This window comes from Halopseudomonas sp. (assembly GCF_038130085.1).
GTDB lineage: Bacteria > Pseudomonadota > Gammaproteobacteria > Pseudomonadales > Pseudomonadaceae > Halopseudomonas.
Genome location: NZ_JAYPMU010000013.1, coordinates 1 through 56,402, shown reverse-complemented (window position 1 = coordinate 56,402; position 56,402 = coordinate 1). Strand labels below are relative to the sequence as shown.

Annotated in this window: 53 protein-coding genes (1 of these 53 running past the window's edge); 32 read left to right on the top strand and 21 right to left on the bottom strand. The window is 63.0% G+C overall.

Annotation, left to right across the window (positions count from 1 at the left end; all coding sequences use genetic code 11):
• On the top strand, positions 1 to 2,009 hold the 3' portion of the coding sequence (gene polA, locus AAFM31_RS11415) for a DNA polymerase I (protein ID WP_341708063.1). Its footprint begins 733 nt before the window's first position; only the last 2,009 of its 2,742 coding nucleotides appear in the window; its start codon lies off the left edge, out of view; its stop codon occupies positions 2,007 to 2,009.
• Between the two features lie 290 nt (positions 2,010 to 2,299).
• On the opposite strand, the gene yihA is transcribed toward polA, so the two are convergent.
• Positions 2,300 to 2,950 (bottom strand): ribosome biogenesis GTP-binding protein YihA/YsxC, encoded by a 651-nt coding sequence (gene yihA, locus AAFM31_RS11410; RefSeq protein WP_341708062.1) that lies wholly within the window; start codon positions 2,948 to 2,950, stop codon positions 2,300 to 2,302.
• A gap of 322 nt (positions 2,951 to 3,272) precedes the next feature.
• On the opposite strand from yihA, the gene AAFM31_RS11405 reads away from it, so the two are divergent.
• From AAFM31_RS11405 to AAFM31_RS11375, 7 genes are all read left to right on the top strand, one after another.
• Complete coding sequence (locus tag AAFM31_RS11405; protein ID WP_341708061.1) at positions 3,273 to 3,881, top strand: c-type cytochrome; 609 nt, start codon at positions 3,273 to 3,275, stop codon at positions 3,879 to 3,881.
• 162 nt (positions 3,882 to 4,043) lie between these two features.
• On the top strand, positions 4,044 to 4,682 hold the full coding sequence (locus tag AAFM31_RS11400; RefSeq protein ID WP_341708060.1) for a thiol:disulfide interchange protein DsbA/DsbL: 639 nt from the start codon (positions 4,044 to 4,046) through the stop codon (positions 4,680 to 4,682).
• A 52-nt stretch (positions 4,683 to 4,734) separates the two neighbouring features.
• Positions 4,735 to 5,544 carry an endonuclease/exonuclease/phosphatase family protein gene (locus AAFM31_RS11395; RefSeq protein ID WP_371833033.1) on the top strand — a complete coding sequence of 270 codons (810 nt, stop codon included), beginning with the start codon at positions 4,735 to 4,737 and terminating at the stop codon, positions 5,542 to 5,544.
• Positions 5,545 to 5,597: 53 nt separating this feature from the next.
• The gene (locus tag AAFM31_RS11390) at positions 5,598 to 7,313 is read left to right on the top strand and encodes a diguanylate cyclase (RefSeq protein ID WP_341708059.1); all 1,716 of its coding nucleotides are present in this window, start codon (positions 5,598 to 5,600) and stop codon (positions 7,311 to 7,313) included.
• Positions 7,310 to 8,194, top strand: coding sequence for an N-acetylmuramoyl-L-alanine amidase (locus AAFM31_RS11385; RefSeq protein WP_341708058.1), 885 nt, complete (start codon positions 7,310 to 7,312; stop codon positions 8,192 to 8,194). The genes AAFM31_RS11390 and AAFM31_RS11385 overlap by 4 nt, the downstream gene beginning before the upstream one ends.
• 6 nt (positions 8,195 to 8,200) lie before the next feature.
• Positions 8,201 to 9,430 (top strand): nucleoside recognition domain-containing protein, encoded by a 1,230-nt coding sequence (locus AAFM31_RS11380; RefSeq protein ID WP_341708057.1) that lies wholly within the window; start codon positions 8,201 to 8,203, stop codon positions 9,428 to 9,430.
• A 62-nt stretch (positions 9,431 to 9,492) separates the two neighbouring features.
• A complete protein-coding gene (locus AAFM31_RS11375) occupies positions 9,493 to 10,830 on the top strand; it encodes a ribonuclease J (RefSeq protein ID WP_341708056.1) in 1,338 nt (445 codons plus the stop codon).
• Between the two features lie 15 nt (positions 10,831 to 10,845).
• Here the strand turns inward: AAFM31_RS11375 and AAFM31_RS11370 are convergent, their stop codons facing one another.
• Entirely contained in the window at positions 10,846 to 12,150 is a 1,305-nt protein-coding gene (locus AAFM31_RS11370) for an FAD-binding oxidoreductase (RefSeq protein ID WP_341708055.1), read from the bottom strand.
• Between the two features lie 102 nt (positions 12,151 to 12,252).
• On the bottom strand, positions 12,253 to 12,747 hold the full coding sequence (locus tag AAFM31_RS11365) for an Lrp/AsnC ligand binding domain-containing protein (RefSeq protein ID WP_341708054.1): 495 nt from the start codon (positions 12,745 to 12,747) through the stop codon (positions 12,253 to 12,255).
• Positions 12,748 to 12,890: 143 nt separating this feature from the next.
• Between AAFM31_RS11365 and AAFM31_RS11360 the strand changes: the two genes are divergently transcribed.
• The 5 genes from AAFM31_RS11360 to AAFM31_RS11340 all read left to right on the top strand — a co-directional run bounded on the left by AAFM31_RS11360 (position 12,891) and on the right by AAFM31_RS11340 (position 16,733).
• On the top strand, positions 12,891 to 14,192 hold the full coding sequence (locus AAFM31_RS11360; protein WP_341708053.1) for a D-amino acid dehydrogenase: 1,302 nt from the start codon (positions 12,891 to 12,893) through the stop codon (positions 14,190 to 14,192).
• On the top strand, positions 14,167 to 14,526 hold the full coding sequence (locus tag AAFM31_RS11355) for a RidA family protein (RefSeq protein WP_341708052.1): 360 nt from the start codon (positions 14,167 to 14,169) through the stop codon (positions 14,524 to 14,526). Before AAFM31_RS11360 ends, AAFM31_RS11355 begins: the two co-directional genes overlap by 26 nt.
• A 113-nt stretch (positions 14,527 to 14,639) precedes the next feature.
• Positions 14,640 to 15,710, top strand: coding sequence for an alanine racemase (alr, locus tag AAFM31_RS11350; protein ID WP_341708051.1), 1,071 nt, complete (start codon positions 14,640 to 14,642; stop codon positions 15,708 to 15,710).
• Positions 15,711 to 15,815: 105 nt separating this feature from the next.
• Positions 15,816 to 16,364, top strand: a complete 549-nt coding sequence (locus AAFM31_RS11345; RefSeq protein ID WP_341708050.1) for a cupin domain-containing protein — start codon at positions 15,816 to 15,818, stop codon at positions 16,362 to 16,364.
• A 69-nt stretch (positions 16,365 to 16,433) separates the two neighbouring features.
• Positions 16,434 to 16,733, top strand: a complete 300-nt coding sequence (locus AAFM31_RS11340) for a hypothetical protein (protein WP_341708111.1) — start codon at positions 16,434 to 16,436, stop codon at positions 16,731 to 16,733.
• Positions 16,734 to 16,789: 56 nt separating this feature from the next.
• Here the strand turns inward: AAFM31_RS11340 and AAFM31_RS11335 are convergent, their stop codons facing one another.
• From AAFM31_RS11335 to AAFM31_RS11325, 3 genes are all read right to left on the bottom strand, one after another.
• Complete coding sequence (locus AAFM31_RS11335; protein WP_341708049.1) at positions 16,790 to 18,196, bottom strand: efflux transporter outer membrane subunit; 1,407 nt, start codon at positions 18,194 to 18,196, stop codon at positions 16,790 to 16,792.
• The gene (locus AAFM31_RS11330) at positions 18,189 to 21,371 is read right to left on the bottom strand and encodes a multidrug efflux RND transporter permease subunit (protein WP_341708048.1); all 3,183 of its coding nucleotides are present in this window, start codon (positions 21,369 to 21,371) and stop codon (positions 18,189 to 18,191) included. The genes AAFM31_RS11335 and AAFM31_RS11330 overlap by 8 nt, the downstream gene beginning before the upstream one ends.
• A 75-nt stretch (positions 21,372 to 21,446) precedes the next feature.
• Entirely contained in the window at positions 21,447 to 22,616 is a 1,170-nt protein-coding gene (locus AAFM31_RS11325; protein ID WP_341708047.1) for an efflux RND transporter periplasmic adaptor subunit, read from the bottom strand.
• A gap of 386 nt (positions 22,617 to 23,002) precedes the next feature.
• Between AAFM31_RS11325 and AAFM31_RS11320 the strand changes: the two genes are divergently transcribed.
• Complete coding sequence (locus AAFM31_RS11320) at positions 23,003 to 23,959, top strand: AraC family transcriptional regulator (protein WP_341708046.1); 957 nt, start codon at positions 23,003 to 23,005, stop codon at positions 23,957 to 23,959.
• Between the two features lie 13 nt (positions 23,960 to 23,972).
• Here the strand turns inward: AAFM31_RS11320 and AAFM31_RS11315 are convergent, their stop codons facing one another.
• Positions 23,973 to 24,533 (bottom strand): DUF4136 domain-containing protein, encoded by a 561-nt coding sequence (locus AAFM31_RS11315; protein ID WP_341708045.1) that lies wholly within the window; start codon positions 24,531 to 24,533, stop codon positions 23,973 to 23,975.
• A 302-nt stretch (positions 24,534 to 24,835) separates the two neighbouring features.
• On the opposite strand from AAFM31_RS11315, the gene AAFM31_RS11310 reads away from it, so the two are divergent.
• Complete coding sequence (locus AAFM31_RS11310; RefSeq protein WP_341708044.1) at positions 24,836 to 25,666, top strand: BON domain-containing protein; 831 nt, start codon at positions 24,836 to 24,838, stop codon at positions 25,664 to 25,666.
• Between the two features lie 91 nt (positions 25,667 to 25,757).
• Complete coding sequence (locus tag AAFM31_RS11305; protein ID WP_341708043.1) at positions 25,758 to 25,922, top strand: DUF1328 domain-containing protein; 165 nt, start codon at positions 25,758 to 25,760, stop codon at positions 25,920 to 25,922.
• Positions 25,923 to 25,980: 58 nt separating this feature from the next.
• Here AAFM31_RS11305 and aqpZ read toward each other — a convergent pair whose 3' ends face one another.
• Complete coding sequence (aqpZ, locus tag AAFM31_RS11300) at positions 25,981 to 26,670, bottom strand: aquaporin Z (RefSeq protein WP_341708042.1); 690 nt, start codon at positions 26,668 to 26,670, stop codon at positions 25,981 to 25,983.
• A gap of 185 nt (positions 26,671 to 26,855) precedes the next feature.
• Between aqpZ and AAFM31_RS11295 the strand changes: the two genes are divergently transcribed.
• A complete protein-coding gene (locus AAFM31_RS11295) occupies positions 26,856 to 29,210 on the top strand; it encodes a xylulose 5-phosphate 3-epimerase (protein ID WP_341708041.1) in 2,355 nt (784 codons plus the stop codon).
• Here the strand turns inward: AAFM31_RS11295 and AAFM31_RS11290 are convergent.
• Both AAFM31_RS11290 and AAFM31_RS11285 read right to left on the bottom strand, forming a co-directional pair.
• Positions 29,196 to 31,883: an HAD-IC family P-type ATPase gene (locus tag AAFM31_RS11290; protein ID WP_341708040.1), complete on the bottom strand. Its 2,688-nt coding sequence runs from the start codon at positions 31,881 to 31,883 to the stop codon at positions 29,196 to 29,198. The genes AAFM31_RS11295 and AAFM31_RS11290 overlap by 15 nt on opposite strands.
• 13 nt (positions 31,884 to 31,896) lie before the next feature.
• Positions 31,897 to 33,300 carry an MBL fold metallo-hydrolase gene (locus tag AAFM31_RS11285; protein WP_341708039.1) on the bottom strand — a complete coding sequence of 468 codons (1,404 nt, stop codon included), beginning with the start codon at positions 33,298 to 33,300 and terminating at the stop codon, positions 31,897 to 31,899.
• Between the two features lie 138 nt (positions 33,301 to 33,438).
• On the opposite strand from AAFM31_RS11285, the gene AAFM31_RS11280 reads away from it, so the two are divergent.
• Positions 33,439 to 33,816, top strand: a complete 378-nt coding sequence (locus AAFM31_RS11280; protein ID WP_341708038.1) for a carboxymuconolactone decarboxylase family protein — start codon at positions 33,439 to 33,441, stop codon at positions 33,814 to 33,816.
• A 4-nt stretch (positions 33,817 to 33,820) separates the two neighbouring features.
• Here the strand turns inward: AAFM31_RS11280 and hmpA are convergent, their stop codons facing one another.
• Positions 33,821 to 34,999, bottom strand: coding sequence for an NO-inducible flavohemoprotein (hmpA, locus tag AAFM31_RS11275; RefSeq protein WP_341708037.1), 1,179 nt, complete (start codon positions 34,997 to 34,999; stop codon positions 33,821 to 33,823).
• A gap of 187 nt (positions 35,000 to 35,186) precedes the next feature.
• Here hmpA and norR point away from each other — a divergent pair, with 187 nt between their 5' ends.
• A complete protein-coding gene (gene norR, locus AAFM31_RS11270; RefSeq protein WP_341708036.1) occupies positions 35,187 to 36,773 on the top strand; it encodes a nitric oxide reductase transcriptional regulator NorR in 1,587 nt (528 codons plus the stop codon).
• Here the strand turns inward: norR and AAFM31_RS11265 are convergent.
• Positions 36,746 to 37,114 carry a glutathione S-transferase N-terminal domain-containing protein gene (locus AAFM31_RS11265; RefSeq protein ID WP_341708035.1) on the bottom strand — a complete coding sequence of 123 codons (369 nt, stop codon included), beginning with the start codon at positions 37,112 to 37,114 and terminating at the stop codon, positions 36,746 to 36,748. The genes norR and AAFM31_RS11265 overlap by 28 nt on opposite strands.
• Before the next feature lie 125 nt (positions 37,115 to 37,239).
• Between AAFM31_RS11265 and AAFM31_RS11260 the strand changes: the two genes are divergently transcribed.
• From AAFM31_RS11260 to AAFM31_RS11250, 3 genes are all read left to right on the top strand, one after another.
• On the top strand, positions 37,240 to 37,473 hold the full coding sequence (locus tag AAFM31_RS11260; protein WP_341708034.1) for a DUF3820 family protein: 234 nt from the start codon (positions 37,240 to 37,242) through the stop codon (positions 37,471 to 37,473).
• Between the two features lie 120 nt (positions 37,474 to 37,593).
• The gene (gene wrbA / locus AAFM31_RS11255; protein ID WP_341708033.1) at positions 37,594 to 38,193 is read left to right on the top strand and encodes an NAD(P)H:quinone oxidoreductase; all 600 of its coding nucleotides are present in this window, start codon (positions 37,594 to 37,596) and stop codon (positions 38,191 to 38,193) included.
• Positions 38,194 to 38,292: 99 nt separating this feature from the next.
• On the top strand, positions 38,293 to 39,087 hold the full coding sequence (locus AAFM31_RS11250) for an SDR family oxidoreductase (RefSeq protein ID WP_341708032.1): 795 nt from the start codon (positions 38,293 to 38,295) through the stop codon (positions 39,085 to 39,087).
• A gap of 34 nt (positions 39,088 to 39,121) precedes the next feature.
• Here AAFM31_RS11250 and AAFM31_RS11245 read toward each other — a convergent pair whose 3' ends face one another.
• Entirely contained in the window at positions 39,122 to 39,676 is a 555-nt protein-coding gene (locus AAFM31_RS11245) for a TetR/AcrR family transcriptional regulator (protein WP_341708031.1), read from the bottom strand.
• Between the two features lie 86 nt (positions 39,677 to 39,762).
• Between AAFM31_RS11245 and AAFM31_RS11240 the strand changes: the two genes are divergently transcribed.
• Entirely contained in the window at positions 39,763 to 40,263 is a 501-nt protein-coding gene (locus tag AAFM31_RS11240) for an HPP family protein (RefSeq protein WP_341708030.1), read from the top strand.
• A 431-nt stretch (positions 40,264 to 40,694) separates the two neighbouring features.
• On the opposite strand, the gene AAFM31_RS11235 is transcribed toward AAFM31_RS11240, so the two are convergent.
• The 5 genes from AAFM31_RS11235 to AAFM31_RS11215 all read right to left on the bottom strand — a co-directional run bounded on the left by AAFM31_RS11235 (position 40,695) and on the right by AAFM31_RS11215 (position 47,433).
• Positions 40,695 to 41,258: a TetR/AcrR family transcriptional regulator gene (locus AAFM31_RS11235; RefSeq protein ID WP_341708029.1), complete on the bottom strand. Its 564-nt coding sequence runs from the start codon at positions 41,256 to 41,258 to the stop codon at positions 40,695 to 40,697.
• A gap of 33 nt (positions 41,259 to 41,291) precedes the next feature.
• Positions 41,292 to 44,393: an efflux RND transporter permease subunit gene (locus AAFM31_RS11230; RefSeq protein WP_341708028.1), complete on the bottom strand. Its 3,102-nt coding sequence runs from the start codon at positions 44,391 to 44,393 to the stop codon at positions 41,292 to 41,294.
• 1 nt (position 44,394) lies between these two features.
• A complete protein-coding gene (locus AAFM31_RS11225) occupies positions 44,395 to 45,507 on the bottom strand; it encodes an efflux RND transporter periplasmic adaptor subunit (protein WP_341708027.1) in 1,113 nt (370 codons plus the stop codon).
• 95 nt (positions 45,508 to 45,602) lie between these two features.
• Positions 45,603 to 46,739, bottom strand: coding sequence for a thiolase family protein (locus AAFM31_RS11220; protein WP_341708110.1), 1,137 nt, complete (start codon positions 46,737 to 46,739; stop codon positions 45,603 to 45,605).
• Positions 46,740 to 46,830: 91 nt separating this feature from the next.
• Positions 46,831 to 47,433, bottom strand: a complete 603-nt coding sequence (locus tag AAFM31_RS11215) for a TetR/AcrR family transcriptional regulator (protein WP_341708026.1) — start codon at positions 47,431 to 47,433, stop codon at positions 46,831 to 46,833.
• A gap of 127 nt (positions 47,434 to 47,560) precedes the next feature.
• On the opposite strand from AAFM31_RS11215, the gene AAFM31_RS11210 reads away from it, so the two are divergent.
• From AAFM31_RS11210 to AAFM31_RS11195, 4 genes are all read left to right on the top strand, one after another.
• Positions 47,561 to 48,130: a carboxymuconolactone decarboxylase family protein gene (locus AAFM31_RS11210; protein ID WP_341708025.1), complete on the top strand. Its 570-nt coding sequence runs from the start codon at positions 47,561 to 47,563 to the stop codon at positions 48,128 to 48,130.
• 420 nt (positions 48,131 to 48,550) lie between these two features.
• Complete coding sequence (locus AAFM31_RS11205) at positions 48,551 to 49,144, top strand: TetR/AcrR family transcriptional regulator (protein WP_341708024.1); 594 nt, start codon at positions 48,551 to 48,553, stop codon at positions 49,142 to 49,144.
• A complete protein-coding gene (locus tag AAFM31_RS11200) occupies positions 49,134 to 50,015 on the top strand; it encodes an alpha/beta fold hydrolase (RefSeq protein ID WP_341708023.1) in 882 nt (293 codons plus the stop codon). Before AAFM31_RS11205 ends, AAFM31_RS11200 begins: the two co-directional genes overlap by 11 nt.
• 19 nt (positions 50,016 to 50,034) lie before the next feature.
• A complete protein-coding gene (locus tag AAFM31_RS11195) occupies positions 50,035 to 50,466 on the top strand; it encodes a PaaI family thioesterase (protein ID WP_341708022.1) in 432 nt (143 codons plus the stop codon).
• Between the two features lie 133 nt (positions 50,467 to 50,599).
• On the opposite strand, the gene AAFM31_RS11190 is transcribed toward AAFM31_RS11195, so the two are convergent.
• Complete coding sequence (locus AAFM31_RS11190) at positions 50,600 to 51,280, bottom strand: type 1 glutamine amidotransferase domain-containing protein (protein ID WP_341708021.1); 681 nt, start codon at positions 51,278 to 51,280, stop codon at positions 50,600 to 50,602.
• 152 nt (positions 51,281 to 51,432) lie between these two features.
• On the opposite strand from AAFM31_RS11190, the gene AAFM31_RS11185 reads away from it, so the two are divergent.
• From AAFM31_RS11185 to AAFM31_RS11175, 3 genes are read left to right on the top strand one after another with little or no spacing between them, the layout of a single operon-like run.
• Complete coding sequence (locus tag AAFM31_RS11185; protein WP_341708020.1) at positions 51,433 to 52,176, top strand: 5-oxoprolinase subunit PxpA; 744 nt, start codon at positions 51,433 to 51,435, stop codon at positions 52,174 to 52,176.
• Positions 52,173 to 52,871, top strand: a complete 699-nt coding sequence (pxpB, locus tag AAFM31_RS11180; protein ID WP_341708019.1) for a 5-oxoprolinase subunit PxpB — start codon at positions 52,173 to 52,175, stop codon at positions 52,869 to 52,871. Before AAFM31_RS11185 ends, pxpB begins: the two co-directional genes overlap by 4 nt.
• Complete coding sequence (locus AAFM31_RS11175; protein WP_341708018.1) at positions 52,868 to 53,818, top strand: biotin-dependent carboxyltransferase family protein; 951 nt, start codon at positions 52,868 to 52,870, stop codon at positions 53,816 to 53,818. The genes pxpB and AAFM31_RS11175 overlap by 4 nt, the downstream gene beginning before the upstream one ends.
• Positions 53,819 to 53,905: 87 nt before the next feature.
• Here AAFM31_RS11175 and AAFM31_RS11170 read toward each other — a convergent pair whose 3' ends face one another.
• Both AAFM31_RS11170 and AAFM31_RS11165 read right to left on the bottom strand, forming a co-directional pair.
• Positions 53,906 to 54,130: a DUF2798 domain-containing protein gene (locus AAFM31_RS11170; RefSeq protein WP_341708017.1), complete on the bottom strand. Its 225-nt coding sequence runs from the start codon at positions 54,128 to 54,130 to the stop codon at positions 53,906 to 53,908.
• 1 nt (position 54,131) lies between these two features.
• Positions 54,132 to 54,623, bottom strand: a complete 492-nt coding sequence (locus AAFM31_RS11165; protein ID WP_341708016.1) for a DUF2938 domain-containing protein — start codon at positions 54,621 to 54,623, stop codon at positions 54,132 to 54,134.
• 82 nt (positions 54,624 to 54,705) lie between these two features.
• Here AAFM31_RS11165 and AAFM31_RS11160 point away from each other — a divergent pair, with 82 nt between their 5' ends.
• Together AAFM31_RS11160 and AAFM31_RS11155 are read left to right on the top strand one after the other, a co-directional pair.
• Complete coding sequence (locus AAFM31_RS11160; RefSeq protein WP_341708015.1) at positions 54,706 to 55,140, top strand: helix-turn-helix domain-containing protein; 435 nt, start codon at positions 54,706 to 54,708, stop codon at positions 55,138 to 55,140.
• A gap of 883 nt (positions 55,141 to 56,023) precedes the next feature.
• Entirely contained in the window at positions 56,024 to 56,368 is a 345-nt protein-coding gene (locus AAFM31_RS11155; protein ID WP_341708014.1) for a hypothetical protein, read from the top strand.
• The last annotated feature ends 34 nt before the right edge of the window (positions 56,369 to 56,402 follow it).

Genomic DNA, 56,402 nt, shown 5'->3' with positions numbered 1-56,402 from the left:
CCTACCAGCTGGCGACCATCAAGCTGGACGTCGAACTGGAGGTCAAGGTCGACGCCCTGATGCCGGCCGAAGCCGACCGTGATGCTCTGATCGAGCTGTACCGGGAGATGGAATTCAAGACTTGGCTGGACGACCTGCTGCGTGAAGCCAAAGCGGATCCCGCCGCCGAGAACACCAGCGAAGCCGCGGAAGAAACCGAAAAGCGCTACGAGATCATCACCGAACAGGCCGATTTCGACCGCTGGCTCGACAAGCTGAAGAACGCCGAGCTGTTCGCCTTTGACACCGAAACCACCAGCATCGACGCCCAGCGCGCGGAACTGGTCGGCGTATCGCTGGCGGTCGAGGCCTGCGAGGCTGCCTATATCCCGGTCGCGCACAGCTACATGGGCGTACCCCATCAGCTCGATCGCGACGCCGTGCTGGCAGCACTCAAGCCCTATCTGGAAGACCCGAACAAAGCCAAGGTCGCGCAGCACGCCAAGTACGACATCAACGTGCTGGCTCATTACGGCATTGAGGTGCAGGGCGTGGCATTCGACACCATGCTCGAATCCTACGTGTTGGACGCCACCGCCACCCGCCACGACATGGATAGCCTGTCGCTCAAGTATCTGGGCCAGAGCACCATCAAGTTCGAAGACATTGCCGGCAAGGGCAGCAAGCAGCTGACCTTCGATCAGATCGCACTGGAACAGGCTGGCCCCTACGCCGCCGAGGATGCCGACGTGACCCTGCGCCTGCATCAGACCCTGTGGGCGAAACTGCAACCACAGCCATCGCTGGCCAAAGTGCTGCAAGAGATTGAAATGCCGCTGATGCCGGTTCTGGCGGGGATCGAGCGTAACGGCGCGCTGGTCGACGCCAAGCTGCTCGGCGAGCAAAGCATCGAGCTGGGCGAAAAGATGGTGTCGCTGGAACGTCAGGCGTTCGAGCTGGCGGGTGAAGAGTTCAACCTCGGCTCGCCCAAGCAGCTGGGCACCATCCTGTATGAAAAGCAGGGCCTGCCAGTGCTGTCGAAAACAGCAAAGGGCCAGCCGTCGACCGCCGAGGCGGTGCTCGCTGAACTTGCAGAGCAGGGCTTTGAGCTGCCGCAAGTCATTATGCAGTACCGCAGCGTCAGCAAACTGAAGAGCACCTATACCGATCGGCTGCCCGAGCAGATCAACCCGCGGACCGGACGCATTCACACCTCTTACCATCAGGCTGTAGCAGCGACCGGGCGCCTGTCGTCCTCCGACCCGAACCTGCAGAACATCCCGATCCGCACCGCCGAAGGTCGGCGCATTCGCCAAGCCTTCATTGCGCCCAAGGGCTACAAACTACTGGCGGCGGACTACTCGCAGATCGAACTGCGGATCATGGCCCACCTCGCGCAGGACGCGGGACTACTAGATGCCTTCCGCCATGACCTCGACGTGCACCGCGCCACCGCCGCTGAAGTATTCGGCGTCGCGCTCGAGGAGGTCAGCACCGATCAGCGCCGCAGCGCCAAGGCCATCAACTTCGGCCTGATCTACGGCATGAGCGCCTTCGGTCTGGCCAAGCAGATCGGCGTCGACCGCAAACAGGCCCAAGCCTACATTGATCGCTACTTCGCTCGCTACCCGGGCGTGCTGGCCTACATGGAACGCACCCGCGAGCAGGCCAGCGAACAAGGCTACGTCGAGACCCTGTTTGGCCGCCGCTTGTATCTGCCGGAAATTCACGCCAAGAACCAGGCCATGCGCAAGGCCGCCGAGCGCACCGCAATCAACGCCCCAATGCAAGGCACGGCCGCTGACATCATCAAGCGCGCCATGATCAAGGTCGCGCAGTGGCTGCAGGAAAGCGCACTGGATGCCCGCGTGATCATGCAGGTACACGATGAACTGGTGCTGGAAGTACGCGAGGATCAGATCGACGCCGTCTCTCAGGGCCTTAAAGAGCGCATGGGGCAGGCCGCAGCACTGGACGTGCCGCTGGTGGTCGAGGTGGGCGTTGGGAACAACTGGGACGAGGCACACTAGAGGCCTTTCCACCCGTTTTCAGCATCACCGGAAGATGAAAAAGCCACCGCCTAAGCGGTGGCTTTTTCATAACGAACAGGTCTAAAACTTTTTTTGAACTTATCTGCAACCGGCCCGGTCAGAACTTGTGAACGGCTTAAGAGCCATTCATGCTCCTTAGATGTGATTTAGTGTTGGCAGAAAACCGGGCACTCCCTTTCCTAGCACAGCCCGGTTAGTTGAACCCCGAGCCTCCCTCCCCATAGAAGCTCGGGGTTTTTTTTAACCTTTTTGTGCCAACCGCCGAGCCATCAGGACTCGGCGTCTGCCTGCTCAGCCTCGGCCTGCGGCGGAAACAGCCAGCCGGCCAACACCTCGTGCGCCTGCTCAACCCCGAGCCGCTTTGGCGAGGAGAACAGCTGCACGCTGGCATTTGAACGCAACTCCTTGCGCATCCGCGCCTGCACCTTGAGCAGTTCATTCTTTGCTGCACCAAAGGCCAGCTTGTCAGCTTTGCTCAACAGCACGTGCGCCGGAATGTCGCTCTTGCGCGCCCACTCGAGCATCATGCAGTCAAAATCAGACAACGGATGCCGCAGGTCCATGACCAGCACCAGACCAACCAGACTGTGGCGGCCGGTAAGGTAGGCGTCCAGATGCTGCTGCCAGTGCGCTTTCAGCTCCAGCGGCACCTTGGCGTAACCATAACCGGGCAGGTCTACCAGGCGGCGCTCATCATCAAGCCGAAAAAAGTTGATCAGCTGCGTGCGTCCCGGCGTCTTGGACGTACGCGCCAGCCTGGCGTGGGTGAGCGTGTTGAGGGCGCTGGATTTTCCGGCGTTGGAGCGGCCAGCAAAGGCTACTTCCAGCCCGATATCCGGCGGACACTGGGTGACCAGGCTCGCACTTTTGATAAAAGTCGACTGCTGGCAGAGGGATACAAGAGGGGTGCTGGAGGACATGGGATTTCCATTTTGGCCGACATGCTAGAGCCGGGCACTGATGACATTCACGTTTGCGGCGTGCTTAGTATATAATGCCGCGGTTGTGGGAAGCACTGATCAATTGGCTCGCGCCCTCGCGCATGCTCAGATTCAAGTGCCCCAGAGACTCATGAGCGTCGCAGGTGCGGCCGAGGGTGCGGCATTTCAGCCATTGCGCCCTGCGCAGCGCGCCGCTAGCATGGGCACACAATCACGGCTGCCTGCCATTGATAACGTGGTCACCAAGGCCGGACTGCAGGCACTGCCAACCGTTTTCTTTTAGCCGTTATTGGATTAGCCGATGAATAAATTACTCGTTAGTCTGGCGTTGACCCTGGGTGTCGCCACTGGTGCGCACGCTGTTGAGGGCAATGCTGAAGCTGGCCAGGCCAAGGCTGCCGTGTGCGGCGCCTGCCACGGTGCAGACGGCAACAGCCCTGCTCCGAACTTCCCGAAACTGGCCGGTCAAGGCGAGCGCTACCTGCTCAAGCAGATCACCGATATCAAGGAAGGCCGTCGTACCGTTATCGAAATGACCGGCATCCTGGACGGCTTGAACGAGCAGGACATGGCTGATATCGCGGCATACTACGCCTCCCAGACCGGTAGCCTCGGCGTCGCCGACCCGGCACTGGCTGCGCGCGGTGAAGAGATCTTCCGCGGTGGCAATCTGGAAACCGGCCTGCCTGCGTGCACCGGCTGCCACTCCCCGACCGGCAAGGGCAACCCGCCGGCTGGCTACCCGCATCTGGCGGGCCAGCACGCGGCGTATACTGCCAAGCAGCTGACCGATTTCCGCGAAGGCAACCGCACCAACGACGGCGACAGCATGATCATGCAGACCGTCGCCAGCCGCCTGAGCAACAAGGATATCGAAGCTGTTGCTAGCTATATCCAGGGCCTGCGTTAAGCGCTCGCACCGTTGCAACGAAAAGGGGTAGCCATCGGCTACCCCTTTTTGCATGCGCATTTCACAACGGTAATACCGCGCCACAGTTACGTCTGGTAATCACGGAATCTTTGCTCTACTGTCGGGTCTGAAACCTGTCACTACCCCGTTATGGAGAACTACATGCGTGCGTTTTTCAGCGTTGCCCTGATCTGGCTGCTCGGCAGCTTTGCCCTGGCCCAAGCCCAGGAAGTCACCTATCAGGAAGGCGTGCATTACGTGGTCCTGCCGACGCCGGCACCGACCCAGGATCCCGACAAGATCGAAATTGCCGAGCTGTTCTGGTACGGCTGTCCCCACTGCTATGCTTTCCAACCAACCATCGAGGCATGGTCCAAGACTCTGCCGGAAGACATCAACTTCCGCCCGGTTCCGGCCATGTTCGGCGGCCTGTGGAATACCCACGGTCAGCTGTTCTACACCCTCGAAAGCCTGGGTAAGCTGGAAGAAACTCACGACGCCGTGTTCAACGCGATCCACCGCGAGAAGAACCAGCTGCAAACCACCGACGCGATGATCGCGTTCCTTGCCCCCTACGGCATTACCGCCGAACAGTTCGAGCGCGCCTGGTCTTCGTTCGGCGTCAAAAGCCGCATCGAACAGGCTGGTCGTCTGGCCCGCGACTACCGCGCGACCGGCGTTCCGTGCCTGATCGTCAACGGCAAGTACCGCATCGAGGGCAAGATGGCCGGCACTTTCGAAAATATGCTGAAGATTGCCGAGTATCTGGCCGAACAGGAACGTCAGGCCAACCAGGGCTAACCCCATGCTGTCTGTCGGCAATATCAGCTCGACACGCACCACCCGGGGCCACATGGCCCCGGGTGAACTGCGGATCAATAGCCAGTGCCAGACCGACCAACGCCCTCTCCCCGAAATATTGCGCCTGCTGAGCTTCAACATTCAGGTCGGCATCAACACCCAGCGGTATCACCACTACCTCACGCGTAGCTGGCAGCATCTGCTACCCAGCGCCGCTCGCCAGCATCAATTGGGCAAGGTCGCCCAACTGCTGCATGACTTTGATTTGGTCGCCCTACAGGAAGTTGATGGTGGTAGCTTGCGTTCCGGTTTCGTCAACCAGGTTGAACATCTGGCCCGCGAGAGTGGCTTTCCCTACTGGTATCAGCAGTTAAACCGCAATCTCGGTCGCTTTGCACAGCACTCCAACGGCCTGCTTAGTCGCTACGCGCCGGACCTGCTGGAGGACCACAAACTACCGGGGATTCTGCCTGGTCGCGGCGCCATTCTGACCCAGTTTGGTCAAGGCGAAGATTCGCTACTGGTCGTAATGATGCACCTGGCCTTGAGCACCAAAGGGCGTGCCAATCAGTTAGCTTACGTACGTGAGCGCATCGCCGATCACCGCCACGTAGTGCTGATGGGCGACATGAACACCCATGCCGAAGACCTGCTCCAGCACTCGCCGCTGAAAGGTGCAGATCTGCAGGCACCCGACCTACCCGGCACCTACCCAAGCTGGAAACCTGCCCGGGTGCTGGACCACATTCTGGTCAGCCCCAGCCTCCGCGTTGAACAGGTTGATGTGCTGCCACAGGCGATTTCCGACCACCTGCCCGTGGCAATGCATATCAAATTGCCGTCACCGCTGTGTAAAGGCTAGTCAGCAGCTCAGCATCACCTATAATCTCTGGGAATTAACCTGCTGGAGCCTCCATGCCAGACACCCACCCCAACGCCAACGGCTCTTACCAGCATTCTGAGCCGGGCGAGCAGACGGAACTGCTCAAGCGTGGATTGGTGCGGGTCAGTATTGCTGCGTCCGGCATCGACCCCCTGCTCGACAAGCGCCTAAACGAATTGCGCCGCGCCCTGCGCGCCGATGCACCGGCAAGTATGCTGGCCGACCTGTTGCCTAAGCTCGAACATGCGGTGCTGACCGCTGACCAGCGGCGCCAGGAGCGCACTAGCAAGATCAGCAAGAGTCTGCACGGCATCATCGAGCAACTGCAGGCGGACGAACTGCCACGCGACACAGCGATAGCCCTGCGCACTCTCAGCCGCCGCCTTGATGACCTGAGCGAGCTGCCACGCCAGCTTGATGGCATCCTCGGCGACCTGGAGCAGCTCCAGGGCACGATTCTCGACCTCGAACCCAGCACCGAGCCCTCGAGTCTCTGGGACCGCCTGTTCGGCCGCCACGGCCGCAACGCCGACGGCGGCAATCAGCCAAGCCAGCCTGCCAGCCTGCAGCCCGAAATTGACAACGAGCCGTCGCCGGCCATCGATGAGCAAGCCTCAGCTATCGAAGCTGAAGCAGAGCATAAGCACGAGACAGGGCATGAGCCGATCGGCAACCTCAGCGGCGAAGAACAAAACTTCACTCAGGTAGCCGCCCACATTGAGTCGATTTTGCTGCGTCTGCTCAACGAGCTGGAGGTACTGGAAACGCAGCAGGCCGTCCGTGATCGTCTGCGCGAACAAGTCAGCCGTGGCCTGAACTGGTACGAGCTGGCCGCGGCGCTCGACAGCCTATCCAACCTGGTGCTTGCCGCGCAGGAAAGCCGGCAGGCTGAATTCGAAGGTTATCTGCAACAGCTCAACCAGCGCCTGAGTCAGTTTCAGGGCAATCTGGAGGAAGCTCAGGCCAACTACAGCGGCTCACTCGAAGCCGAACGCGAGCTTGCCGGCGATATCCGAGACCAGGTTGAAGTGCTGAACAATAACGTTCGCGATGCTGACGATCTCAGCGCGTTGAAGGCCAATGTCGAGTCACGCCTTAACTCCTTGCTGGACAACATCGACAAGGCACGAGAGCTGCGCGAAGAACGTGACAATCAGGTCTCCATGCAGCTAACCACCATGGTCGAGCGCATTCAGGTCATGGAGCTCGAAGCACAGACTTTCCGCCGCCACCTGGAAGAACAACGCCGTCAGGCGATGCTGGACAGCCTGACCGGGCTGGCCAACCGCGCCGGTCTGCAGCGCCGCATGGAAGAGGAACACGAACGCTGGCAGCGCTACGGCGGCCGCCTGCTGCTGGTGGTGCTGGACGTTGATCACTTCAAGTCGATCAACGACCGCTTTGGTCATCTGGCCGGCGACAAAGTGCTGCGACTGATTGCCCAGCAATTGTCCCGGCGGCTGCGCAAGACCGACTTCATCGGCCGCTTCGGCGGTGAGGAGTTTGTCATCCTGATGCCGGGCGTGTCGCCGGAGCAGGGTGCCACCGCGCTGGAAGAGCTGCGCAGCGGCATCGAGCACACGCCGTTTCACTTCAAGAACGAGCCGGTGCCAGTCACCATTTCGATCGGCTACACCGAGTTCCGTGAGGGCGATACGCTGGACTGCACCTTTGATCGCGCAGACCAGGCCATGTACCGGGCCAAGGAAGATGGTCGCAACCGGATCGTTGCCGCCGACAGCCTATGAGTGCAGCCGTTCGCCTCATCCTGTTGCTGTGCTGTACCGGTCTGCTGAGCGCGTGCGGCTCTGCCCTGATAATCGATGAGCGCTACCAGGCCGGCGGCCAGGACAGCCGCGTCCAGTACATCGTGCTGCATTACACCTCCTCCGGTTTTGAACGTTCACTGCACACCCTGACGCAGCAGGACGTCAGCAGTCACTATCTGATCAGCGATTACGACCCGGTCATCTATCGTCTGGTCGACGAGAGTCAGCGCGCCTGGCACGCAGGCGAGAGCAGCTGGCAAGGTCGCACCTGGCTCAACAGCAGCTCGATCGGTATCGAGCTGGTCAATTCCGGCTACCGCGATCAGGCCGAATGCCGTCTCTGGCAACCATGGGATCAGCGTCAGATCGACGCGTTGATCCACCTGCTACGCGACATCCAGCAACGTCACGGTATCCCTCCAGAGCGGGTACTGGCACACAGCGACATCGCCCCGCAGCGCAAGGTCGATCCAGGCCCGCGTTTTCCGTGGGCACAGCTGGTTGCCGCCGGCGTTGCCGTGGGGGCGGACCCGCAGCGCGTGCAAGCAATGCAGCAGTGGCTAGAGGGTCGCACCCCTGCGATCACCTGGTTCCAGCAGACGCTGCACAGCTGGGGTTATGCGGTGCCGCTGCACGGCCAGCTCGACGAGGCGACGCGCAACGTCATTGCCGCCTTCCAGATGCGCTTCCGCCCAGCGCGCTACGACGGCCTGCCCGACAGCGAAACCGCAGCCATACTCGCCGCACTGGTCCCGGAGCAGGCCAGCACGCTAGCGGCACAGACGGACCCGGACTGGTACCAAGCAGCGGATCCAGCACCGACAGCGCGGCTACCCGCCTGCACCGGCGAACCGGGCTGATCAGCGATGCTCAACTGGATCTGGCTCGGGTTCTTCCTCAGCGCCTTCGCCGCCGCACTCTGGCAATGGCTGGGGCTGGGCGACGCCGAGGTGTTCAGCCGCCTGGTCACCGCGCTATTCGACATGGCTCGGCTGAGCGTGGAAATCGTGTTGGTGCTCGTCGGCACCATGACCCTGTGGCTCGGTTTTCTCAACATTGCCGAGCGGGCAGGGCTGATCAACCAGCTGGCACGCCTGCTCACACCATTGTTTCGCCGCCTGATGCCGGACGTGCCAAGCGGCCATCCCGCGCTCGGCCACATCACCATGAACTTTGCGGCCAACGTACTCGGGCTGGATAACGCGGCCACCCCGATTGGCATCAAGGCCATGCACTCACTGCAGAGCCTCAACCCCAGCAAGGACACCGCCAGCAACGCCCAGATTCTGTTTATGGTGCTCAACACCTCGTCGCTGACACTGCTGCCGATCACCATTTTCATGTACCGCGCCCAGCAGGGTGCCAGCGACCCGACCGAGGTGTTTCTGCCGATCCTGCTGGCCACCAGCGCCTCCAGTCTGGTTGGCCTGCTCAGCGTTGCGCTGATACAGCGCCTGAAGCTCTGGGATCCGGTGGTGCTAGCCTATCTTGCAGGCGGAGCCGTGGCCCTTGGACTGCTGCTGACCACGCTGGCGGGCCTGTCTGCCGAGGCGCTGGCAGCAACCTCAACACTGGTGGGTAATCTCACCTTGTTCGGCATCATCATCGCCTTCCTGTTGATCGCGGCGCTACGCAAGGTCAACGTGTACGACAGCTTCATCGAGGGCGCCAAGCAGGGCTTCGAAGTCACCATCTCGCTGTTGCCGTTTCTGGTCGCCATGCTGGTGGCCGTCGGCGTGCTGCGCGCCAGCGGCGTGCTCGACGCGCTGCTCGACGGTATTCGCTGGCTGGTCGAAGGGCTCGGTTGGGATACCCGCTTTATCGACGCACTGCCCACCGCGTTCATCAAGCCACTGTCGGGCAGCGGCTCCCGGGCGATGATGATCGAAACCATGAACACCTTTGGCGTCGACAGCTTCCCGGCCCAGCTGGCCGCCACCTTCCAGGGCAGCACCGAAACCACCTTTTACGTGCTCGCCGTCTACTTCGGCGCCATCGGTATCAGCCGCGTGCGCCATGCACTGGGCTGCGCCCTGCTGGCAGACCTCGCCGGCATGCTCACCGCCATCGGCGTCTGCTACTGGTTTTTCGGCTGATGCCGGTGCTGTGCTAACCTGCCAGCGAACCCATCGCTGCAACCCTGCCGACGAGAGTGCCCATGCCCGCCCCACGCTTCGACCAGCTCCACCGCCAGCCCGGCCCCTGGTTTGTGGCACTGGGCGGTGCCGGGATATTCGGCGCCAACTTCTACCTCTACGGCTCGGGCGGCGAGTGGATTGCGGTGGATTGCGGCTTCGCGCTGAACCCCACGCCCAGCGGGCGCAACAGCGTGTCGGTACCGAGCCTGTCCGCGCTCGAACGGCACGACATCAAGCTCTCGGCGCTGCTGATTACCCATGGCCACGAGGACCACATCGGCGCCATACCGCACCTGTGGCGCGCGCTGGACTGCCCGATCTACGCCAGCCCCTTTGCCGCACAACTGATTCGCGCCAAGCTCGACCCCGGCCTGACCTGGCCGCGCCTGCAAGAGATTCGCCCTCTGGAGCCGATTGGCGTCGGTGCCTTTCAGGCCGAGTGGATTCCGGTAACCCACTCGATCCCTGAATCCCATGCCATCGTGCTGGAAGTGGCCGGCAAACGCCTCTACCACAGCGGCGACTGGAAGCTGGATAACCATCCGGTGGTCGGCGAGCTGACGGCGCAGGCACGCCTGCAGCAACTTGGCCGCGCCGGGGTGGATGTGATCATTGGCGATTCGACCAACGCCTCGGTGCCCGGCGCCAGCCGCTCCGAAGCTACCGTGCAAAATGGCCTACAGGACGCCATTCGGCCCTGCCGCCAACGGGTCATCGTCACCTGCTTTGCCAGCAATCTTGCACGCCTGCACAGTCTGGCCGACATTGCCTTCGACTGCGGCCGCTACGCCGCGCTGCTTGGCCGCAGCCTGACCCACATGCACAGCATCGGCCGGGCCCAGGGTTATCTGCCGGGACGCCCTGGCTACATTGGCGCGTGGGAGCTGGGCCATCTGCCACGCGAGCAGCAGCTCTGGGTGTGTACCGGCAGCCAGGGCGAACCGGGGGCCGCGCTAGGCAGGCTGGCCGCCGGCAGTCATCCGCACCTCAGCCTGGAGCCGGGCGACACGGTGATTTTTTCCTCGCGCCTGATTCCCGGCAATGAAGTCGCACTGGAGCGCATTAAACAGGGGTTAAAGGATCAGGGCGTTGAGCTGATTGACGACGACATGCAACCCGATGTGCACGCCTCAGGCCACCCACCGCAGGACGACCTACGCCAACTCTACGGTTGGCTGAAAGCGCGCCACCTGCTGCCGGTACACGGCGAGCGCTACCATCAGCAGGCACACATGGCGCTGGGGCGTGAGCTGGGGCTGGGTGGACTGGTCCCTGCCAACGGCGACCTGATCGACCTCAGTGGGCAACCGGCCAAGGTCGCCGAGTTGCCGCACGGGCTGGTCGAGGTGCAGCAGTAACCCGAGCAGCCGGGCCTAAAACAGCTCTTTGGTGCGCTCCCAGAGCATCCCCATCGCCAGCAGCGGCGCGCGGAAGCGCTGACCACCCGGAAATGCCATATGCGGCACCTTGGCGAAGATATCGAAACCGTTGCTCGCCTGCGCGGTCATCGCCTCGGCCAACAGCCGCGCGGCCAGGTGGGTGGCGTTAACGCCGTGACCTGAGTACGCCTGGGCGTAGAACACGTTCGGCTGGTCTTCGAGCCGACCAATCTGCGGCAGGCGGTTGGCACCGATGCCGATCATGCCGCCCCACTGAAACTCGATCTTCACATCTGCCAGCTGCGGGAAGACCTTTAACATCTTCGGCCGCATGTAAGCCGCCACATCCGCCGGATCACGACCCGAGTAATGGCAGGCGCCACCAAATAGCAGGCGGTGGTCGGCGGAGAGGCGGTAGTAATCCAGCGCCACGCGCTGATCACATAGCGCCATATTCTGCGGGATCAGGCTGCGCGCGCGTTCCTCGCCCAGTGATTCAGTGGCAATCACATAGCTGCCGGCCGGAATCACTGTGCCGCCGAGTTTCGGATTGAGCTGACCCATATAGGCGTTGCAGCCCAGCACCAGCTGCTTGGCCCGCACCCGACCGGTAGCGGTGTGCACCGTCAGAGTATCGCCGTAATCAATACGGGTAACCGGTGAGTGTTCGAACAGACGCGCCCCGAGCTGACGCGCAGCAGCTGCCTCACCCAGCACCAGATTGAGCGGGTGCAGATGGCCGGAGCCCATGTCGGTCATGCCGCCGATGTAGCGATCAGAACCGACCACGGTATGCAGCTGATCCCGCTCGATGACGGTCATCTCATGGCGATAGCCCAGCGCTTTCAGCTCCTCGCGATCAGCCAGAAAGCCATCCATGTGCGCCGGCTTGTTGGCCAGGTCGCAGTAGCCCATGGTCAGATCGCAATCGATATTGAAGCGCGCCACCCGTTCGGTAACGATCTCGACCGCCTCGATGCCCATCAGCTTGAGGTGGCGCACACCGTCTGCGCCGATTTGCTTCTCAAAGCGGTCAACGTCATGCCCAACGCCGCGAATCAGTTGCCCACCGTTACGGCCACTGGCTCCCCAACCAATCTGATGCCCTTCCAGCAGCACCACCGAGAGGCCTCGTTCAGCCAGTTCCAGCGCCGTGTTGACGCCGGTAAAGCCGCCACCGACGATGCAGACATCAGCCTGCTCCTCCCCCTGCAGGACCGGCAGCCCGAGCTGCTGGTTGAGGGTCGCGGCGTAATAGGAAGGGGCGTGCTCGTGGGTATGGGTTGAACTGCGCAGCATGGGGCTATCCGTTGGCGGTCGTTGGCGTTTGAAATCGTGAAACTTCGTAAATAAAAATTGACGCCCAGCATAACCAGATCGCGGCAGCCGGACAATCCCGCGTCAATCAGACTCCGGGATCGGCAGCGCCAATGTTTCCTTCAGTTCTTCCATCACGATGTAGCTCTTTGACTCACGCACACCCGGCAAGCGCAGCAGGATGTCGCCGAGCAACTTGCGATAGGAGGCCATCTCCGAGATACGCGCCTTGATCAGATAATCGAAATCACCCGACACCAGATGGCACTCCAGAACATGCGGCAGCTTGGTCGCGGCGCGGCGAAAGTCGTCAAAAATGTCGGCGGACTTGGAGTACAGACTGATCTCGACGAATACCAGCAGGTTCGCCTGCAGCTTGTGCGGATTGAGCCGCGCGCCATACCCGAGGATAAATTTCTCCCGTTCCAGCCGCTTCACCCGCTCCATGCACGGCGTAGTGGACAGCCCCACACGCTCGCCCAGTTCCACATAGGACATCCGCCCTTCTTCCTGCAGCAGCTGCAGGATGTGGCGATCAATCCGATCCAGCTCACGGCTGGAGGCCTTTTTGGTTTTCATGAAATACCCCTGAAAAGCGAACTAGCAAGAGAATCTTGCTCTGCAATACGCAAAATAAACGAAAAATCAGCCCAGATCACTTGCCATAGAATAGCGATATCGCCCAAGGGCAAATTCACAGAATATTTTCCGGGAGCAACACCATGCAGGTTCTCATCCTCGGTAGTGGCGTCATCGGCGTTACCAGCGCCTGGTACCTGGCCCGCGCCGGCCATCAGGTCACCGTGGTTGATCGCCAGCCGGGCGCCGGTCTGGAAACCAGCTTCGGCAACGCCGGCATGATCTCCCCCGGCTACTCCGCGCCCTGGGCCGCGCCGGGCGTGCCGTTCAAGGCCGTCAAGTGGATGCTGGCCAAGCACCCACCGCTGTCCATTCGTCCGACCAGCGATCCCCACCAGTACCGCTGGATGGTGCAGATGCTGGCCAACTGCACCGAGGCCCGCTACGCCGTCAACAAAGAACGCATGATGCGTCTGGCGGAATACAGCCGCGACTGCCTGATGGACCTGCGCACCGATAGCGGCGTTGACTACGAACACCGCGAGCAGGGCACCCTGCAGGTATTCCGTACCCAGAAGCAGATGGATGCCGCCGCGCAGGACATCGCCGTACTCGAACGCTGCGGCGTGCCCTACGAAGTCCTCGACCGTGAGGGCTGCGTGCGCGCAGAACCCGGTCTGGCCGCCAGCGCCGACAAGATCATCGGCGGCCTGCGCCTGCCGAACGACGAGACCGGCGACTGCCACCTGTTTACCACCCGCCTGGCCGCCAAGGCAGCCGAGTTGGGCGTCGAATTCCGCTACAACTGTGCCATCGATGAGCTGCTCAGCGACGGCGCGCAGATCAACGGCGTGCGCCTGGAAAACGGTGAAGTGCTGACCGCCGACCGCTACGTGCTGGCCCTCGGCAGCTACTCGCCCAAGCTCGCCCGCCCAATCGGCTTTGATCTGCCAATCTATCCGGTCAAGGGCTACTCACTGACCCTGCCGGTAGCCGACGAAGCCATGGCACCGGTTTCCACCATCATGGATGAAACCTACAAAGTCGCCGTAACCCGCTTTGCCGACCGCATCCGCGTGGGTGGCATGGCCGAGCTGACCGGCTTTGACGACACCCTGAAAGAGAAGCGCCGGGCGACGCTGGAAATGGTGGTGTCCGACCTGTTCCCGCAGGGCGGCAAGGTTGCCGAAGCCACCTTCTGGACCGGGTTCCGCCCGATGACCCCGGACGGCACGCCGATCATCGGCGCCAGCAGCCTGCGCAACCTGTATTTCAACACCGGTCACGGCACCCTGGGCTGGACCATGTCCTGCGGCTCCAGCAAACTGCTGGCCGACCTGCTGTCCGGCGAAAAGCCTGCGCTGAACGCCGGCGACTACAGCTTTGACCGCTACACCAACCACAAGGAACACCAGCACCATGGCCATCCAGCGTCTGCACACTAACCACCGCATGAGTCAGATCGTGATTCACCAGAACACGGTCTACCTTGCCGGTCAGGTTGCCGCCGATGACGACCTCAGCAAGGACGCCGCCGAGCAGACCCGCAGCACCCTCGTAGAGATCGAGAAGCTGCTGGCCGAGGCCGGTACCGACAAGACCAACATTCTGTCGGTGACCATTTACCTGAAGGACATCGACGCCGACTTCGAAGCCATGAACAGCGTCTGGGATCAGTGGCTGCCCGCCGGCACCGCCCCTGTCCGCGCGACCGTCGAAGCCAAGCTGTGTGAGCCGGAAATTCTGGTCGAGATGTCAGTCGTCGCTGCACTGCCCTGAGGTTGCGGCAAAACCTGTTTCACCCTCTCAGTCACCGCTCCCACGCGTTCAGTGGTGTCTGATATTCTGACGGGGCACATTGCCCCGTCTTTTTTATTCAAGATGCCTTGCCCATGCGCCCAGCCCAAGCCCTGATCGATCTGTCTGCCCTGCGTCACAACTATCAACTGGCCAAGTCGCTGTCCGGGCGCCGGGCGCTGGCGGTGGTCAAGGCCAACGCCTACGGGCATGGCGCCGTTCAATGCGCCGAAGCGCTGCAGGCCGATGCCGACGGCTTCGCCGTCGCCTGCATCGAGGAAGCGCTGGAGTTGCGCGCAGCCGGCATTCGCGGCCCGATCCTGCTGCTCGAAGGCTGGTTCGATGCCGACGAGCTGCCACTGCTGGCCGAGCATGACCTCTGGGCGGTGCTGCACCACGATGCCCAGCTGCAGCAACTGCAAGCGGCCACCCTCAGCCGACCGCTGCACATCTGGCTGAAGCTTGACAGCGGCATGCACCGGGTTGGTTTCAGCCCCGAGGAATACGCCAGCATCTGGCACCGCCTTGCCGCGTTGCCGCAGGTCGCCAGCCTGACCAAGATCAGCCACTTCGCCCGCGCCGACGAGCCCGAGACCGGCCGCACCGAGCAGCAACTGGCGACCTTTGCGGCGGCGACCGCAGGCCTGGATGGCCCGGCCAGCCTGTGCAATTCGCCCGGCATTCTGGCCTGGCCGCAGGCCCACAATGATTGGCTGCGCCCGGGCATCATGCTGTACGGCGCAACCCCGTTCGAATTCGAGCAAGAGCACGCCGCCAAACTGCGTCCGGTGATGCAACTGACCTCGCGCATCATTGCCGTGCGCGAGCTGCCCGCGGGAGAGCCCATCGGCTATGGCTCGCGCTTCATCACCAGTCGCCCGACCCGGGTCGGCGTGGTTGCCATGGGCTACGCCGATGGCTACCCGCGTCACGCGAAGGACGGTACACCGGTACTGGTCGACGGCCAGCGCACCCGACTGATCGGCCGCGTATCGATGGACATGCTCACCGTCGAGCTGACCGACCTGCCCGCCAGCGGCCTTGGCAGCAGCGTCACCCTCTGGGGTGATGGCCTGAACGCCAGCGAGGTGGCAAGCTGGGCTGACAGCATTCCCTATCAGCTGTTCTGCAACCTGAATCGGGTACCCCGTCACTATCGTGGCTAAGTAGATTGCACAGCTGTTGAAAATTCTGAACAGCCGTGCAATTATCCCCCGGTCGAACGCCGCCGTTGCGGCGTCCTGTCTACCCTTCCCCGGAGGAATCAGCCATTGGACGTGGGTGCTCGTCTCAAAACCATTCGCAAACTCAAAGGTTTATCGCAGCGTGAACTGGCCAAACGGGCCGGCGTCACCAACAGCACTATTTCCATGATCGAGAAGAACAGCGTCAGCCCCTCGGTCAGTTCGCTGAAAAAAGTTCTCTCCGGCATCCCCATGTCACTGGTCGACTTCTTCTCGCTGGAGCTGGAAGAAGACACCCAGCGCAAGGTGATCTACCGCGCCGACGAGCTGCTCGACATCGGCTCCAACGAAGTCACCATGAAACTGGTCGGCAAGGGCCACCCCAACCGCGCCTTCTCCTTCCTCAACGAGACCTACCCGCCAGGCTCCGATACCGGCCCGGACATGCTCAACCACGAAGGCGAAGAAGCCGGTACCGTGGTCAGCGGCCAGCTCGAAGTGACCGTTGGCAGCGAGGTTTACGTGCTGGCGACCGGCGACAGCTACTACTTCGACAGCAGCCAGCCGCACCGCTTCCGCAATCCATTTGAGGAGCCGTGTGTGTTGATCAGCGCGACAACACCGGCGAACTTTTAAAGGCGGGGCGTTCAACGCCCCGTTTTCGTTTCAGTCATTCAAACCCAACCATTAGGATCAATGCCCATGATCAAAATCGACCTGAATGACCCTACACAATTTACTAAGAAAAGAGTTTCCGAACTCATCGGCTCAGTAACTGACAACCAGCACTGGCAGTTACGTGTCACGAAAGATGGAATCGCCTTTCTCTCGGACGTGGTAGGAAACCAAAACACAGATGACTTAGCGTTCCGCTTGGAAACTTGGTGTGCAGGTAATAACTACGTGGGTTTCCAAGCAGCGCACGACGAAGCCTGGGTTAACCAAGTCCACAAAGACCTAGAGGAAAATTGGCCTAAGCCAAAAAGCACTCTGATTGACTATTGAGCCTTCAAGAGGACTCAACCGATCAAAGCACACTCTGGAGTAGGCCGAACCAAGTCCTATAACCGGATATCAGCCTCAGACGGCGCCCCCGCCAACGAGCGATAGACGCTGACCATCGCGGTTGCCGTTTCGACCCTGCTCTGCACTAGATCACTGCGCACGGCGGTCAGTTGCTGCTCGGCATCCAGCACTTCGAAGTACTCGATATAGCCCTGCTCGTAGCGCAGCCGCGCCTGATCCACCGCGGCCCGAGCGGCCTCGCTGGAGGCCTGCAACCAGCGACTGCGCTCACGCGATTGGCGATAACGCACCAATCCGTTTTCGGTTTCTTCCAGTGCCAGCAGCACGGCCTGCTGGTATTGCGCCAGCCGTTCAGCACCGGTCGCATCGGCGGCGGCGATACGCGCGCGCACGCCTTCCACATCAAGGAACGTCCAGTCGATTCCCAGCGTTACCGCGCGTGACTCCGCGCCGGCGCTGAACAGATCGCCGCCGCTGCCGGCCACCGAGCCGAGCAGGGCGCCGAGGGTAAAGCGCGGGAACAAGTCGGCGGTCGCCACACCGATCCGCGCGGTCGCTGCTGCCAGACGGCGCTCGGCGGCCCGTATATCTGGACGACGACGCAGCACCTCGGCCGGGGTAGCCACCGGGATACGCGCTCGCATGGCCGGTAGCGGGCGTGCTTCTGCCAGTTGCTGATTGAGCGCCGCCGGCGGCTGCCCGGTCAGCACTGCCAGGCGATGCAGGCTGAGCTGCACCTCGGCCTGACGCTGCGGCACTGCGGCGCGCAGAGCATTCAGCTGGGCCTGCGCGCGCACCCGATCAAACTCGGTGCCACGCCCGGCATCCAGCCTGGCGGTGACGATATCCAGTGATTGCTGCTGCAGGTCGACATTCTGCTCGGCGACGGCCAGCAACTGCTGCTGACCGCGCAAGGTGAAGTAACCACTGGCGACCTCGCCGGCGATTGCGACCTGCAATGCCTGCACGTCCGCTGCGCTGGCCTGCAGGTCAGCCTCGCCGGCTTCCACTGCGCGCTGCAGACGACCATAAAAATCCGGCTCCCAACTGGCGACCGCGCCAAGTGAGTATTGCTCAACCCGGGCACGGCCCGGGTCAGAGCGCTCGACTTCCGCCAGATGCTGCTCGCCTGCCGCCCCTTGCAGAGTAACGCTCGGCCAGCGGTCACGTCGGGCGCCGCGCAGCAGCGCTTCGGCGCCCTGATAGCGCGCCAACAGCGTCTGCACATCCAGATTCTGGGCCAGCGCGCGATCGATCAGCCCGGCCAGTTGAGGATCATTGAACCCAGCCCAGAAGCGCTTCTCACTGTGCTGACTCGGATCGGCCAGCGCATCGGCCTGACTGAAGCTCGCCAGTTGCACCGATGCCGGCGCCTGATACTCAGGGCCCACGGCGCAGGCCGCCAGCATCACGCTGAGGGCCAGAGGTAACAGCTTATGCATCGATCTTTTCCTCCGCGTGCGCAGCAACAGACTGGGGCCGCTCGACAGTGAGCGAGGTGCCGGCCAGCTTGCGCAGCGCAACATAGAACACCGGTGTCAGCAGCAGCCCGAACAGGGTCACGCCGAGCATGCCGGTAAACACGGTAATACCCATGGCGTTGCGCACTTCGCTGCCAGCGCCGGAGGCCAGCACCAGCGGCAACACGCCGGCGATAAAGGCCACCGAGGTCATGATGATCGGGCGCAGGCGCAGACGACTGGCTTCCAGCGCCGCCTTGACGGTCTCCATGCCATGCATCTCCAGCTCACGGGCGAACTCGACAATCAAAATGGCGTTCTTGCAGGCCAGCCCCATCAGCACCACCAGGCCGACTTGAACGAAGATGTTGGCGTCACCACCGGTCCACCAGACGCCGATCATCGCCGCCAGCAGACACATCGGTACGATCAGGATCACCGCCAGCGGCATCACCCAGCTCTCGTACAACGCCGCCAACACCAGGAACACCAGCAGCAAGGCAACCGGGAACACCACCAGCGCGGCGCTGCCCTGATTGACCTGCTGGAAGCTCAGGTCAGTCCACTGGATCTGCATGCCGGGCGGTAGCGCCTTGGCCGCAACGGCCGCGACCGTGTCCAGCGTTTCGGTCGACGACAGCATTGCCGGATCGGACTGACCAATCAGGTCTGCCGCCGGGTAGCCGTTGTAGCGAATCACCGGGTCCGGGCCAAAGCTCGGCGTGAGGCTGACCATGGTATTGAGTGGCACCATCTCGCCAGCGGCGTTACGCACGTAGAGGCTGTCCAGATCACTCGGCTCGTCGCGGAAGGGCGCATCGGCCTGGGCGCGCACCTGGTAGGTGCGGCCGAACAGGTTGAAGTCGTTGATGTACTGCGCGCCGAAATACAGCTGCAGGGTGCCGAACAGCTCATCCAGACGCACGCCCTGTGCCTTGGCCTGCAGACGATCCACCTCGGCGTCCAGTTGCGGCACGTTGGCCTGATACGAGGTAATCGGGAAGCCCAGCCCCGGCGTCTGGCTCAGCGCCATGGCCAGGCTGTCGGAGGCCTGCTGCAGCGCGCCGTAGCCATCGCCACGACGATCCTGAATGTACAGCGAGTACCCAGACCCGGCGCCCAGACCAAAGACCGGCGGCGGCATAAAGGAGATGGCAAAGCCCTCCTTGATCTCGCCCAGCTTGGCGTTGATGTCGTCGGCAATTTCCAGCGCGGTACGCTCACGCACGTCAAAGTCGTCAAACAGGATGAACACGGTGCCGACGTTTGGCGTATTGGTGCCCTGCAGCGCGTTGAAGCCGACAAACGCCGCCGCGTGCGAAACACCTTCGGTTTCCATCGCCAGATCACTGACTCGACGTGCCAGCGCTTCGGTGCGGTCCAGCGTCGCCCCTTCCGGCAGACGAATGCTGCCAATCAGGTAGGTCTTGTCCTGGGTTGGAATAAAGCCACCCGGTACCTGACGAAACATCACCACGGTGGTTGCCAGCAGCACCAGATAGACCACAAACACCATGCCGCGGCGCCCAAGACCCCGGCCCACCAGCCGCTCGTAACGCTCGGCGTTGCGCTGGAAAAATCGGTTGAACGGCCGGAACAGCCAGCCGAAGCTACGGTTGATCACCCTAGTCGGCAGATCCGGCGCGGCGCCATGCGGCTTGAGCAGGGTAGCGGCCAGCGCCGGTGACAGGGTCAGCGAGTTGATCGCCGAGATCACCGTGGTAATCGCAATGGTCACCGCGAACTGACGGTAGAACTGGCCGGTGATGCCATCCAGAAACGCCATCGGCACGAACACCGCGCAAAGCACCAGACTGATCGCCACAATCGGGCCGCTGACCTCGCGCATCGCCTGGTGCGCCGCCGCCAACGGTGCCAGCCCCTGTTCGATATTACGCTCGACGTTCTCGACTACCACGATGGCATCATCCACCACGATGCCAATCGCCAGCACCATGGCAAACAGCGTCAGGGTGTTGATCGAGAAACCCAGCATCAGCAGCACGGCAAAGCTGCCGACAATCGATACCGGCACCGCCAGCAGCGGAATCAGCGAGGCGCGCCAGGTCTGCAGGAACAGAATCACCACCAGCACCACCAGCGCTACCGCTTCGAGCAAGGTCTGGATCACCGAGCTGATCGACGTGCTGACAAACACGGTCGGGTCGTAGGCCACTTCCCAGCTCAGCCCCTCAGGAAAGTCCTCGGCCAGCTCGGCCATTTTGGCGCGCACCGCCGCAGACACGTCCAGCGCGTTGGAGTCGGGCGACTGGAAGATCGGTAGCGCCACGGCCTGACGACCATTGAGCAGCGCGCGTAACGAATCTTCCTGCGCCGCCAGCTCGATACGCGCCACATCACGCAGGCGGGTAATCTGGCCGTCGTCACCGGTTTTCAGCACGATGTCGCCAAAGGCTTCGGTGCTGTCCAGACGCCCCTTGGCGTTGATGGAAATCAGCAGGTCGGAGCTGTTCGGCATCGGCGGTGCGCCGATCTGACCGGCCGAGACCTGCACGTTCTGCTCCTGCACCGCGGCGACGATATCGCCCGCGCTGACACCCAGCGAGGCCGCCCGCTGCGGATCGATCCACAACCGCATGGCGTAGTCACCGGCACCAAACAAGCCCGCCTGACCGACGCCCGGAATCCGCGCCAGCTCGTCACGGATATGCAGCACCGCGTAGTTGCGAATGTAGGTGGCATCCAGACTGTCGTCCGGCGAAATCAGGTGCACCGCCATCATCAGGTTCGGCGACTGCTTCTGGGTGGTTACACCCAGTCGGCGCACATCTTCCGGTAGCCGCGGCAGCGCCTGCGAGACCCGATTCTGCACCTGCACCTGCGCCTGATCCGGGTCGGTGCCCAGGGCGAAGGTCACGGTCAGCGCCAGACTGCCGTCGCTGCCGGCCACCGACTTCATGTAGATCATGTCTTCCACGCCATTGATGGCTTCTTCCAGCGGCGTGGCAACCGTTTCCGAGATGGTTTTCGGGTTGGCACCCGGATAGCTCGCACTGACCAGCACGCTGGGCGGCACGACCTCCGGGTACTCGCTGACCGGCAGCATCGGAATACTGATCAGGCCAACCACGAAGATGATGATCGACAGCACCGAGGCAAAGATCGGCCGGTCGACGAAGAAACGTGAAATATTCACGGCAATACGCTCCCTTGGCGTGCTCCGCAGAGCACGCCCCAGCAATATCGTTAAAAGGCGAAAGTCAGTTCAGAATCAGAACGCGGTCTGCAGTGCGACCTCGGTACTGACCGGCTTGCTGCGGTCCATGGCCACCAGTTGCGGCGCCACTTCGAAGCCCGGATAGAGGATCTTCTGCAGACCGTTGACCACCACTCGGTCGCCCGACTGCAGGCCCTCGCGGATCACCAGCAAGCCATCGACCCGGCGACCGGTCTCGACAAAACGGCGGGTCGCCCGGTTCTCGGCATCCAGTACATAGACATAGCGACGGTCTTGATCAGTCAGCACGGCGTTCTGGTCGATCAGAATCGCCTGCCGGGCAGCCGCTACCGGCATCTGCACCCGGGCAAACTGCCCCGGACGGAACAGCCCCTCGGGGTTGGCGATCACCGCCCGGTACTGCAGCGTGCCGGTACTGGCGTTGAACTGGTTGTCGACGAAGTCGAGCTGACCCTGATAAGGGTAATCCTGACCACTACCCAGCCCCAGGCGCACCGGCACCGAAGCCGCCTCTGCGTGAGGGTTGTCCTCGACGGTCTGCTGATCGCTCTCGAAGTACACATACAGCGGGTCAACCGACACCAGCGTCGCCAACAAGGATGTGTCCGCGGTCACCAGATTGCCGCGGGTGATTTCCGCGCGCCCCATGCGCCCGGAAACCGGCGCCTTGACCTCGGTGTAGGCGAGTTCCAGCTCGGCGTTATCCAGCGCGGCGGCGGCCGAGGCCAGCGCAGCCTGCGCGATACTGCGGGCGGCACTGCGCTGCTCCAGCTCCTCGCGGGAAATAGCCCGACGCTCCCACAACTGCTCGGCCCGCTGCGCTTCGCGCGCGGCCAGCGTTACCTGACTGCGGGCGCGTGCCACTTCCGCTCGGGCCATCTGCAGGCGCGCCTGATAAGGGCGCTGGTCGATGACAAACAGCACGTCACCCTGTTTGACCAGCTCACCTTCTGCAAAAGCCACCTTGTCGATGTAACCGCTGACGCGGGCTCGCAGCTCCACGGTTTCCGGTGCGGCCATACGGCCGGTAAAGCTGTCCCAGAGGGTCACATCGCGCGGCTGCGCCACCGCCACATCGACCTCAGGTGCCGGTAAGTTCGGGTTATTGGCCTGATCGCCGCTGGCCTCGCAACCAGCCAGTAGCAGCAATAGCGCGGTGACCGCGCCCGTACGGGCAAAGCCGTTAAAAACATGCTTGTTCATGTAATCCATCGCTCCCTGTGATGTGGGCAATATTTGGCAGGCAAAAAAAGGGATCCCCGCGCGCCGAGGGGGCACGTCGGTTGGTTGAAGGGGATCGGGTATGGAGTGAACGATACGTGCCGGGGGGCGAATGCAGGTAGCGGAGTCCTGCGCCAAGATTGCCTATTTCTGTAAATCTGCAGAATCAGGCAATCTTACCAACCCGCCTGATGAAGGAGCATTCAGCTCATATTTGCACCACAAACAAACAAAACGGACCATACAGGACAAGGCTTTGCGCGATCCTGCAAGCTTATTGCCCGATCCTGCAATTGCCAAAAGACTGTCATATGGTTACGAATTGATCTGCGTATACTGTCGCGAAACTCCGAACGAGGCTGTTTCTCATGATTGATCTGCACGCCCAACCAACCGGACTTGATATGCCCATGTGCCGCCAGTTGGCAGACCTGGTGGGCGAGCAGGCGGTCAACGAGGGCATCAACCAGACGAGCATTCCGGGGCTTGAGGTCTACCGCACCGATCAGCCAACCAGCTTCAACTCCACCGTCTACGAACCGGCACTGTGCGTCATTGCCCAAGGCAGTAAGACAGTGCAACTGGGCGACAAGGAGATCCTTTACGGCCCGCTGACCTACATGATCTCGGCGGTCGAACTGCCGGTCGGCGGCAGCGTGATCGACGCAACACCAAGCGCCCCCTATCTGGCGGCCAAGCTGTCACTCGACCAACAGGAAATCGCCGAACTGGTGCTCGAGCTGGGCGATGAATTGCCACCGCTGGATCAGCAACGCGACTGCTCCGCAGCCTCCTGCGGCCTGTGCGTAGCGCCGCTGGATACCGGCATCCTGCAGGCCATGACCCGCCTGGTGGCTTTGCTGTCGTCGCCGACCGATGCACGCATTCTTGCGCCGCTGGTGCGCCGCGAGATCATCTACCGCGCGCTTATGGGTGAGATGGGCTGGCGACTGCGCGACTTTGTCGCCACCGACACCCAGGCCCATCGTATATCCAAGGTCATTGCCGTACTGAAAGACCGCTTTGCCGAACCGCTGCGGGTGCGGGAGCTGGCCGAAGACGTGAACATGAGCGAGTCGACCCTGTTCCACACCTTCAAACAGGTCACCCGGATGTCGCCGGTGCAATTCCAGAAGAAGCTGCGCCTGCACGAGGCGCGGCGGCTGATGCTGACCGAGGGGTTGGAAGCGGCGACGGCGAGTTACCGCGTTGGCTACGAAAGCCCCTCGCACTTCAGCCGCGAATACCGCCGCATGTTTGGCGCTCCACCGCGTGCCGATGTCACCAAGCTGCGCGGCGATCAGGCGCTGGTGGCCAGCCTGTAGCCAACGCTCAGTTTCAGTAGGGTGGATAGGCCGCCAGGATGCGGCTGACCAAGCGCTGAATCTGCTCGTCGCGCTTGCTCGGCGTCAACTCGCGTTCGCTCATGCGCTCGCTTTCACTGCCACGCCAGAGCAGGCTGCCAGTATCGGCGTCGAGCAGGTCGATCTGCAGGGTCAGCTCGCGATAATCAACCGGGTAGGTCTGAATCGCCGGGCCACCCCAGAAACCGCCCCAGCCCGTGCCCCAGTAGCCACCAAAGCTGGTAGTGACGTTATCCTGCCGTTTCTCGACCAGCACATAGCTGCGCACCTGCAGGTCGGCGGTCTTGCCATCGAGCACCGGACGCAGGCCGCGGGCATCAAGCTGCTCGGCAACCGCCTGCTCAATTCGACCAGCCATCAGCTCACCACCGATCCGCGGATCATCACTTGGTCGAAACTCCACTCGCGGCTCGGCCCACTGCCAGGTCTGATCGGCCGCAAAGTCGTGACTGACGTCGTAATCCGGCTTCACCACCGCCCCCTGACAGGCGGTCAGCAGCAACAACAGAGGCAGGACAAGAATAGGCGCACGCATGGGAACAGACTCCGCTGAGAGATGAAAAAGGCCAGATAGACCGACCATTACCGGCTGGCCGCCGCACACCGGCGACACCGCCACAAGATTACCCAAGGTAGACAACGAAATCGCTTGCAAATTGCACGACCCAGACAGGCAATTCGTGCAATGCGCATGCACATCACGCGCATCAACAAAACATAACGTATTGATTTTATTGGAATTTAAGGCTAACTAAAAAACTGGCACAGCCCCTGCAATCTTCCTCACAACGGTCACCGAAAAGGCCGCTGACGGAAACGATCACAGGAGAGACACCCATGACCAAGCTGAAAACCATCGCCCTCGCTACTGCTACCGCCAGCCTGATCGGCATGATGCCGCTGGCCGCACATGCCGACAACGGCGATCTGGCCGAGGCTCGCCAGGAAGGCTCGATCTGGACCGCAATCGCGCTGAATCGTCACCTCAACCCCTTCACCATCGACGTCGATGTCGAAAGCGGGGTCGCCACCCTGAGCGGTGAAGTGGAAAGCGATATCGACCGCGACCTGGCGGAGCAGGTTGCCAAGGGCATCAACGGCGTTGAAGAGGTCGACAACCAGCTGACCGTCAATCCGGACGCCAAGCGCAAAGAGCAGCAGGCGGGCACACCGACCCTTTCCCAGAGCTTCAACAATGCGACCACCACCGCCAGCATCAAATCCAAGCTGCTGTGGAACAGTAACACCGAAGGTCTCGACATCGACGTCAGCACCGAGAACGGTGTCGTCACCCTGAGCGGCAGCGCCCAGAGCGACGAGGCGCGCGATCTCGCCGGCATGCTTGCCAAAGACACCGACGGGGTGCATCGGGTCAACAACCAGATTCGCGTCGACGGTGAAACCAGCAGCGCTGCCAAAGCACAGCAGGCAGCCGATCAGGCCGGTGCCGCAATCAGCGATGCCTGGATTACCAGCAAGGTGAAATCCAGCTACCTGCTCAGCAGCAACCTCAGCGGTCTGGATATTTCGGTGGACACCAAAGACGGAGTGGTAACCCTGGGCGGCAGCGTCATGTCAGGTGAGGAGAAAGACCTCGCCGTGCAAACCGCCAAGAACCTGCGCGGGGTTAAGGGCGTCAGTGCCGAAAACCTGCGTATCGCCAACTGACCCGACCGGCCCGGTTAGCCCCGGGCTCGCACCCAAGGGCGTCAGCCGCTGCGTCGCGCTGCGCTGACCGCTAAAGAAAAGGAGATCAACCATGCTTAGCTGGGCCATTACCTTTCTGATCATCGCCATCATCGCCGCCGTGCTGGGCTTTGGTGGTATCGCCGGCACCGCGACCGGCATTGCCAAGATTCTGTTCCTGGTCTTTCTGGTGCTGTTCGTCGTGTCCTTCATCATGGGCCGCAGGCCTCGAATGTAGCGACCAACCAAAGCACCAAGCCAGCACCCGCCTTGCGCGGGTGCTGGCGTTTCTGCGCTCAGTCCTCGGTTTTGCCGATCAGACGATACATCAGCGCCCCCACCGCACCGCCAACAATAGGCGCCAACCAGAACAGCCACAGCTGCGCCACCGCCCAGTCGCCGACAAACACCGCAACACCGGTGCTGCGCGCCGGGTTAACCGAAGTATTGGTCACAGGAATCGAGATCAGGTGGATCAGCGTCAGACACAAGCCGATGGCAATCGGCGCGAAGCCGGCCGGCGCCCGCGCGTCGGTTGCGCCCATGATCACCAGCAGGAACATCGCCGTCATCACCAGCTCGCAGATCAGCGCGGCGGTGAACGAATAACCGCCGGGCGAATGCTCACCGTAGCCGTTCGAGGCAAAGCCAGCCGACACATCAAAGCCAGCCTGACCGCTGGCAATCAGATAGAGCACGCCACCCGCCAGCACCCCGCCGATCACCTGCGCGACGATATACGGCAACAACTTCGAGCCCTCGAAACGACCACCGACCCAGAGCCCGACCGACACCGCCGGGTTGAGGTGGCAACCAGAAATATGGCCAATCGCAAAAGCCATGGTCAGCACTGTCAGACCAAACGCCAGCGAGACGCCCAGCAGGCCGATTCCGACATCCGGAAACGCCGAGGCCAATACCGCCGCACCGCAGCCGCCCAGCACCAGCCAGAAGGTTCCAAACAACTCTGCAAGATACGCTTTCATAACCCGCTCCCTGTTGAAGTGCGCCGGCTGGCGCCACTGTCAGATTAGGCGCGGCCGACAAAGGCGCAAGTGCTCTGGCGCCCGGCGGTCGGCCAACAGCCCCCAGCGGTGAACACTGACCCAGCGCAAGGCGCTCTGCGCTATCTCTGCTACCTTGGCATCAGAACAGGGCAAGGAGACCCAGCATGACCGATTCGCTGCACGACTGGAGCCAAGGCTACGGTGTCATCAGCCACGACTTTCTGACCCGAGACCGCATCAGCGACCTTCTTGCGGAGCTGGCCGCCGACGGCACCTGCACCGTGGCTCAGGCCACTCTGTTGCTCAAGGCCGCCGATCGGCTGTGCAATGTGGCGATGCGCCAGGTGGCGCACATGACCTACGCCCGCCAGGTCTATCTGGACGGCCGCCCGCTCGCGCAGAGCGACTTCAAACCCCAGCCCGAAGGCCACACCGGCGGCGCACTGAATATGGTGCCGGCCTACGTTGGCTACCTGCTGGCCAACGCCCTGACCGGCACTACCCGCAGCTGGCTGATGGGGCAGGGGCACTGCGTGGCGGCGATAGACGCGGTCAACGTGCTGATGGGCAACACCGACGCGGCTCAGGCCGAGCGCTATCCGTTCAGCGATGCCGGACTCAGCCAGCTTTGCCAGGACTTCTACAGCTACGCCATCGACGCCGAAGGCCGCCCTGCGGTCCCGCTTGGCAGCCACGTCAATCCGCATACCGGCGGCGGCATCAGTGAAGGCGGCTACCTCGGCTTTGCTGGCCTGCAGTACGTGCACATGCCGCTGCCGGGGCAGGAACTGGTGACCTTCCTCAGCGACGGCGCCTTCGAGGAGCAGCGCGGCAGCGACTGGGCGCCACGCTGGTGGCGCGGTGAAGACAGCGGGCTGGTAATGCCGATCATGATCGCCAACGGCCGGCGTATCGACCAGCGCTCGACCATGGCTCAGGTTGGCGGCGTCGACTGGCTGCGCGAGCATTTGGCGCTCAACGGCTTTGACCCGATTGACATCGACGGCCGCGATCCGGCCGCCTTCGCCTGGGCGATCATTCGCATGGCCCGTGCCCTGCGCAGCACGCACCAGTTGGTCGTTAGCGGTGAGGCCGAATACCCGGTGCGCCTGCCCTACACCATCGCCGAAACCGTCAAGGGCTTCGGCTTTCCGGGCGCCGGCACGAACGCCGCCCACAACCTGCCGCTGGTCGACAACCCGGCCATCAGCGAAGCCGCCCGCGAGCGCTTCAATCAGGGCATTGCCGCGCTGCACGTGGACGAAACCGAGCTGCGCGCCGCGGTTGCCGCCCTGAACACCCACAGCGAGCAGCAGCGTCCGCAGGAGAAGGATCATCCGCTGGCCCGCATTCAGGTTCCCACGCCACGACTGCCGCCGATTGCCGCTGAACAGCCCGCTGCGCCGATGGCCGCCATCGACCAGTGGTTCTGCGCCCTGACCCGCGCCAATCCGCAGCTGCGCGTGCGGGTCGGCAACCCGGATGAAATGCGCAGCAACCGCATGAACCAGACCCTCGATCAGCTGCTGCACCGGGTCACCGCCGCCGAAGACGGCATCGCCGAAGGTCTGCAGGGCAGCGTGATTACCGCGCTGAACGAGGAGGCCGTGGTCTCCGCGGCACTGGCCAACCGCCAGGGCATCAACTTGGCCGTCAGCTATGAAGCCTTTGCGGTAAAAATGCTCGGCGCCATGCGGCAGGAGCTGATTTTCAGCCGCCACGCCCGCGAACTGGGCCGCGCCCCCGGCTGGCTCAGCGTGCCGATAATCGCCACCTCGCACACTTGGGAGAACGGCAAGAACGAGCAGTCCCATCAGGACCCGACCCTGTGCGACGCCTGGCTGCAGGAAATGAGCGACGGCGCCCCGGTCTATTTTCCGGTCGACAGCCACAGCGCCGTCGCGGTGATGCGCAAGGTCTACGCCAGCCACGGCAAGGTGGCGCTGATCGTCGCCCCGAAAAACCCGGTCGAGCCCTGCCTGACAGTACCCGAGGCCGACGCCGCAGCCGACACCGGCTTCGCCGTGCTGAATGCCGATCCCGGTGCCGAGCTGCAACTGTTGGCCGTCGGTGCCTATCAGCTGCAGGCGGTGCGGCAAGCCGCCCAGCACCTGCGATATCACGGTGTGCCCTGCAGCGAGGTAGCAATCATCGAGCCGGGGCTGCTGCGCGAGGGGCGTGATGCCATGGAACAGGCGGTGGTGCACAGCGACGCCGAGCTGGCCCGGCAGATCCCGGCGGCGCGCTGCCGGCTGTTCGTCTGCCACGGCCATGCCGAGGTGATGACCGGGGTGCTGCGGCGCCTCGACACCGGCCCGCGCACCAGCCGTTTCCTCGGCTACCGCAACCGCGGTGGCACGCTGGACACCTTCGGCATGCAGTTCGCCAACCGCCAAAGCTGGGCGCATCTGGTCGCCGAGGCTGCACAGCTGCTGAATCGCCCGCTGGACGGCCTGCTCGGCAAGGCTGAACAGGCGGTGCTCAGGGGCCAGGGTGATCCGCTGCTACTGGCGCGCTGAGTGGCGCGCCGCCTGCCAGCGGCGCAACGCCTTTTCCAGCTCAACCACCACGAAGATCGACAGGGCAACCGCTGTCAGCCGCAGCCAGTCTGCGGCCGCCAGCGACTCCAGCCCGAACAGCTGCTGCGACCAGGGCAGATAGCTGTAAAGCAACTGCAGCATCACGACCCCAGCGATGGCGCCGAGCATCGGCCCGGCGCGCCGGAAGATGGCCGGCGTCAGCACCGAGGCATCGAGGAAGCGGCAATTGATCAGATATACCGCCTCGATCATCACCAGCGTATTGACCGCCACCGCCCGCGCCAGCTCGACGGACGCGCCGTGACGCAGGTAATCGCCAAACTGCCAGAACACCAGCCCCGCAGCCCAGACCGAAACCAGCAGCGTGCGCCAGGCCAGCTCGGCACTGATCAGGCTCTGCCCGGCCGGGCGCGGCGGGCGTGCCATTACCCCCGGCTCCGGTGGCTCAAAGGCCAGCGCCAGTGCCAGCGTGACCGTGGTCACCATGTTGATCCAGAGAATCTGCGCCGGGGTAATCGGCAGGGTCCAGCCGAGCAGGATGGCGAAAATGATCACCGTGGCCTCGGCCAGACTGGTCGGCAGAATGTAGAGAATCGATTTGACCACGTTGTCATACACGGTGCGGCCTTCGGCGACCGCGTGGGCGATGGTGGCAAAGTTATCGTCGGTCAGCACCATGTCGCCCGCTTCACGCGCCGCATCGGTACCCTTGCCGCCCATGGCGATGCCGATATTGGCCTGACGCAGCGCCGGTGCGTCATTCACCCCGTCGCCGGTCATTGCCACCACCCGCCCTTGGCGCTGCAGCGCCTCAACCAACTGCAGCTTGTTGGCCGGGCTGGTGCGGGCAAAGATGTCGACGTTGGCAGCCGCCTTGTCCAGCTGCGCGGCATCGAGCTGATCCAGCTCGGCACCGGTCAGCACCCGCTCGACATTCAGGCCCAGTTCGGCGCCGATGGCCGCCGCGGTCAGCGGGTTATCACCGGTGATCATCTTCACCCGAATACCCGCCTGATGGCAGCGCTCGATGCTGTCGATGGCCTCCGGCCGCGGCGGGTCATTGATGCCGATCAGCGCCAGCAGGCAGAGGCCTTGCTCGATCAGCCCATGCTCGGCGTGGGCATCAGTCGGTAGACGCCGTTCAGCCAGCGCCAGCACGCGCATGCCCTCGGCGCCCAGGCGCTCCAGCGCGGCCTGCCAGTACGCCGCATCCAGCGGTTCCGGCCCGTTCACACCAAACTGTTCGCTGCAGCAGCCAATTAGCCGATCCGGTGCGCCCTTGACCGCCAGCAGGGCGGTTGGCTCGCTGTCACAACGGTGCAGGGTCGCCATATAGCGGCGCTCGCTTTCAAACGGCAGCTCTTCCACCCGCGGCCAGTGCTCCAGCAGCTCACCCGCATCGGTCAGGGTCTTGCGGGCCAGCGCCAGCAGCGCGCCTTCGGTCGGGTCGCCGTGCAGTTTCCACTGGCCGTTTTCCTGCGACAGGCTGGCGTCGTTGCACAGCAGCGCCACCCGCGCAGCGGCCAGCAGCGCCCCGTCGGCAGCCGGCTCGATGCGCCCCTGCGGGCTGTAGCCATCACCTTCAATGCGGTGCAGTTGCACGGCGGTCACGCACTGGCGGGCGGTCATGGTATTGGCAGTGAGGGTGCCAGTCTTGTCTGAGCAGATGACATCGACCGAGCCGAGCACCTCGACGCTGGGCAACCGTCGCACCAGCGCCTGCTGCCGAGCCATGCGCTGCACGCCAATCGCCAGCGCGATGGTAACGATGGCGGGCAGCCCTTCGGGAATGGTCGCCACGGCGATACCGATAGCCGCCTGCACCATGTCGTCCAGCGCCAGACCACGCAGCAGATTGCCGACCACCAGGGTCAGCAGGGCGATGCCCAGGGTCAGAATGCTCAGCTGGCGGGCGAAGCGCGCCAGTTGCTGCTGCAACGGGGTATCCGCCAGCGTGGCCTGACGGGTCAACTCGCTGATGCGGCCGATCTCGGTCTGCGCCGCGGTGCGACACACCAGCCCACGGCCAACGCCAGCGGTCACCAGCGTGCCCATAAAGGCCATGCCGTGCTGCTCGGCCAACGGCGCGGCAGCCGCCGCAGCCTCCAGCCGCTTGCGTACCGCTACCGATTCCCCGGTCAGCATGGATTCGTCGCAGGCCAAATCCTTCAACTGCAGCAGACGCAAGTCAGCCGGCACCTTGTCGCCGGCCTGCAGGCTGACCAGATCACCCGGCACCAGTTCGCTGCTGTCGACGGTAAGCAGCTGACCGTCGCGCCAGACCAGCGAGCGGGTGCGACTCATGCCAAGGATGGCCTGCAGCGCGGCAGACGCCTTGCCTTCCTGCACGAAGCCCACCAGCGCGTTGATCAGCACCACACCGAAGATCACCCCGGCGTCGACCCGATGGCCCATCAGCAAACTGATGATGCCGCTGCCAATCAAGACGTAAATCAGGGTGTTCTGAAACTGGCGGGCAAGGCGCCGCCAAGCCGGTTCCGGCGGCGCCGGGGGCAGGGCATTGGCGCCATGCTGCTGCAACCGCGTTACCGCCTCGGCCTGACTCAGCCCCTGATCACTGCTGTCCAGACGCTCAAGCGCGCTGGCCTGATCAATGGCGTGCCAGTCAACCGACGATCCCTGCTCGGCCATACCGCTGCTCCACTCAGAATGCCAGACACTGGCCCGGGGTCGGGATCATGGCTTCGATCTGGCGCTCGTCCCAGAGCCGCTTGGCCAGCGCATCCAGCGCTTCCGGCTCGCCGTGTACCAGCACCACCTTCGGGTTATTTTCAAAGTGGCTGACCCACTCCACCAGCCCGGTCTGGCCGGCATGGGCAGAGAAACCACCGAGGGTCTCGATCTGCGCGCGTACCAGATACTCCTCACGGAACAGCTTGATGCGCTGCACCCCGTCAATCAGGATGCGACCCAAGGTGTTGCGCGCCTGATAACCGACAAACACGATGGTATTGCGCTCATCCCAGATGCGCTGCTTGAAGTGATGACGGATGCGGCCGCCGGTACACATGCCGCTGCCAGCGATGATCAGCGCGCCGCGCTTGATCTTGTTGATCATCATCGACTCGTCGGTGCTGGGCGTCAGCTGCAGGCGTGGCAGAAAGTCCCGCAGCAGGGTCTGATCGCCGCTGCACAGCCCCTTCACCCCCTCGCAGTCGAGCTGACCGAGCCAGCGGTCATACAGCCGGGTGACTTCGATCGCCATCGGGCTATCGAGAAACACCTGCCAGTTATCCAGCTTGCCCTGCTCGTGCAACTGGCCGAGATAAAACAGCAGCTCCTGGGTACGGCCAACCGCAAAGGCCGGAAACATCACGTTACCGCCGCGCTCCCAGGCCTCGCTCAACACCTGCTCGAACTGATCCAGCGTACTGCCCAGATCGCGGTGATCGCGGTCGCCGTAGGTGCCTTCCATCATCACCAGGTCGGCGCGGGTCAGCACCTCGGGGTCAAACAGCAGCACGCTGTCTTTCTTACCCAGATCACCGGAGAACACCAGGCGTTTTTCCCGACCCTGCTCCTGCAGGGTCAGCTCGACGATCGCCGAGCCCAGAATGTGGCCTGCATCATGAAAGGTCACGCTGCCCGCCTCACCGATCGCAAAGGGCTGGTGATAACGCTGCGGCGAGCACTGTTTGAACACTCGTTCAACATCGGCGCGAGTATAGGCAGGTTGCAACTCGGGAGCCCCGCGACGTGAGCGGCGCAGGTTCTCGCGTTCCAGATCACGCTCGTACAGCCCGGCGGCATCGTTGAGCATCACCTCCAGCAGATCAGCGGAGGCGCGGGTGCAGTAGATTGGCCCGCGGAACCCCTCACTGACCAGCTTGGGCAGCAGACCGGAGTGGTCGATATGAGCATGAGAGAGAATTACCGCGTCGATCTCCGCGGGCTTGAAGGCAAAACGCTCTTCCTGCAGACGGTCAACCGCGTCGCCGCCCTGATGCATACCGCAATCGAGCAACACCTTGCCCACTGCCGCCGAACTCAACAGGTGGCAGGACCCTGTCACTTCCTGCGCTGCACCCAGAAACCGAATACTCGCCATGCAAACCACCTCCGCTGTTCCAATTTGCTCACACCACTCTGGCACAGTTTGCCGGGCTCTGCCGGGCACCACGCTGACCCACATCAGCGTTCGCGCCGACAGGCTGATAAACTGCCGCGATCTTTACAGGAGCAGACTATGAGCAACACCAAGCTGGAAGGCGTACAGGTACGCCGGGAAGTCATGGGCGACGCCTTCGTTGACCGCGCCCTGAACAACGCCACCGAATTCAGTCAGCCGCTGCAGGAGTTCGTCAACAAGCACGCCTGGGGTGGGGTATGGAACCGCGAGGGGCTGGATCGCAAGACCCGCAGCCTGATCACCCTGGCTGCGCTGACCGCGCTGAAGTGCCCGCAGGAACTGAAAGGCCACGTGCGTGGCGCGTTAAACAACGGTTGTACGGTAGAAGAGATCCGCGAAGCACTGCTGCACTGCGCGGTCTATGCCGGTGTGCCGGCCGCCATCGACGCCTTCCGTGCGGCGCAGGAAGTCATCGACAGCTACCAGCAAGGCTGAGCACTCAGCCTTCAATTACCTCCAGCGGGCCGAAGAACTCGTAGCGGATGCGCTCCGCCGCCACCCCGAGCGAACGCAAACTGGCGTGACAGCTCTGCATGAAAGCTTTGGGACCGAGCAGGTAGACATCCAGATCGCGCTCGGCTGGCAGCAGCGCCGCCAGTCGCGCCTGGTCAAACAGCCCCTGCGGCTGCCCGGCGTCTTCGGCCAGCGGCTCGCTGTAGAGCACCTGCACCTGCAACGCCGGGTAGCCCTGCTGCAGCGCGGCGACATCGGCACCGAACGCCTGATGACGGCTGTTCAGCGCACCATGCAGAAAGTGCACGACACGGCCGCTTTCCAGCGCCGGACGCAGCATGCTCAGGGTCGGCGTGATACCCACGCCGGCACTGAGTAGCACCAGCGGGCGCTCCGCGTCGTTGAGCACAAAGTCGCCCGCCGGTGCGCTCAACAGCAGCTCATCGCCTACCAGCACACGGTCGTGCAGGTAGCCCGAGACCAGACCGGAGGGCTCGCGCTTGACGCTGATCCGGTAGTAATCCAGACCCGGACGGCAGGACAGCGAGTAATTGCGGCGTACCTGCTGGCCGTCGATATCCAGCACCAGGCAGATGTACTGGCCCGGCTTGAAAGTGGCCAGCTCACCGCCGTCAGCTGGCTGCAGGTAGAACGACTCGATCACCTCGCTTTCGCGCTCGCGGCGCACGACCTTGAAAGTCCGCTCGCCCCGCCAGCCGCCTGGCCGAGCAGCGTTGCCGGCGTACTGCGCTTCCTCGGCTCCAATCAGCAACTCAGCCAGCTGGCCATAAGCCTCGCCCCAGGCACCCAGCACCTGATCGGTCGCCGCCTCGCCCAGAACCTCACGGATCGCCGCCAGCAGGCACTCGCCGACAATTGGGTAGTGCTCCGGCTGAATCCCCAACGACACGTGCTTCTGCACGATCAGCGACACCGCGTCGCCGAGCACCTCGAGGCGATCCAGATTGGCCGCGTAGGCAACCACTGCATTGGCCAGTGCCTGACGCTGGGTGCCCTGCGCCTGATGGGTCTGGTTAAAGAACGCCTTGACCTCGGGGTAACGCTCGAACATCAGAGGGTAGAAGACCCCGGTGATGTCGGTGGCACAGGCCTTAACGGCTGGCAGTGTTGCGGCGATGATGTCTTTACTGGCTTGTGAAAGCATGGACTGTCCTTCTTGCTGAGAGAGGCGGAAAGCTGTCCGCCGTTTCAGCCGCATCCATTGCACGACGCATGCCATAAAAAATAACTAACCAGCTCAATAACTTGCGAACTATGATGTCTTTATGACACGCGAAATCTGGAAGTCTTAATGACTACAACGAGGTCTTAATGACAACAACGAGGTCTTAATGACAACATACAGCGCCACCGAGGTGTTCCTTGCCGTCAGCGCCGAACTGTCCCGCGAGACACCCGCACACGAGCGCTTTCAGCGCCTGCTGCAAGGCCTTCGTCAGGTCTTCCCATGCGACGCCGCAGCGCTGCTGCAACTGCACGAGTCCACCTTGATCCCGCTAGCGGCCGACGGCCTGAGCCCGGATACCCTCGGTCGCCGCTTCGTGGTCGACGAGCACCCACGCTTTGCTCGCATTCTGCTCAGCCACGAGCCGGTGCGCTTTGCCGCCGACTCGCCGTTACCTGACCCCTACGATGGCCTGATCAACGCGCCACCCGAGCAACTGCACGTGCACGACTGCCTCGGCATTGCATTGCATGTGGACGAGCGCCCTTGGGGCGTGCTGACGCTGGACGCACTGGAGCCCGACAGCTTCGACCGCATAGATCCACAGGAACTGCGCACCTTCGTGCGCCTGACCGAGGCCAGCGTGAAGATCTCCAATCTGATCGCCCGACTGCAGCAGCGTGCCGACCAGAGCCAGCAGATGGCCCGCGCGCTGATCGACGAGCTCGGCCAACAGAACCTGCTGGGCCAGAGCAAGGCGATGCAGACGCTGCGGGCGGAAATCGATATGGTCGCGCACTCGGACCTGACAGTGCTGATCACCGGCGAAACTGGCGTCGGCAAGGAGCTGGTTGCGCGTCAACTGCACGCTGCGTCCGGCCGCGCCAACGCACCGCTGGTCTACGTCAACTGCGCCGCGCTGCCGGAAAATCTGGTCGAAAGCGAGCTGTTCGGCCACACCCGCGGCGCATTCTCCGGTGCCGCGCAATCACGCGCCGGCCGCTTCGAGCTAGCGCACGGTGGCACCCTGTTTCTCGATGAAGTGGGCGAACTGCCGCTGGCAGTGCAGGCCAAGCTGCTGCGCGCCCTGCAGAATGGCGAGATCCAGCGCGTCGGCAGCGATCACCCGCACCACGTGGACGTGCGCATCATCGCGGCGACCAACCGCGACCTGCAGCAAGAAGTCGCCGGTGGCCAGTTCCGCGCCGACCTCTACCACCGCCTGAGCGTGTACCCGATCCGGGTACCCAGCCTGCGCGAGCGCGGCCGCGACGTGCTGCTGCTGGCCGGTCACTTCCTGGAGCAGAACCGTCGCCGGCTCGGGCTGCGCGGCCTGAGACTTGAGCCAGCCGCACGCGAGCAGCTGGTGCAATACAACTGGCCCGGCAACGTGCGTGAACTGGAACACCTCATCGGTCGCGCCGCGCTGAGGGCGCAGGCCGGCGTCGATTCGCGCCGCCGGCTGGCCAGCATCGGCCCGCCGCTGCTGGATCTGGACGCGCCAGCCAAGATGGTCAATCCGGCATCAGCCGAGCCACCGCCACTGGCGGGCACAGGGCAAGCCGGTGAGAACTTGCGGACTGCCACCGATGCCTTCCAGCGCCAACTGATCGAGCACTGCCTGCAACAGCATCAAGGCAATCGCGCCGCCGCAGCGCGGGCCCTGGGTATCGACCGGGCGAACCTCAGTCGGCTGCTCAAGCGCCTTAGTCTCGGCGAATCGGCTCAGGCCGGAAAGCGTTCTTCCAGATAGCTACGGATAGCGTTGGACTCGTACAGCCAGCGGGTCTGACCGTCCTCTTCGATACGCAGGCAGGGCACCTGAATCTTGCCACCTTCACTCAGCAGGGTCTGACGATGCTCGGCGTTGCCGGACGCATCACGCAGTTCAACCGGCAGATTGAGACGACGCAGCGTGCGCCGGATCTTTACGCAGAAAGGGCAGCCATGAAACTGGTACAGCGCCAACGAGGAGGCCGCTTTATCGACCGCCGCCTGAGCCGCGGGCTCGCGTTGCATGGGGGCAGGGCGGGTAATGAAGCTGATAAAAACAACCAGCTGGCCGACGATGACTCGCAGCGCCTTGACGATCATGGCAGTAACTCTCTTGATGGGGAAAACGGCCGCGCAGGATACCTTGTTCACCAGCGCCTGCCCAACATGACCCGACGAAGCCGCGCAGGCATAATCCACTTCACCACCATCGCCCACGAGCCGCCATGAACCCCGAAGACCTCCTGCTGCTGGTCACCCGCGAGATGCCCTACGGCAAGTACAAGGGCCGCCTGCTCGCCGACCTGCCCGGCCACTACCTCAACTGGTTCGCCCGCGCAGGCTTCCCCAAGGGCGAGATCGGCCGTCTGCTGCAGCTAATGCAGGAGATCGACCACAACGGCCTGAAGCCGCTACTCGACCCGTTGCGTCAGGGCCCTCGCCGTCGCTATCAGGACTGACCCGGCAAACACGCACTGAACTTGCCCCGCCAACCATGCTCTATGCTGAGAGACGCGCCGGTCGACCACTCTCTTGAGCGCCCGGCGCTGCACCGCCCACTACAGCAGGAGCAGATTGCGATGGCAAAAGTACTAGTGCTTTACCACTCCATGTACGGACATATCGAAACCCTCGCCCAGGTCGTTGCCGACGGCGCACGCCTGGTTCCGGGAATCGAGGTCACCATCAAGCGTGTGCCGGAAACCATGCCCGAAGAAGCCTTCAAGGCCGCCGGCGGCAAAACCGATCAGGCCGCCGATGTGGCCAGCCCAGCCGAACTGCCCGACTACGACGCCATCATCTTTGGCACCCCGACCCGCTTCGGCAACATGTCTGGGCAGATGCGCAACTTCCTCGACCAGACGGGCGGCCTGTGGGCCAAGGGCGCACTGCACGGCAAGGTTGCCAGCGTGTTTACCTCAACCGGCACCGGCGGCGGCCAGGAGATGACGATTACCTCGACCTGGACCACGCTGGCCCACCACGGCATGGTCATTCTGCCAATTGGCTACGGCACCGCCGAACTGGCCGACATCGAGCATGGCAAGGGCGGGACCCCCTATGGGGCCTCGACCATCGCCGGTGGCGACGGCTCGCGCCAGCCTGACGCTCGTGAACGCGCCATCGCCCGCTATCAGGGCAAGTACGTCGCAGGTATCACCCAGAAACTGTTTGGCTAAGACCTCCCGCCGCCGTTAGTCGGCGCGTGAGAAGACGCATTGAATTACAGTCATCATTCAATTAGTATGATGACCGCAATTCAATCTTGGAGAACGACCATGAATGCCTCTTCCCACGCCCAGACTGCGCTGATTACCGGCGCATCCAGCGGCATCGGCGCCACCTATGCTCGCCGCCTGGCTGCCCGTGGCTACAACCTGCTGCTGGTCGCCCGTAACCAAACCCGTCTGCAATTGCTCGCTGATGAACTGATTGCCAGCCACGGCGTACAGGTCAACCTGCTCGCTGCCGATCTGGAGCAGCACGCCGACATCGAGAAGGTCGCCGACCGGTTACGCAGCGACGAGCAGATCAGCCTGCTGGTCAACTCCGCTGGCGTGGCCCTGACCGGCAGCCTGGCTGAAGCCGATATCGACAGCACCTACAGCCTGCTGCAAATCAATCTGCTCGCGCTGACCATGCTCTCCAGCGCCGCAGCGGTACGCTTCAGCCTCGCCGGGCGTGGCGCAATCATCAACATCGGCTCGGTGGTGTCTCTGCTACCTGAACGCTTCAACGCCATCTACAGCGCCAGCAAGGCCTATGTATTGAGTTTGAGCCAGAGCATGCACGCCGAACTGAGCGGCAGCGGCGTACAGGTTCAGGTGGTCTTGCCCGGCGTCACCCGCACCGAGATTTTCGAGCGCTCCGGTAGTTCGCTGGCACAGATTCCGCCAAGCATGGTGATGGAGGTGGACGATCTGGTCGATGCGGCGCTGCACGGGTTTGATCAGGGCGAACTGGTGACCATCCCCTCGCTGCCGGACAGCAACGAGTGGCAGGCCCTCACCCAGGCGCGCCTGCAACTGGCACCCAATCTGTCGCACAACAAGCCTGCCACGCGCTACCACTGAACCGGGAAACCTGCGAGCCAGCCACGCTATTGCGTCACTGGCTCGTCGACCAGATAACCTGTGCGGCAGCCCGCGCGCCATCAACCAGTGCTGCCCGCTGCGCCCTTTGCACCTGCGCGCCGACAATCAGGCCCTCACCAAGCAAAAACAACTGGGTAGACACCCCCTCCGGGTGCGGTGCACCAGCGCCAGCGCACAGCGCCAGCAGGTACTGCTGAATGTCTGCCTTGTGACCTGCCGCCTGCTGATGTGGGTCGCTATCGGCCTGCGCGAACTCCGCCGTTGCGTTGATGAAGGCACAACCGCAAAAGCCCTCCTCCTGAACCCATCCAGCAATGAAATCGATATAGGCCAACGGGCGTTGATCAGCCGCTGCGGCATCGACAAACGCACGCATTCTGGCCATGAACTGCGTGTGGCGCAGCGCCAGCGCCGCATTGATCAGCACATCCTTGCTCGGGTAATGCCGATACAGGGTCTTCTTGGTAACACCGGCTTCGCGGCTGAGCAGCTCCACACCTGAAGCATGGAAACCATTGCGGTAAAACAGCTGCAGCGAGGAAGCAACGATGTGTTGGGCTACGTCCATAGGTATACCGATCGGTTGACTAAGAGATACTGATCGGTATACTAGCCCGAAATCGTTCCCTTTTCACCCTTTGTCAGGATGCCCTCATGTCAATCCGCCGCTTGCTGCACTCTGATGCACCACCCGCTCCACCGCTGAAGTTCGTTCTGCTGTCGTCGCTGGGCGCCCTGATCGCGATTGCCATCACCGGCGGTCTGAGCGTGTTATCCGGTATTCCGTGGTTGATGGCGCCGTTCGGCGCCAGCTGTGTGCTGGCGTTTGGCGTGCCTGATTCGCCGTTGGCGCAACCGCGCGCCATCATCGGCGGCCACCTGGTGGCGACCGCCGTCGGGCTGGCGGTGCTGGCCCTGCTGGGTGACAGCTGGCTGGCCTGCGCGGTCGGCGTAGCACTGGCCCTGGCAGCCATGCAGCTGACCCGCACCGTGCACGCCCCGGCAGGTGCCGATCCGCTGGTGGTGATCATGGCGCATGCGCCGCTGAGTTATCTGGTCTCGCCAGTGCTGGTGGGGTCGATCGTGATCGTGCTGACGGCCTGGGCGGTCAACAATCTGCGCAGCCCGCGGAGTTATCCGAAGTATTGGCTGTAAGGTGCGGCGGCCAGAAACTCTCATGGCAAACCAAAGGGGAGCAATGAGTATTCACCTCTTCTTGAACTCCAGCCTTCCATAGATTGGGACGAATATCCGCAGACAGGTTTCCAGCCTGAGCGGTGGCTGACTCCTCCTTTCGCCTTTTACGGCGAGCCAAGGGGGGCTGCTTGCCCAGCCCCCCTTAGCGATCCCCCGGTGCACCCGGCTACGCGGCCCTTCGGGTTCGCTGCGTTGCTCGATTTATCGGGGAGCCACAAAACTCGTCGCTTCGCTCCTCAGACATCCTGTGGCTCTTTTTCCCGATAAATCTGCGCTACTCGCCCGCGTAAACGGGACGAAACCCGGTGCACACTTCACCATCCGAGCATCCGGTTTCAAACAAAAAGCCCCGCTGCTGCCAGCGGGGCTTTTTATTTACCACCTGCGAATCAGACCGACTCGGTCAGCGCTTTCAACTGCTCGCGGGTATTACTCAGCAGCTCCGCAGACAAGGCTTCGTCCTTAACGCTACGCGACAGCAACAGCGCACCGACCATCGCCGACAGCACCAGCATGGCCTGTGCGCGGCTGTCTTCGCCCGGCAGCTTGCTGGCGATGTTGTCCAGCCGGTCTTCCACCACCTCGTCGGTAATCTCGCTCTGCTGGCCGCGCTGACCCAGTTCGGCAGAGATCGTCGGCAACGGGCAACCCTGTTCGGGGTTGGCCCGGTGGCCTTCGGACAGGTAGGTATCGAACAAGGCTCCAAGCGGCACATCCGGGCCGGTGTGCATGGCCAGTGAGGTCTTCAGGTTGTCGACCGCGTGACGCAGCGCCTTTTCGACCAGATCGTCCTTGGATTTGAAATGCGCGTAGAAGCCACCGTGGGTCAGGCCGAGCGCTTTCATCAGCGGCTGCAGACCGGTCGCACCAACGCCGTCACGACGGAACCGACGTGCCGCCTCGTCAAGAATCAGCTGATGGGTTTTGGCCTTGTGGTCTTCTGAGTAGCGCATGCCGCCTCCTTACATTGAATGCCGGTCATCATCTTACATCGAATGACCGGCGCTCGCCTCTGTCGATTCCAGCTGAGCCGACGAACGTGCGCCCTTGCGCTCCAGTACCAACGCGCACAGCGCCGGCAGGAACAGCAAAGTCAGCAACGTCCCCATGGTGACCCCGCCAATCAGGACAAAGGCCAACGACGACCAGAACACCGAGAAGGTCAGCGGCACGAAGGCCAGCGCGGCTGCCAACGCGGTCAGCACCACCGGGCGGGCGCGACGCACGGTGGCCTCGATGATCGCCTCGCGAATCGCCATGCCCGCGTGCTGGTTCTGCTGGATCTGGTCGGTAAAGATCAGCGTGTTACGCATCAGAATGCCGCCAATGCCGATCAGCGCCAGAATCGCGTTGAAGCCGAACGGCTGGTTGAACACCAGCAACGCCGGCACCGCGCCGACCAGCCCCAGCGGCGCCGTGGCGAAGACCATGAACATCAGCCCGAACGAGCGCACCTGGAACATGATCACTACCAGCATCAGCAGGATCATGATCGGGAACAGCACCGCCAGTGCCTTGTTGGCGATAGCACTTTCCTCAACCGGGCCGCCGATAGTGATGTGATAACCAGCGGGCAGCGTTTCGACCAGATCGGTCAGATCACGGTAGGCAGACATGGCTGCATCCGGCGGTTGAGTGCCAGCGACGATGTCGGCGCGCACCTCAAACGTCAGCTCGCGGTCACGGCGGCGCAGGATCGGGTCTTCCATCACCGGTCGGAAGTGCCCGACCTGACGCAGCGGGATCGACTGACCGGCATCGTTGGTGATGGTCAGATCGTCGATGCTGCCCAGATTCTGCCGCTGCGCATCCACCGCGCGCACCACCACCGAAACAGTACGGGTGCCTTCACGCACCTCGGTGATCGGGTTGCCGGAGAGCAGGGCGTTGATCTGCGATTTGACCTGCGCCGGGGTAAAGCCGAGCAGCCGCAGACGGTCCTGATCCAGTTCCAGTCGGTAGCCGCTGGCCTTCTCGCCCCAGTCGATAAAGGTGTCGCGGGTCAGCGGATTGGCCTCAACCCGCTCACGCACTTGCTCGGCAATCACGCGCAGCGGCCCCAGCTCCGGCCCGCTGACGCGGAACACCACCGGGAAGGGCACCGGCGGCCCGAACACCAGCTGGGTGACCCGTACCCGCGCCTCGGGGAATTCACCGGCCCGCACGCGCTCGCGCAGGCTGGCAATCAAGGCATCACGGGCAGGCGCGTCGGCAGTCTGCACAATCAGCTTGGCAAACGCCGCATCCGGCAGCTCCGGGTTCAGCGAGAGGAAGAAGCGCGGCGCGCCGCCACCCACGTAGGAGTCAACCATCAGCGTCTGCGGCTCGGCCATGATCGCCTGCTCAACCCGACCCACCACCGCTTCGGTGTTCTTGAACGCGGTGCCCGGCGGCATATAGACCTCAACGATCACCTCGGAGCGGTCGGAGTTGGGGAAGAACTGCTTGTTCACCACTTTCATGCCCATCACGCAGAGCACAAAGCTGACCAGCACCAGGCCGGTTACCAGCCAGCGGTGACGCACACAAAACAGCACCGTGGCGCGCAAGCGCTGGTAGATCGGGCCGTCATAGAGCGCATCGTGCCCACCGGGCTTGGCCTTGATGTTCGGCAGCATCTTCACGCCCAGATACGGCGTAAACACCACTGCCACCACCCAGGACGCAATCAGTGCAAAACCGACGATCCAGAAGATATTGCCGGCGTATTCGCCAGCGCCTGAGCGGGCGAAACCCACCGGCAGGAAGCCAATGATGGTCACCAAGGTTCCGGTCAGCATCGGCGCGGCGGTGGACGACCAGGCGTAGGTCGCGGCACCCAGCCGATCCATGCCTTCCTCCAGCTTCACCACCATCATTTCGATGGCGATGATGGCGTCGTCGACCAGCAGACCGAGCGACAGAATCAGCGCACCCAGGGTAATGCGATCAAACTCGCGGCCGGTCATCATCATCACCACAAACACCACCGCCAGCGTCAGCGGCACCGCTGCAGCGACCACCAGACCAACCCGGAAGCCGAGCGCCAGCAGGCTGACCAGCATCACCACCCCAAGCGCAACGAAGAACTTGAGCATGAACTCGTCGACCGCGTTGCGAATCTTGCTGGCCTGGTCCGAGACCTTGGTGAACTCGATGCCCAGCGGCAGGTTCTGCTGCACCCGTGCCTCTTCGGCCTGCAGCGACCGGTCCAGCTCCAGCCCGTTGAAATGCTGCTGCATGATCACGCCGAGCATCAGCGCCGACTCGCCCTGATGGCGAATGCGGTAGCTCGGCGGGTCTTCATAGCCCTGCCGCACCTCGGCCACATCGGCGATGCGCAACACCCGACCGTTGGCGACCACCGGCACGTTCTCAATCTGCTCCAGACTGTCGAAGGCACCGTCGAGGCGGATATAGGCGCGCGGCCCGGCGGTTTCCACCGAGCCGGACGGCGCGACCGCGTTCTGGCGCGCCAACGCGGCGAAGATCTGCTCCGGCGTCAGCCCCAGCGTTGCCAGGCGCTGATAGGAGAACTCGACGTAAATACGCTGCGCCTGCTCACCCAGAATGTTGACCTTCTTCACCCCCGGCAGCTGCAGAAAATCCTGACGCATACGCTCGGCCAACTGCACCAGCTGACGGTGCGGCAACTGCCCGGCCTCCAGCGCGTAGAGAGCGAAGTAAACATCGTTGTATTCGTCGTTGAAGAACGGCCCGTTGACGCCGCTCGGCAGTTTCGCCGCCTCGTCACTGAGCTTCTTGCGGGTCTGGTAGAACAGCTCGGGCACCAGCGCCGGTGGCGTGGAGTTGAGGAACTGCACCTTCATCGACACAAAACCGGGCTGCGCCGTGGTTTCTACCCGGTCGTAGTAATCCAGTTCCTGCAGGCGTTTTTCCAGCCGATCGGCGACCTGCTCCTGCATCTCACGCGCGGTGGCGCCCGGCCAGACGGCGGTAATGGTCATCACCTTGACGGTAAACGACGGGTCTTCGGCGCGCCCCAGTTTGCTGAAGGCAAAGGCCCCTGACAGCAGAATCGCGATAATCAGAAACAGCGTCACCGCCGGGTTGCGAACCGCCAGCGCAGACAGATTGAAACGGCTCATGTCAGAGGCTCCGTGCTGCTTCAGTCCCGGCCAGCTGACCTTCTGGCAGCAGCTTGACGGCGTCACCTTCGTGCAACAGATGGGCACCCAGCGCCACCACCCGCTGGCCGTCCTCCAGACCGCCGCTCAGCACCGCGAACTCCTGGCCCAGGCTGGCGACCTCAACCGGGGTAAAGCGCACCCGGTTGTCCGCATCAACAACCCAGACGCCGGTACCCGCGCCCTGATCCAGCAGCGCACCCAGCGGCACCCGCAACTGCGGCGCGCGCTGGCTGTCCTGCAGGTGGATGCTTACGGTAGAACCGATCGCCAGCGGCTCGGCGGAGGTATCCAGCACATAACGGGCGCGGTAGGTGCGGGTCACCGGATCGGCCACCGCCGACAGCTCACGCAGGGTGGCCGCGATGGGTGTATCCGGCTGGCCGAACAGGTAGGCGCGCGCCTCGGTGGACGCCAGCGCACGCTGGGTTTCCGGGATATTGATCACCGCCTCGCGGGCGCCGCTGTGCGCCAGTCTGGCGACCACCTGACCGGCCGCCACGACCTGACCCTGGTCGGCCAGCACGTCGGTAATGATGCCGTCGGCATCAGCAGTCAGGGTCGAGTAACCACGGCGGTTCTCGACCTGTGCCGCATCCGCGCGAGCGGAGGCCAGGTTGGCTTCAGCCACGCGCAGCTCGGTCACCAGTTGATCGTGCGCCTGACGCGAGACTGCGCCGTTTTCCGCCAACTGTCGGTAGCGCTGCTCGTCACTCTGCAGCTGACGTACCGACGCCTCGGCTGAGCGCACCCGCTGCCGGGCAGCACGCAGGGCCAACTCGAAGTCATCCACGTCCAGCACCAGCAGCACGTCATCGCGCTTGACCCGATCACCCGGATCAACCCGCCGCTCGATGACTTCACCGGCAACCCGGAAACCCAGTTCGCTTTCGGTGCGCGCGGCCACCACGCCGGTGAACAGTGCGCCGTCATTGGCGACCGGATGAACCTCCATCGACAGCACCAGGCGCGCAGGCGCCTCGCTGTTCTGCGCGACGGGTGCGGCTTCGTCACGGCACCCCAGCAAGCCACCCAAGAGACCAACCAGCACCGCCAATTTGGCTGCAGACTTCATGTTTTCTCCCTGCGGGCCTGCCTCGACCCTGTTGTTATCCGATTTCGAACAGCGTGGAAATGGGGCGGCAATGCCGCCCGCTTTCCGACTGCCGGTCAGATGGCTTCCAGAAGCGTCGCCACACCCTGCCCACCGGCGATGCACTGGGTCGCCACGGCATAGCGGCCGCCCGTGCGCTTGAGCAGGGCCGCGGCCTTGCCGGTAATCCGCGCCCCGGTTGCACCGAGCGGGTGTCCCAGCGCCAGCGCGCCACCGTCCAGGTTGACCCGCTCCAGCGGCATGCCCAGCTCACGCAGGCAGGCCAGTGACTGGCTGGAAAACGCCTCATTGATTTCCATCAGGTCGACATCATTGATGGTCAGACCGCCGCGGGCAAGTACTTTACGCGTCGCCTCGACCGGCCCCATGCCCATGATTTCCGGTGCACAACCACCCACCGCGATGGCCTTGATACGCGCCAGCATCGGCAGATTGTGGCGACGGGCGAAGTCTTCGGTGCACACCAGCACCGCGGCGCTGCCATCGGTCAGCGGCGAAGACGTACCCGCGGTTACCACACCGCCAAAGGCCGGTTTCAGCCCCGCCAGCGCCTCCATATTGGTGCCGGGGCGGATACAACCGTCTTCGCTGACCACGCCGTCCGGTGTCGTAACCGGCACGATCTCGTCCGCCAGCAAGCCGGCTTCGCGCGCCTCGGCGGCCTTGCTGTGCGACAGCACCGCCAGCGCGTCCTGATCCTCGCGGCTCACCTCATAACGCCGCGCCACTTCCTCTGCGGTATGCCCCATCGCCATGTAGACCTCGGGGAACTCCTGCAGCAGCGTCGGGTTGGGCGAGGGGGTAAAGCCACCCATCGGCACCCGGGTCATCGACTCGACACCCGCAGCGATATAGGCCTCACCGGCACCAAGCATCAGTTGCCCGGCGGCAAAGTGGATCGCGGTCATCGACGAGCCGCAGAAGCGGTTCACCGTCACGCCGCCCAGGGTCTCGGGAAAGCCGGCGCGGAAGCTGGCGATGCGCGCGACGTTGGTGCCCTGTTCACCCTCGGGGTAGGCGCAGCCCATGATCACGTCTTCAAGCAGGGCGGGGTCCAGATCGAGCCGCTCGACCAGACCACGCAACACCTGGGCTGCGAGGTCATCGGGGCGCAAGTTGATCAGGCCGCCCTTGCGGGCAAACTGGAACGGGGAACGCAGGTAACCGGCAATTACGACGGAGGTCATGGCAATGCTCCTTACGGACAGAGGGCCCAATCGCCCATTGAATTGCGACCATAATTTAACTGGGCGCAATTAAATGTCAACCATAATTTAAAAACGATCAGGGAGTGCGATACGCAGCCAGCAAGGCTGCCATGTCCTCAGCCAGCTCAACAAAATGGGTCGAATCAATCGCCCGCTCGGTGAAGCAGCGCAAACCGATTACCTGTGCCTGCAGCAGCCGCGCCAGGCGGTTGCAGTCAACCTCGGGGCGGATCTCGCCAGCAGCCTGAGCCTGCTTCAGCGCAGCGGCAAAGCGCTGCTCCATCAGGCCGAGAATGCGATCCGCCTGGGCACGCAGCTGCGAGTCTTCCGGATTCACTTCCAGCAGCGTCTTGATCAGCATGCAGGCCCGCGGCGGCGCGCCATCGCGCCACTGACAGGGGCCAGCCAGCGCCAGCAAATAGTCATTGAACCCCTGCAGGCCCACGCTGCCGCCCTGCAGACACTGGCTCAGCTCATCGGCCATCTGCTCGGCATAACGGTTCAGCACTTCGCTGAACAACCCTTCCTTGCTGCCGAAGGTGGCGTACAAGCTGCCGGGGCGCATATCCAGCGCCTGCTCGATATGTTTCATCGAGGTGGCGTGATAGCCACGTTCCCAGAACAGATCAACGGCGCGATCCAGCGCCTGCTGGCGGTCGTGACGGGCGGGTCTGGGCATGGAGCCTCCGGGAGTATTGGGGGGGGGGATTCTGAATGACCGCTCAAGAATAACTTGAACGATCGCTCAAATACAGCTAGCGTATTTTTGAGCGATCAATCAAAAACCGCAAACCGAAGGAAATACCATGTCCGATTTCACCCTGCACCGTCTGGAAAACGCACCAGAAGCCGCCCGCCCACTGCTGGAAAACTCCCTAAAGGGCTTTGGCATGATCCCTGGCCTGCACGCCGTGATGGCCGAAGCACCGGCCCTGCTGGAGGGCTATCAACTGCTGCATGCGCTGTTCCAGAGCAGCAGCTTCGACCCCGAAGAACTGACCGTGGTGTGGCAAACCATCAACGTCGAGCATGGCTGCCACTACTGCGTGCCGGCCCACACCGGCATTGCCAAGGCGATGAAGGTGTCGGACGAGATCAGCGAGGCGCTGCGCAACGAAACCCCGCTGCCCACCGCCAGGCTCGAAGCCCTGCGCACCTTCACCCTGGCCATGCTGCGCCAGCGCGGTGAAGTCGATCAGGCCCAGCTGGAGGCGTTCTACGCCGCCGGTTACGGCCAGCGTCAGGTGCTGGAAGTAATTCTCGGGCTGGCCCAGAAGGTGATGAGCAACTACACCAACCACGTCGCCCAGACCCCGGTCGATCGTGCCTTTGCACCGTTTGTGTGGGAGCCGAAGGCGGCGCGCAAGGCGTCTTGATCCAGGTGCCACCGCCACTGCGCGCCGGCCGAGTTGGAACTCGGCCTTCCCGACAGCACCCACGGGAGGGTCGAGCTCCTGCTAGGCCAGCAAACTGGCAGGCATAGCCGCACCTCTGCAGCCGGACGCAGTACGCGGGAACGATCAGGATCATGGCTGCGTGCAAGACATCGAGACCGGAGTACATCCGCCGCTCCGCGCTGGCCGAGTTGGAACTCGACCTTCCCGACAGCGCCCACGGGAGGGTCGAGCTCCTGCTCGACCAGCGAACTGGCAAGCATAGCCGTACCTCTGCAGCCGGACGCAGAGTGTCCTAACAGGCACGTCCTGACAGACATTCCCACGCAGAGCGTGAGTTCCATTACTAGGCATTGCACTTCCTGCTTTACTCTATAGACCGATCGGTCTATAACTAGCGCCATGAGCAAAGAAGATAGCCGCCATATCCTCGTCAAAACCATGCAAAGCGCTTTGCAGAGCAAAGGGCTGCACGGCGTTGGCTTGACTGAGATTCTGAAAACCGCCGGGTTGCCCAAGGGCAGCCTGTATTACCACTTTCCCGGCGGCAAGGAAGAGTTGGCGCTGGCCGCCATCGCCAACGCCGAGCAGGAGATGGCGCGGTTTCTGGAGCAGGTGTTTGCCCGCTTCGATGACCCGCTGGAGGCACTCGCCGCCTGGATCGACAGCGGCCTGCAGCGCATCGCCGCCAGCCGCTTCAAGCTCGGCTGTCCGCTGGCCGCCGCCGCACTCGACTGCTCGCCCGACGACACCGATATGCTGCTAGCACTGAACGGCGCCTTTGCCAATCTGCGCGACCTGCTGACCCGCCATATCAGCCGCGCCGGCTTCCCGGCTGAAGCCGCTGCCGACCTCGCGGTACTAGTGCTGACCAGTTACGAGGGCGGGCTGATGATGGCCCGCGCCGCGGGCAGCACCGAACCGATCGAACGCGCCTTCCGCGCCCTGCTCAGCCACGTTCGCCTGCAACAAAAGGAGTTTGCCGATGGCCACTGAATCGCTCGCCCCACGCGACCTGACCCTGACCGCCGCCGACGGCTACCAACTCAGCGCCACCCTCTACCCGGCCAGCCAGCCACGCGGGCAGATTCTGGTCGGCAGCGCTACCGGCGTGCCACAAGGCTTCTACCGCCGCTTCGCCGAGTTTGCCGCCAGCAACGGCTTCACCACCCTGACGCTGGACTACCGCGGCATCGGCGCCTCGGCACCGGCCAGCCTCAAGGGGTTCAACATGAACTACCTCGACTGGGCCGACAAAGACCTCGCCGCGGGTGTCGACTATCTGAGCCAGAGCGCGCTGCCGCTGTATCTGGTCGGTCACTCGTTTGGCGGTCACGCCTTCGGCCTGCTGCCCAACCGCGATGCCATCAGCGCCGTCTACACCTTCGGCACCGGCGCCGGCTGGCACGGCTGGATGCCCAGCGGCGAGCGCCGCAAGGTGCAGTTCATGTGGAATCTGGTGCTGCCGCTGATCGTCGCCATCAAGGGCTATCAAGCCTGGAACTGGCTAGGCCTTGGCGAAGACCTGCCCAAGGGCGTGTACCGCGACTGGAAGCGCTGGTGCCGCTACCCGCGCTACTTCTTTGAAGACCCGAACATGGCCTGGCTGAATGAGCACTTTGCCGCCGTACGCACGCCGATTGTCGGTGCCGTATCGCTCGACGACCTGTGGGCCGGCCCGGAGTCGCGCGACGCCTTTATGAGCGCCTTCAGCGGCGCCGCCTATCAACCGCGGGATATCGACCCCAAGGCACTCGGTCTCAAGCCACTAGGCCACATGGGCTACTTCCGCTCCCATGCCGAACCGCTCTGGCGCGACGCCCTGGACTGGTTTGCCCAACACACCAGCGCGGCCAATGCCGCCTGATCGACCGAAGGAAGCTGTGATGAATCCGAAAGAAATGACCGGTCTGCAGATCATGCAGGCCGCCGCCGCGGGCCATGTACCGGTTGCGCCGATTGCCAAGACCATCCCGATGCAGGTCAAGCTGGCGGAAGAAGGCCGAGTGGTATTTGAAGCCACCGCCGATGAAAGCCACACCAACCCGCTGGGCGGTGTGCACGGCGGCTTTGCCGCCACCGTGATGGACTCGGTCACCGGCTGCTCGGCGCACACCATGCTGGGGGCGGGCGAGGGGTACGGCACCATCGAGCTGAACGTGAAGATGTGCAAGCCGGTGCCGTTCAACAAGACGCTGATCGCCGAGGGCAAGGTCATCAACAAGACCCGCCGCCTGATTATCAGCGAAGGCTACCTGCGCGACGAAAACGGTTCGCTGTATGCCTATGCGACGGCGACCAATATGATTCTCAGCTAGGAGCCTCAAGCCTCAAGAATGGCGCCCACCGGGAAGGCCGAGTTCCAACTCGGCCATGGCGATGCGCCCAAGTCCGCTGGTCGAGCGGGAGCTCGACCTTCCCAACCTCCAATCAATCCGCCACACCCCCCGGCTACACCTTCAACAGCGCCAACAACTCGCGCGCCGCCTTCTCCGACGAGGCCGGGTTCTGGCCGGTGACCAGCAGGCCGTCGACCAGCACGTACTCGCCCCAATCCTCACCTTTGCTGTACACGCCGCCCTTGTCCTTCAGCGCGTCTTCCAGCAGCAGCGGCACCACGTCGCTCAGGCCCACCGCGTCTTCCTCCGAATTGGAGAACCCGGTTACCCGTTTGGCGCCAACCAGATACTCGCCGTCCGCCGCGCGGGCGTTGAGCAGCACCGCTGGCGCATGGCACACCGCCCCGATGGGCTTGTTCGCCTTGGCGAAGGCATTGAGCAGCGCCAGTGAATCGCTATCGGTGGTCAGATCCCACAGCGGGCCGTGGCCACCGGGATAGAACACCGCATCAAAGTCGTCTGCCGATACCTCACTCAGTTTTACCGTCTGCGCCAGTTGCGCCTGCGCGGCGCTATCGGCGTCGAAGCGTTTGGTTGCCTCGGTCTGCGCATCTGGCTCGGCACTCTTGGGGTCCAGCGGCGGCTGCCCACCCTTGGGCGATGCCAGCGTGATCTCGGCGCCGGCATCGCGCAGCACGTAATAGGGCGCGGCAAACTCCTCCAGCCAGAAGCCGGTTTTGTGGCCAGTGTTGCCAAGCTTGTCGTGCGAGGTGAGAACCATGAGAATTTTCATATCGCGCCTCCCTACAATAGAGTGTCTGACAATAGTAGCTGCCGCAGCGCAACACAGCGCCGGGCAGCATTGATACTCACCCATTCCGGCAACACACAGCGCAGATGGTTCACTCGCTGTAGGCCCACAACCGCACAGGAAGATCAGCACACATGCAGCCGCTACAGCTCAACTGCGACATGGGTGAAAGCTTCGGTGCCTGGACCATGGGCATGGACGAAGCCGTCATGCCGCATGTGCACAGCGCCAACATCGCCTGCGGCTTTCACGCCTCCGACCCCTCGACCATGCGCCGCACCGTCGCACTGGCCGTGCAGCACGGCGTACGTATCGGCGCGCACCCGGCCTACCCGGATCTGGTCGGCTTTGGCCGCCGTTCGATGGCCTGCTCAACCCAGGAAGTGGAAGACCTGCTGCTCTATCAGCTTGGCGCACTGGATGGCATCTGCCGCGCCGAAGGCGCCGCCCTCAGCTACGTCAAACCCCACGGCGCGCTCTACAACGACATGATGAAGCAGCCCCCGCTGCTCACGGCGGTGATGCGCGCCGTCGCCCGCTTCAACCCGCAGCTGCCGCTGATGCTGCTGGCCCGCCGCGATAACAGCGAGGCCGAGCAACTGGCCGCCGAGCAGGGCATCGGCCTGCTGTTTGAAGCCTTCGCCGACCGCGGCTACGACCCGGACGGCTACCTGCTGCCGCGCAACCAACCGGGCGCCGTCCATCACGACCCGGAACGCATCCTGGCCCAGGCGCTAGCCTTCGCCCGCGGCGAGCCGATCACCGCCAGCGATGGCAGCCAACTGCATCTGCGCGCCGACAGCCTCTGCGTACACGGCGACAACGCCGAATCGGTCGCCGTGGTCGCCCGCATCCGCGCCGCACTGGACGCACTGTGAACCTGCGCATCGAAAGCGCCGCCATCGACAGTCTGATGGTGCGCCTGTTCGATCAGATCGACGAAGCCAACATGCCCTGGCTGATGGCCGCTGCAGAAGAACTGCGCACAGCGTTCGGCGCGCAGCTGATTGACCTGGTGCCGTCGTACACCACCTTGCTGCTGCATTACGACCTGCACGCCCTGAGCGAAGCAGACGCCATCGCGCTGATCCGCAGTAGCCTGCACAACCTGCAACCGCTGACGAATGAGACCGGCACCCTGCACGCCATCCCGGTCTGGTATCACCAGAGCGTCGGCCCCGAGCTGCCCGCCATCGCCCAGCGCGCCGGACTCAGCCCGGAGCAGGTGATCGCGCAGCACTGCAGCCGCGACTACCCGGTGTTTACCCTCGGCTTCGCGCCCGGGTTTGCCTACATGGGACTGGTAGACGAAGCGCTCGCCTCGGCCCGCCTTGCCACCCCGCGCCAGCGCGTGCCCAAGGGCAGCGTCGGCATCGCCGAACGGCAGACCGCCATCTACCCGCTGACCTCACCCGGCGGCTGGAACCTGATTGGCCGCTGCCCGTTGACCCTGTTCAGCGCCGAGCACGGCAGCCTGCTGCAACCCGGCGACCGGGTGCGCTTTGTGTCCATCGACCACGCCGAATTTATCCGCCTGGGCGGCGACGACACGGCGATGGAGGCCAGCGCATGATCGAACTGCTGGTCGAACACAGCCTCGGCTTTGCCCAACTGCAAGACGGCGGCCGCTTTGGCGTGCGCCATCTGGGCATCACCCAGGGCGGCGCGCTGGACTGGGTCGCCATGCAGCAGGCGAACTGGCTGCTTGGCAACGCCGCCGATGCCGCCGTGCTCGAAATCCCCCTTGGCGGCCTGCAACTGCGCGCGCACGCCGAAGGCTGGCTGGCACTGAGCGGCGCCGATCTCGATGCGAAACTCGATGGTCAGCCACTGGCACCCGGTCAGGCCTTCCAGCTGCGCCACGGCCAGACCCTGCAGTTCAACAGCCCGAAACGCGGCGTACGCGCCTACCTCGCCACCCCCGGCGGCTTTGCCGCAGAACCGGTGATGGGCGCCGTCGCCACCGTCATGCGCGAACAGCTTGGCGGTTTGCACGGCAGCGGCCGCGGCCTGCACAACGGCGACCGCCTGCAGGGCAAGGCCAGCGATGCCGAACCGCGCACTCTGCCCGCAGACGCGCTCTGGTATCCGGGCAATGAAGTCGTGCTCGATCTGATCCCCGGCGCACAAATCGCGGCCTTCGCCGGAGCCAGCCTGTTCGCCGCCTTCAACCAAAGCTGGACCCTAGACCAACGCGCCGACCGCATGGGCATGCGCCTCACCGGCCCCGCGCTGCGCTATCAGGGCCAGGCCCTGATCTCCGAAGGCATCCCCCTCGGCGCCGTCCAGGTACCGCCAGACGGCCAACCGATCATCCTCATGAACGACCGCCAGACCATCGGCGGCTATCCACGGCTGGGGGCGGTGACGCCGCTGGCGCTGGCGCGGTTGGCGCAGTGTGCGCCGGGGCAGAAGGTGAGGTTGCGGGTGGTAAGTCAGGAAAGCGCGCGGCGAGAGATGCTGAACGTTATCAGCACCCTGCAAGCACAGGGCGCACTGCCCGGGCTAGCGCATCCGTAGGGTGGAGAAAAGCGCAGCGTTGTCCACCAAGCGGCATCTGACGCAACGCGGAGTTGAGGCATACGCCGTCCGACGCTCCGCCACCACTCACACCGTCAACCACCCCACCAACCGCCGCACCCAGGGCGCAACCAAGGTCACCGTCGGAAACGCCACCGGCCAGGTCAGCGCGCAGCTTCTGAGCCACGCCGCAACAAAGTGCTCATCGATGCCCTGGGTGACCGCAATCACAAAGGCCGACACCAAGGTCACCATGATCGCCGACAGCAACGCGCCAAACACAATCGGAGCAAAACGCGCAGGAATAGCCATGTCAGGCTCCTTTAACAGCATTGAGAAGCAGCGCTGAGCCATACAGGCCCAAACCGAACACGCTATGGGTGATCAGACTCTGCAAGCGCGCAGCGTTCGGGCGCGGCGTGCGACTCGCCGCAACGCCTACGCCCATGCCGGGCTGCATCAGCAGAAAGGGCGCCGCCACCGTCACGATGCCCCAAGCCAAGGCGGGCATTAGCGTCGGCTGACGAAGCCATTCAGCCCCGCACACCGCCACCAGCAACAGCGCAAACACCACCCCAATCAGGTAATGCGCGCCCCAGCCAAGCAGCCGCTCCGCAGGCACCGGTGAAGCCGCAGCGATGCGCTCATGCCGAAAGCGCCCCTGCTTCATATGCCCCAACCAACGCCCCACCAACCCATAGTCCGCTGGCGGAATCCCCAGCAGCTGTTTACGCACCAGCCCCCAAGCGTCCATCACCAGCGTTGCGCCAATTCCGATGATCACCGCGCTCCATAAATCATTCATTTTCTGCCTCCTGTGAGTTGCCCTGGACGGGCAGAAAATGCACGATGCCACTTAAAGTCGACTTGAAGTCAAGGGCGCACCAATGGACATCAATGAGGTCTCGAAAGCATCCGGTCTACCAGCCTCCACACTGCGTTATTACGAAGAAAAGGGGTTGATCAAATCGATTGGCAGACGCGGCCTGCGCCGGGCATTTAACCCGCGCGTGGTGCAGCAACTGGCACTGATCGCCCTGGGCCGCGCGGCGGGGTTTTCACTGGGTGAGATTGCGCAGATGTTCTCGCCAGACGGCCGCCCCGAGATTGATCGCGAACAGCTGTCCAACCGAGCCGACGCACTGGACCGCAAGATTCGCCAACTCAGCAACCTGCGCGACGGCCTACGCCACGCCGCCGCCTGCTCCGCGCCCAATCATCTGGAGTGTCCGAAGTTTTGTCGGTTGATGGATGCGGCGGCGACCGCTGCTAAAAGTAAGAAGACCCGTAAGAGCAAGGTGAGTCCGCCGGAGGCAGTGTGAGCGCAGCTCCAGCGTCATCCTCGGCAGCTCAGGTCAGCCGATACTCGCACCAACCGCACCATTGATCGTTCCCACGCTCCGCGTGGGAATGCCTGTCAGGACGCTCCGCGTCCCATCCCTCCGGCGCCACCTCGTTCGTAGGGCAACGGCATGCCGTGGCCGTGCTGCCTCCACCATCGCAACGTTGCTCGACATTTACGGCACCGTCCTGCTCGCCTTTCGCCTTCACGGCGAGCCAAAGGGGGCCGCTTGCCCGGCCCCCCTTGGCGATCCCCCCGGGCACCCGGCTACGCGGCCTTTCGGGTTCGCTGCGTTGCTCGGTCTGGCGGGGAGTCATAAAACTCGTCGCTACGCTCCTCAGACAACCTATGACTCTTTTCCCCGCCAGCCCTGCGCTACTCGCCCGCGTAAACGGGACTGGGGTCCGTGCATTTGCCACGTCCGCAGTTGCGCGACAAGGCCGCGCTACTTGATCTAGCCTTTAGCCGTATTCAGGGTTGGCAAATGCGGCGTGTAGTAGCACTATCAAATCACCGCAACTCTCGCGGCCCCGTCAGGAGGCATGGATGCTACATAGACTCGACTCATTTCATCTCGAATACCTGATAGCACCGTCACCTACGTGCAAGCCTTCGCGGTCGGCCAGCGGAGCATTAAGCCTCGCGCGGTTTAACGTTCAGCACTCACGCGCGATGGCCGTTAATCCATTGAAATATAAGAGGATATTAGATCGCTGCATCCGGCGCTATGCTGCGTATTAAAGTTGGCGCGATCTAATCACTGTTAGACTTCTATTCAATACCGCCGCGAAGGTCGTTAAATTTCTATGAAACAAAGTAACTCAGTTAAAAAATTCATTAAGTGCCATAACCGAGCCGTCGGAATGATTAAGCGGCATTGGGAAGCTTGGAAGGCAGGCGGCGCAGTATGGGATGAATCAGATGATGATCTGTTTCGTGCAGGAATAGTTTTGTCAGTCGCAGCAATGGACGCATATTTTACGGATAGGTTTTGCGAGGCATTGGTGCCTTATATTAAGAAAGAGGGCTTGAATAAAGGACTCAAAGAGCTTCTTTCAAATTCCGGCATGACACTTGAAAAATCTATTGAGATGTTTGACAACAAAAGACCAAAAAGGGTCATGTCAAACTTGGTGCGAAGACATCTATCAACATTCGTCACGCAAAACTTTAAGACCGTAGATAAACTTGGCTGCGGCAAAAACTGAGTGCAACACCTGACCTTTCCGGTACGGTGCTGCC

Bases quoted from the DNA above. Each gene is read 5' to 3' on its own strand.
- AAFM31_RS11320 (WP_341708046.1), top strand. From the start codon at position 23,003: ATGATTGATCTGCACGCCCAACCAACCGGACTTGATATGCCCATGTGC.
- AAFM31_RS11235 (WP_341708029.1), bottom strand. From the start codon at position 41,258: ATGCGCTACTCAGAAGACCACAAGGCCAAAACCCATCAGCTGATTCTT.
- AAFM31_RS11200 (WP_341708023.1), top strand. From the start codon at position 49,134: ATGGCCACTGAATCGCTCGCCCCACGCGACCTGACCCTGACCGCCGCC.
- AAFM31_RS11400 (WP_341708060.1), top strand. From the start codon at position 4,044: ATGCGTGCGTTTTTCAGCGTTGCCCTGATCTGGCTGCTCGGCAGCTTT.
- AAFM31_RS11240 (WP_341708030.1), top strand. From the start codon at position 39,763: ATGTCAATCCGCCGCTTGCTGCACTCTGATGCACCACCCGCTCCACCG.
- AAFM31_RS11380 (WP_341708057.1), top strand. From the start codon at position 8,201: ATGCTCAACTGGATCTGGCTCGGGTTCTTCCTCAGCGCCTTCGCCGCC.
- AAFM31_RS11355 (WP_341708052.1), top strand. From the start codon at position 14,167: ATGGCCATCCAGCGTCTGCACACTAACCACCGCATGAGTCAGATCGTG.
- AAFM31_RS11195 (WP_341708022.1), top strand. From the start codon at position 50,035: ATGAATCCGAAAGAAATGACCGGTCTGCAGATCATGCAGGCCGCCGCC.
- AAFM31_RS11310 (WP_341708044.1), top strand. From the start codon at position 24,836: ATGACCAAGCTGAAAACCATCGCCCTCGCTACTGCTACCGCCAGCCTG.
- AAFM31_RS11370 (WP_341708055.1), bottom strand. From the start codon at position 12,150: ATGCTGCGCAGTTCAACCCATACCCACGAGCACGCCCCTTCCTATTAC.
- AAFM31_RS11305 (WP_341708043.1), top strand. From the start codon at position 25,758: ATGCTTAGCTGGGCCATTACCTTTCTGATCATCGCCATCATCGCCGCC.
- AAFM31_RS11250 (WP_341708032.1), top strand. From the start codon at position 38,293: ATGAATGCCTCTTCCCACGCCCAGACTGCGCTGATTACCGGCGCATCC.
- AAFM31_RS11290 (WP_341708040.1), bottom strand. From the start codon at position 31,883: ATGGCCGAGCAGGGATCGTCGGTTGACTGGCACGCCATTGATCAGGCC.
- AAFM31_RS11295 (WP_341708041.1), top strand. From the start codon at position 26,856: ATGACCGATTCGCTGCACGACTGGAGCCAAGGCTACGGTGTCATCAGC.
- AAFM31_RS11395 (WP_371833033.1), top strand. From the start codon at position 4,735: ATGGCCCCGGGTGAACTGCGGATCAATAGCCAGTGCCAGACCGACCAA.
- AAFM31_RS11225 (WP_341708027.1), bottom strand. From the start codon at position 45,507: ATGAAGTCTGCAGCCAAATTGGCGGTGCTGGTTGGTCTCTTGGGTGGC.
- aqpZ (WP_341708042.1), bottom strand. From the start codon at position 26,670: ATGAAAGCGTATCTTGCAGAGTTGTTTGGAACCTTCTGGCTGGTGCTG.
- alr (WP_341708051.1), top strand. From the start codon at position 14,640: ATGCGCCCAGCCCAAGCCCTGATCGATCTGTCTGCCCTGCGTCACAAC.
- AAFM31_RS11165 (WP_341708016.1), bottom strand. From the start codon at position 54,623: ATGAATGATTTATGGAGCGCGGTGATCATCGGAATTGGCGCAACGCTG.
- AAFM31_RS11190 (WP_341708021.1), bottom strand. From the start codon at position 51,280: ATGAAAATTCTCATGGTTCTCACCTCGCACGACAAGCTTGGCAACACT.
- AAFM31_RS11260 (WP_341708034.1), top strand. From the start codon at position 37,240: ATGAACCCCGAAGACCTCCTGCTGCTGGTCACCCGCGAGATGCCCTAC.
- AAFM31_RS11155 (WP_341708014.1), top strand. From the start codon at position 56,024: ATGATTAAGCGGCATTGGGAAGCTTGGAAGGCAGGCGGCGCAGTATGG.
- AAFM31_RS11170 (WP_341708017.1), bottom strand. From the start codon at position 54,130: ATGGCTATTCCTGCGCGTTTTGCTCCGATTGTGTTTGGCGCGTTGCTG.
- wrbA (WP_341708033.1), top strand. From the start codon at position 37,594: ATGGCAAAAGTACTAGTGCTTTACCACTCCATGTACGGACATATCGAA.
- AAFM31_RS11205 (WP_341708024.1), top strand. From the start codon at position 48,551: ATGAGCAAAGAAGATAGCCGCCATATCCTCGTCAAAACCATGCAAAGC.
- AAFM31_RS11280 (WP_341708038.1), top strand. From the start codon at position 33,439: ATGAGCAACACCAAGCTGGAAGGCGTACAGGTACGCCGGGAAGTCATG.
- AAFM31_RS11210 (WP_341708025.1), top strand. From the start codon at position 47,561: ATGTCCGATTTCACCCTGCACCGTCTGGAAAACGCACCAGAAGCCGCC.
- AAFM31_RS11375 (WP_341708056.1), top strand. From the start codon at position 9,493: ATGCCCGCCCCACGCTTCGACCAGCTCCACCGCCAGCCCGGCCCCTGG.
- AAFM31_RS11245 (WP_341708031.1), bottom strand. From the start codon at position 39,676: ATGGACGTAGCCCAACACATCGTTGCTTCCTCGCTGCAGCTGTTTTAC.
- AAFM31_RS11160 (WP_341708015.1), top strand. From the start codon at position 54,706: ATGGACATCAATGAGGTCTCGAAAGCATCCGGTCTACCAGCCTCCACA.
- AAFM31_RS11390 (WP_341708059.1), top strand. From the start codon at position 5,598: ATGCCAGACACCCACCCCAACGCCAACGGCTCTTACCAGCATTCTGAG.
- AAFM31_RS11335 (WP_341708049.1), bottom strand. From the start codon at position 18,196: ATGCATAAGCTGTTACCTCTGGCCCTCAGCGTGATGCTGGCGGCCTGC.
- AAFM31_RS11230 (WP_341708028.1), bottom strand. From the start codon at position 44,393: ATGAGCCGTTTCAATCTGTCTGCGCTGGCGGTTCGCAACCCGGCGGTG.
- AAFM31_RS11365 (WP_341708054.1), bottom strand. From the start codon at position 12,747: ATGAAAACCAAAAAGGCCTCCAGCCGTGAGCTGGATCGGATTGATCGC.
- AAFM31_RS11215 (WP_341708026.1), bottom strand. From the start codon at position 47,433: ATGCCCAGACCCGCCCGTCACGACCGCCAGCAGGCGCTGGATCGCGCC.
- AAFM31_RS11405 (WP_341708061.1), top strand. From the start codon at position 3,273: ATGAATAAATTACTCGTTAGTCTGGCGTTGACCCTGGGTGTCGCCACT.
- AAFM31_RS11175 (WP_341708018.1), top strand. From the start codon at position 52,868: ATGATCGAACTGCTGGTCGAACACAGCCTCGGCTTTGCCCAACTGCAA.
- AAFM31_RS11285 (WP_341708039.1), bottom strand. From the start codon at position 33,300: ATGGCGAGTATTCGGTTTCTGGGTGCAGCGCAGGAAGTGACAGGGTCC.
- AAFM31_RS11185 (WP_341708020.1), top strand. From the start codon at position 51,433: ATGCAGCCGCTACAGCTCAACTGCGACATGGGTGAAAGCTTCGGTGCC.
- AAFM31_RS11325 (WP_341708047.1), bottom strand. From the start codon at position 22,616: ATGAACAAGCATGTTTTTAACGGCTTTGCCCGTACGGGCGCGGTCACC.
- yihA (WP_341708062.1), bottom strand. From the start codon at position 2,950: ATGTCCTCCAGCACCCCTCTTGTATCCCTCTGCCAGCAGTCGACTTTT.
- hmpA (WP_341708037.1), bottom strand. From the start codon at position 34,999: ATGCTTTCACAAGCCAGTAAAGACATCATCGCCGCAACACTGCCAGCC.
- AAFM31_RS11315 (WP_341708045.1), bottom strand. From the start codon at position 24,533: ATGCGTGCGCCTATTCTTGTCCTGCCTCTGTTGTTGCTGCTGACCGCC.
- norR (WP_341708036.1), top strand. From the start codon at position 35,187: ATGACAACATACAGCGCCACCGAGGTGTTCCTTGCCGTCAGCGCCGAA.
- AAFM31_RS11385 (WP_341708058.1), top strand. From the start codon at position 7,310: ATGAGTGCAGCCGTTCGCCTCATCCTGTTGCTGTGCTGTACCGGTCTG.
- AAFM31_RS11360 (WP_341708053.1), top strand. From the start codon at position 12,891: ATGCAGGTTCTCATCCTCGGTAGTGGCGTCATCGGCGTTACCAGCGCC.
- AAFM31_RS11265 (WP_341708035.1), bottom strand. From the start codon at position 37,114: ATGATCGTCAAGGCGCTGCGAGTCATCGTCGGCCAGCTGGTTGTTTTT.